We start from the raw sequence: 55,873 nt of genomic DNA on the forward strand, positions 1-55,873 counted from the left end.
TGTTCGTCAGTGCCTTGCAGGACCGCTATGCGCTGAAGAAGAGCCCGACCTCGGCCAGCGTCGGCGTCGGCGTGCTCGGCTCGGTGTCCTTGCCGATCGGCAGCAGCGACGATTCGATGGTGCGGGTCGCCAGCAGCACGGTGCAGGACGGCGACTTCTACAAGCGCTTCTTCCAGCTGATGAGCGAATACCTGCCCAAGAGCAAGCCGGCACCGGAGCCGTCTGCGCATCCGTCCGCGGCGGTGACGGCGCCGGCGCCGGCAGCGCCCGCACCTGTACCTGCAGCGTCGACGGTGCCGACTCCGCCGCCCGCCGCAGCGCCCACGCCGCCGCCGGCACCCGCGGCCGCCACTGCGGCGCAGCCGCCCGTCGCGACCGCGCCTCCGAGCGGCGAGCCCGGCGGCGCCGACTGATTCAGGCGTTGCTACACAAGCTGAATGCGGCCGATTTCGCTTCACGAACCATTCGCGAATCCGGTGAGAAGGTGGCGCCCGTCGAGAGCGCGGTGCTTGTGCATCGGCTCCGCCACCCAGGAGCAATCAGCATGAACACTCTCAAATCCGCCTTGTGTCTTTCCGTCCTCGCCATCGCCACGGCCGCCGCGCCGCTGGCCGAGGCGCAGCGTCACTACGGTCCCGAGGACGCCGGCCGCCGCTTCAGCGACGGCACCCGCGTGCACTGCAAGAAGGTCGCGGTGCGCAAGAACAGCACCGATCCGGACCGCATCGGCGGCACCCTGGCGGGCGCGGCGATCGGCGGCTTGCTGGGCAACCAGATCGGCAAGGGCGATGGCCGCAAGCTGGCCACGGTCGGCGGCGCGGTCGCCGGTGGCGCCACGGGCCGTTACATCCAGGGCCAGCGTCAGCAGGCCAATGGCAATCGCGTGGTCGAGACCGTCTGCAAGCGTTATTGAGTCGCGCGACCGCATCGTGTTGGTCGGTGCCTGACGCCGACCTGGCAGCCTGATGCAGCACGCCCCGGCGGAGGCCTCCGCCGGGGCGTTTTTTGGGGGTGCCGGTTGCGACGTTGCGCGATTCGGCGCCGCGGCGGCTCAATCGGCGAGCAGATCGCGCAGTGCCGCGTCCAACTGCGGATACCGGAACACATAACCCTCGCGTTGCGCACGTGTCGGCAGCACGCGCTGGCTGCCCAGCAACAGCTCGGCCATCTCGCCGAAGCCGAGGCGTAATGCCGCCGCCGGCATCGGCAGCAGCGCCGGACGATGCAGGGTCGCGGCGAGTTGCTGCGCGAACGTGGCATTGGTCGCCGGCGCCGGCGCGGTGGCGTCGTAGGCGCCTTCGCCGCCTTGCTGCAGCAGCCACAGCAGCAACCCGACCTGATCGTCGCGGTGGATCCAGCTCATCCACTGCCGGCCATCGCCCATGCGCCCGCCCATGCCGAAGCGGAACGGCAGCAGCATCCGCGCCAGCGCGCCGCCGTCGCGGCCCAGCACCACGCCGGTGCGGACCAGGCTGGTGCGCACGCCCAGGTCCTGCGCGCGCAGCGCTTCCGCCTCCCAGTCGCGGCAGAGCTGGGCGGCGAAGTCGTCGCCCGGCGTGCTGGTTTCGTCCAGGACCTCGTCGCCGCGGTCGCCGTAGTAGCCGATCGCCGAGCCGGAGATCAGGCAGCCCGGGCGCTGCGCAGCGTCGAGTCCGCTCATCCAGTCGATCAGGGCGCGGGTGGTACCGATGCGCGAGGTGCGGAAGCGACGCTTGCGGGTGGCGCTCCAGCGGCCTTCGGTCAGCGGTTCGCCGGCGAGATTGATCACCGCATCGGCCGGTGCGGCGCGCTGCAGATCGTCCAGCACCTGCACCGCCGGCAACAGGCGCGCCGCGCGTGCGGGGTCGCGGGTCAGCACGCTGACCCGGTGCCCGGCGTCGAGCAGGGCCGGGCACAGCGCGCGGCCGATGAATCCGGTGCCTCCGGTAACGAGCACGTGCATGCAGGGGATCGCTTGCGCCAAGGGAGCCGCAGTGTAGGTGCGCCGGGCATGGCGGAAGAGTGAACGCCGGGGGTGTCGGTGCCGCGGCGGTGGGTTTCGCGACGCCTGCACGGGTGAGGCGGCACGCTGCGCGGGCGCCGCCGCCACGTGGCCAACGGAAGCTCCTGTTCGTGATGTCCGCTCCATGATCCGACCATCGAGGTTCGCTTGCCCGCCGCGGCTTCGCCGCGGCGTCGGTCTGCTGCTGGCCGCGCTGCTGGCCAGTGCCGCGGCCACGGCCGCACCGGCGCCGGCCGACCAGGCCAGCGCGGCTTGCCTGGCCGCACTGCTGGAGCGGCTCGGTTGGCGCATCGGCACGACCAGCGCGGCGCAGCCGCAGATCGCCGCCGGCGCACCCTGCGAACGCGGTTCGCTGGCCGAGGCGCAGGCGCACGGCGATCTGCAGGCGGCCTTGCCCGCGGCCTGGAACGACGCGCAACGGCAGCAGGGCATGCGTGCCTTGCTGGACACGCCGGCCACGCAGTGCGGCTACTTCCTGCAACTTGGGGCTGCCACCACGCGCGCGGTCGCACGCCTGCAGGACAATCCCGGCTACCGTTTCTCGGCGCTGCAACTGGGCTGGATCGGCTTCGGTCTGCGCGGCGCGCACGCGCAGGGCTGGGAGCGCTTCCGCAGCTTCGGTCGCGGCTATCGCCCGGCCGGCGGCAATGCGCAGGCGATCGAGGCGTTCTACAGCGGGCACGTGCGCTCGGAATGCGGCGTCGGCCGGCAGATCGCGCAACTGGCCACACAGCGCGAACTGTATGGCGACGCGGCGTTCGATCGTGCGTTCAGCGCCGACGAGCTGTCGATCGGCACCTTCCTGACCCTGCACGACACCGACAGCATCCTGCTCGGCGCGCATGCCGGCGAGTTCTTCGCCGACGGCAAGGCGGCCAGGACCGCGCAGCGCGGCCGCGCCGCCTTCCTCGGTGCGCCTGGCTACATCGTGCACGTGTTCGAGCGCCGCTACCTGGACGACATCAACAACCAGGCCGAGAACTTCGTGGTCGCCGCGGTCAGCGCCGAGGCCGCCACGGCGCTGACCGCGCACGGTGGCTTCGCCTACTACGACGCCCAGAACCGCCGCATCTGGGAGCTGGCGCGGGCGCTGCGCGGCCCGGGCCGCGAACGCTTCGAGCGCCTGCTGTATGAGCGCGATCCGGCACTGCGCGCACGCCTGGATCCGGCGCAGCAGGCGGTGCTCGCGCAACTCGACGCCTTGCTCGACGATCCGTTCTACCGGGGCTTTCAGGTCTACGTGCATCCCAAGGGCGTCAAGCCGATCGGGTATCACGTGGTGCGGCTGCTGGATCGCAATCCGCGCACGCCGTTCGCGATCGAGCTGACCCTGCATAACCTGCACACCACGCTGTACCAGCGCTGGCGCGACCTGCAACTGCACGACTGTGCGCAAACGCCGCCGCCGGCACCTGCCGCCGCGTCGGTGCCTTAGCTGCGCGTCACGTCGGCATCGCCGCTTCGTGAGACCCTAACCCTCCTTTTTTCGAACCGGGAACGACGCATGGAACTGGGACTTGTAGGCTTGGGCCGGATGGGCGCCAACATGGCCGAGCGGCTGGTGCGCGGCGGGCATCGCGTGGTCGGTTTCGACCTGGGCGAGGCCGCGCGCAGCGCGGCGCAGCAGCGCGGGGTCGAAGCGGTCGACAGCATGGCCGCGCTGATCGCGGCGCTGCCGGCACCGCGCGCGGTGTGGCTGATGGTGCCGGCCGGCAAGGTCGTCGACGACACCCTGGCGGCGTTGCTGCCGTTGCTCGGCAAGGGCGACGTGGTGATCGACGGCGGCAATTCCTACTACAAGGATTCGATGCGCCGCGCCGGCGAACTAGCCGCGCACGGCATCGCCTATGTCGACTGCGGCACGAGCGGCGGCGTGTGGGGCCTGCGCGAGGGCTACAGCCTGATGATCGGCGGCGATACCGCCGCGGTGCAGCGCCTGCACGACGTGTTCGCGACCCTGGCGCCGGCCGCCGATGCCGGCTGGGGACATGTCGGCCCCAGCGGCGCCGGCCACTTCACCAAGATGGTCCACAACGGCATCGAGTACGGAATGATGCAGGCCTATGCCGAGGGCTTCGCGCTGATGGGGCGCAAGCAGGAATTCGCACTGGATCTGCACCAGGTGGCCGAGGTCTGGCGCCAGGGCAGCGTGGTGCGTTCATGGCTGCTGGACCTATGCGCGGATGCATTGGGCGACAACCCGACCCTGGCCGGGATCGCGCCGTTCGTCCAGGACTCCGGCGAGGGCCGCTGGACCGTGGCCGAGGCGATCGACCTGGACGTGCCGGCGCCGGTGATCACCCTCTCGCTGCTGGAGCGGCTGCGCTCGCGCGACGACGATTCGTTCGCCGACAAGTTGCTGGCGGCGATGCGCAACCAGTTCGGCGGCCATGCGATCAAGCACGAGGGCGGGGACGCGCCCGCGCCGGGCGGTACGCGTCCGGCCTGAGGCCCGGCGCTCAGTCCAGCGTGACGCTGCAGCCGGAGGCGGCGCTGCGCACGCCTGCCTCCAGCAGCCGCATCACCGCCAGCGCCTGCGCCGCATCCACCGGCGCAGGCGCGCGACCTGCGATCGCCTCGCGAAAGGCCGCATAGCAGTCGCGGTAATCGCCACGTGGCGCGGGCAGGGTCTGGACGGCGTGCGTGCCGTCGGCGCCGACCAGGCGCAATTGGCCGGGCAGGGGATCCTCGCCCCAGCCGGGCGCGCCCGGCGCGACGCCCGCGCGCAACTGCGCTTCCTGCGTATCCAGGCCGTGCTTGACGTAGCTGCCGCCGCTGCCGTGGAGCGCGAAGCGCAGGCCGTTGGCGGCGACCAGCGAGCCGGCATGCAGCACCACCCGCAGCCGCGGATAGCGCAGCACCGCATGCACGTAATCCACGGTCTGCGCGCCGGGGCGCTGCAGCGCCAGGTCGGCCTGCAGCGATTGCGGCGGCCCGAACAGTTGCAGGGCCTGATCGAGCAGATGCGGCCCCAGGTCGAACCACAGCCCAGAGCCGGGGAGTGCGTGCTCGCGCCAGCGGTCGCCGACCTGCGGACGGTGGCGGTCGAAGTGCGAATGGAACTCGGCGATCTCGCCCAGCGTGCCCGCCTCCAGCAAGGCGCGCACGCCCAGGAAGTCGCCGTCCCAGCGTCGGTTCTGGAACACGCTGACGATGCGGTCGGCGCGCTGCGCCTGCGCCAGCACCTGTTGCGTTTCGGCCACGTCCAGGGTGAATGGCTTGTCCACCAGCACGTGCTTGCCCTGCGCCAGGGCGGCCAGCGCCAACGGCGCGTGGGTCTGGTTGGGCGTGGCGATCACCACCGCATCGATCCGCGGATCGGCGAAGGCCTGCGCCGCATCGGCGACCACGCGCGCCTGCGGCCAGGCCGCGTTCACGGCCTCGGCCTGGCGCGAGACCACGGTGTGCAGGTGCAGGCCGGGCGTGTGTGCGATCAGCGGCGCATGGAAGGTGCGGCCCACGTAGCCGAAGCCGAGCAGGGCGAGATTGAAGTCGGGCATGGGCGCAGGCAGCAGCGGCGGGACGCCAGTATCGCCTGGGCTGCGTGGGCGGATTGCGCATTCACGCTGCGGCGATTCTTCGGTCACGCCGCCTGTACGACGGCCTGGCGGAGACTGCGCGCACATTCAGCGGAGGAAGACACGATGAAGACGATCAATGCACGCACCCTGCTTGGCGCCACCCTGGTGGCCGGTTTCGCGTTCGGCGCGGGCCAGGCGTTCGCAGCCGGCCAGGCCACCAGCGCCAAGGACCACGGCACCATGGGCCAGCAGGACACGATGCAGCACGACACCATGGCCCATGACAAGAATCGCCACGACTCCAAGGAGCCGGTCACCGACACCTGGATCACCACCAAGGTGAAGGCCGATCTGCTGGCCACCAAGAATGTGTCGGGCACCGAGATCAAGGTCGACACCGTCAACGGCACGGTCAAGCTGTCCGGCGCGGTCGCGACCAAGGCCGAGAAGGACAAGGCCGTGGCGGTCGCCAAGAAGATCGACGGGGTCAAGAAGGTGGATGCGGCCGACCTGAAGGTCAGCGCCGCCGCCAAGAAGTAAGCATTGCGATCCGCCGCCGCGGGTGGGGATGCGACGAGGCGCCCCACCCGCGACGGCCGGTCTGCGACGCACCCTGCGGGGTGCGTTTTTTTTTGGGGGCAAATTCGCGACGGAAATCGCATTTCGCGTCGCATTGACACCCGCTCAGACATCATCCCTTCATGTTCGTCAACGGATCACGCGCGATGTTGGAGACCCAACCCCACCCGGCTGCGGGGCACGCGGCCGCGGCTGCCGAGGCGCTGGGCGCCGCGTTGTCCGGCCATGGCGCGCAGCCGTCACTGCTGCTGCCGGCGGTGCGCCGGCTGGAAGCACAGTTGAGCATGCTGTTGACCACGTTTCACGACGACACCGGGTTCTGGCCGGCGTTCTCCGTGCTGATGCAGGACCTGGATCAGGGCCTGAGCCAATCCGAGCGCCGGCGCCTGCGCAGCCACGCCGATTTCCTGCTGGTCCGCGCCGGCATGCCGGCCTGGACCCTGATCGGCGCCACCGCCGGTTCCATTCCGCCCCCGGCGCGCCGGCCCTGAGCGCGGCGCGCGCGTGGCACTCCCGCGGGTGGCCGCAGGCCGCCCGTGTCGTCGTGCGCGCGGCCTGGGATAGAGTCCTTGCAGGTACCGCGATCGGGGTGTCGCGCTTCCGCTGAACAATTCATCTGCTGCCGGGGAAGATGGGCGACAATGCGCGCCCGCGATGGCCGCAGCCGTTCCTTCTTTTGACGCACCAGCTATGCAGACCATCGCCAAACACGATGCTTGGGACCGCTGGCGGCTGCCGTTGCTGGCGCTGGCCGTCGTCCTGATCGTCATCCTGCCCTCGCTGCTGCTGCGGCAGATGAATGCCAGCACCTTGCGTGCGGCGGACTGGGTCGGCCACAGCCAGGAAGTGACCGCCACCTTGAACGCGATGGAAGCGGACATGCGCGACATGGAGTCGGCGGCGATGGCGATGTCGCACGGCGTGCAGTCGCCGATCCTGACCGCGCGCCTGCAGCAGGCGCGCAAGTCGATGCAGCCGACGCTGGCGCACCTGGCCGAGCTGACCCGCGACAACCCGGACCAGCAGATCCGCGTCGGCCGCCTGCAGAGCACGCTGGAACGACGCGGCCTGATCGCCGAGCGGATCGCGCAGACCCGCGATCCGGAGCGGATCCGCGCGCTGATCCAGGACATGACCTCCGACAATCCAGTGCGCGGCCTGATCGCCGAGCTGCAGCGGCGCGAGGACGAACTGCTGAGCGAGCGGACCGCCGACGCCGAGCAGCGCCGCATGCTCGCCTCGATGATGAGCTGGACCTCGCTGGTGGTGCAGCTGTTGTTGCTGGGCCTGGTGATCTGGCTGTTGCAACGGCAGATCGGCCGGCGCCTGGACGCCGAGCGCCACATGCTGCGCGCCAACGGTCGCGCCGCGGCGGTGCTGCAGACCGTGCGCGAGCCGATCGTCCTGCTCGACAACGGCCAGCGCATGCTGATGCACAACACCGCCTTCGCCGAACTGTACGGCATGGACCTGGCGGATCCGCCGAAGCTGCTCGCCGACGTCGGCGACGGCGTCTGGCAGGATCCGGTGATCGTGCAGCGCTTGGCCGACGTGCTGCTGCGCGGACGCGAATTGTGGGATTTCGAGCACGAACAACTTGGCGCGGACGGCGTACCAAGGACCATGCTGCTGAATGCGCGGCGCATGCCGCTGCCGGACAGCGAGGACGAAGTGGTCTTGATGACGGTCAGCGACATCACCCTGCAGAAAACCGCGCAGCAGCGCATCCAGGAGCTGAACCGGCAACTGGAGGGCAAGGTCGAGCAGGTGTCCGAAGTCAATCGCGAACTGGAGGCGTTCAGCTACTCGGTCTCGCACGACCTGCGCGCGCCGCTGCGCCATGTCGCCGGCTTCGCCGACAAGCTGGTTCGCCATCTTGGCGATGGCGCCGACGAGAAGAGCCGCCACTACTTGGAGGTGATCGGCACCTCGGCGCGGCGCATGGCCTCGCTGATCGACGACCTGCTGGTGTACTCGCGCCTGGGCCGCAGTGCGCTGCGCCTGCAGGCAGTGGACATGCAGTCGCTGGTGGCGGAGACGCGCTCGGTGCTCGATGCCAACTACCAGTCCGATCACGGCGACAGCGGGCATCGCATCGAGTGGAGCATCGCGCCGTTGCCGATCCTGGTCGCCGACGAAAACATGATGCGCCAGCTGTGGCTGAACCTGCTCGGCAATGCGGTCAAATACAGCGCCAAGCGCGAGGTCGCGCAGATCGAGGTCGGCTACCAGGTGCAGCCGGACGGCAGCCATCACTTCAGCGTGCGCGACAATGGCGCAGGCTTCGACATGACCTACGCGGCCAAGTTGTTCGGCGTATTCCAGCGCCTGCACAAGGCCAGCGAGTATTCCGGTACCGGCATCGGCCTGGCCAGCGTGCGCCGCGTACTGGCCCGCCATGGCGGCCATATCTGGGCCGAGTCCGCCCCCGACCAGGGCGCCACCTTCCATTTCGTCTTGCCCCCGGCGCCCGAAACGCCCTCTACCGAGTTCATCGCATGACCGCCATCCGCACCATCCTGCTTGCCGAAGACAGCCCCGCCGATGCCGAAATGGCGGTGGATGCGTTGCGCGACGCGCGTCTGGCCAATCCCATCGTGCACGTCGAGGACGGCGTCGAGGCGATGGACTACCTGTTGCGCCGCGGCGCCTATGCCGACCGCGAGGAAGGCCTGCCGGCGGTGCTGCTGCTGGACATCAAGATGCCGCGCCTGGACGGCCTGGAAGTGCTCAAGCTGGTGCGCAGCGAGGAGTCGCTCAAGCGCCTGCCGGTGGTGATCCTGTCGTCCTCGCGCGAGGAAAGCGACCTGGCCCGCAGCTGGGACCTGGGCGTGAACGCATATGTGGTCAAGCCGGTGGACGTGGACCAGTTCTTCACCGCGGTGAAGACCCTGGGCACCTTCTGGGCGCTGATCAACCAGGCGCCGGACAAAGAGTAAGCGCGCATGCCCACCACCGGCCCCAGGCTTGGCCCGATCCGGATCCTCATGGTCGAGGATTCCCCGGAGGATGCCGAGCTGCTGTCCGACCAGTTGCTGGACGCCGGCCTGGAGGCGACCTTCCGCCGCGTGGAAAGCGAGCCGACCCTGCGCGAGGCGCTGGGCGAGTTCGCGCCTGACATCGTGCTGTCGGACCTGAGCATGCCTGGGTTCTCCGGGCACGAGGCGCTGCGGGTGGTGCGCGAGGACGGCAACGCCGTGCCCTTCATCTTCGTCTCCGGCACCATCGGCGAGGAGACCGCGGTGGAGGCGCTGCGCGACGGCGCCAACGACTACATCATCAAGCACAACCCGACCCGCCTGCCGTCGGCGGTGGCGCGGGCGATCCGCGAGGCCCGCACCGAGCGCGAGCGGCAGCGGGTGGAGCGCGAACTGATGCGCGCGCAGCGGCTGGAGAGCCTGGCCCTGCTCGCCGCCGGCCTCAGCCACGACCTGCGCAACATCCTGCAGCCGCTGCTGATCGTGCCGGAACTGATCGTCGGGCGCAGCGACGATCCGCAACTGCGGCACCTGGCCGACGTCATCGCCGAGTGCGGCCGGCGCGGCCACGAAATGGCCGAGTCGATGCTGTCGTTCGTGCGCGGTTCGCGCACGCCGAGCGAGCGGGTACGCATCGCCGAACTGTTCCAGGCGGTGCAGATGCTGCTCAAGAGCAGCCTGCCGGAGCGGGTGACGCTGCAGGCGGACGTGGCCGATCCGGCGCTGTCGATCGAAGCCAACTACACCGAACTGCAGCAGTGCCTGCTCAACCTCGGCCTCAACGCGATCCAGGCGATGCCCGACGGCGGCCAGCTGAGCTTCTCGGCGGCGCCGGCGATCGGCGCCGACGGCAGCGAGCAGGTGCGCATCCTGGTCCGCGACAGCGGCATGGGCATGGATGCGGAGACCCAGGCGCGGCTGTTCAGCCCCTTCTTCACCACCAAGCCGGACGGTACCGGCCTGGGCCTGATCTCGTGCAAGCGCATCGTCGAAAGCTACGGCGGCCGGATCGGCGTGGACAGCACGCCGGGGCAGGGCACCTGTTTCGAAATGCTGATCCCGCTGCGCGCGCCGGCGCCGTCCTTCGAGCCGGAGCCGTCGCTGCCGATGGGCAAGGGCCAGCGCGTGCTCCTCGTCGACGGCGAGGCCACGCGCCTGTCGCTGCTCGGCAATGCGCTGTCCAGCCAGGGCTACCGTCCGCAGTTGGCGTCCGACGGCGCCGCGGCGCTGCGCGACGTCGAGGAGCACGGCCTGCCGGAGCTGGTGATCGTCGACAGCGACATCATCCTGCTCTCGGCGGTGCACCTGCTGCTGGCGCTGCAGGACCTGGGCTACCAGGGCCCGGCGATCGTGCTCGAGGACACCGGCACCAACCTGGAGCGTGACCACTTCCCCGCCGACATCGCCGTGCACGTCCTGCGCAAGCCGCTGGAAATGCAGCGCGTGTTCCGCGCGGTGGCGCATGCCCTCGAAAGCGGCTGAGGTGCTGGGAATGGGGATGGGGGAATGGGGAATGGGAAAGGCAAAAGCCAAAGCCAAAGCCAAAGCCAAAGCCAAAGCCAAAGCAGATGCTCATTGCTGCATGGCGACCGTATCTCCAGCGCCAGCTGCGCGATGACGTGACTCCTTTATCTGGAGTCACCGAGAGAGGCAAAGCTCACCGGATCCGATAAGTGCAGCTTAGAACGCAAGGGCAACGGATTGACGCCTCAGCGGCCATCATGTCTCAGCGCAAGCTCCGCGCTCCGGCTGTTCCGATTCCCCATTCCCGGCCCCTCACTGCTGCGCCGACTGGTCTTCCGGGTCGCGGCGGGCGGGGGAGCGGCGGGGGGGCAGGGGCGGCAGGGCGTCGCGGGCTTCGGTGTCGTGGTCGGCGGCCAGGGCCGGTTCCCACGGGAAACGCGGCAGGGTGCGCACGGCGTTCTCCAGCTTGCGCGACCAGGTGTCGTGGATCTCGGCGTACAGCGGCGTGTCCGCTTCCAGGCGCATGCGCTCGGTCACGCGCAGGTCGTTGCGGCGGATCAGCGCCAGGTCGATCGGCATGCCCACCGACAGGTTGGAGCGGATGGTCGAGTCCAGCGACACCAGCGCGGTGCGCGCGGCGTCTTCCAGTTGCATCTCCGAACGGATGATGCGGTCCAGGATCGGCTTGCCGTACTTGGATTCGCCGATCTGCAGGTACGGCGTCTCCGGCGAGGTGGCGATGGCGTTGCCGAGCGGGTAGATCATGTACAGCCCGGGCCGTTCGCCGGCGATCTGCCCGCCCAGGATCAGCGTCGACTGCACGTTGATGCCGCTGTGCTGCGATTGCTCGGACAGCTTGATCTGGCTGGAGGCCAGCACGTCGCCGACGTACTCGGCGACCTCGAACAGGTGGCGGAAGCTGCGCAGGCTGCGCGGCGCCTCGGGATCGTCGGCGTCGCGCTGCAGACGCGAAATGGTCAGCTGCGTGGTCGCCAGGTTGCCGGCCGACATCAGCGCGAACACCGCCTGTCCCGGATACTCGAACACATGCAGCTTGCGGTGGACGCGGACGTCGTCCAGCGAGGCGTTGGTGCGGGTGTCAGCGGCGAAGACCAGGCCTTCGTCCACTTCGATGCCGACGCAATATGTCATGGCGCTGCCGAAAACCGGGTACGTCCCGATTCTATGGGGGCGGCTCGGGCTTGGCTAGCCGTTGACGCTCGCGGTCGCGGCATGCGCGAATAGCGCATGACCACCGTGCTTCTGAGCCTGGGCAGCAACCTGCGCCCGCGTCACCATCTGGCCGCGGCGATCGCGGCGCTGCGCCGGCAGTTCGGTGCGGTCGCGGTGTCGCCGACCTATCGCACCGCGGCGGTCGGTTTCGACGGGCCGGCCTTCCTGAACAACGCGGTGGCGCTGCAGACCGACTGGGAGCTGGCGCCGCTGGACGACTGGCTGCATGCGCTGGAGGACGCGCACGGGCGCGACCGCAGCGGCCCGCGCTTCAGCGACCGCACCCTGGACATCGACGTGGTGTTCTACGGCGACCGCATCGTCGAAGGCCCCGGCCACCTGCGCATCCCGCGGCCCGAGCTGCGCCATGCCTTCGTGCTCAAGCCGCTGGCCGACATCGCCGCCGAGTTCGTCGACCCGGTCAGCGGCCAAACCCTGGGCGCGCTATGGCAGGCGCATGCCGAGCACGGAAAGGTGTTCGAGGTGGTGGAGTTGGTTGATGAAGCCGGGAATGGGGAATCGGGATTGGGGAATCGGTAGAGCCGGGTGCCGGGCCGATCGTCGCGCTGTCATGGCGCGGCCTGGCGTAGCGCTCAGCAATGGCGGGAAAGAGGTCGCGCTTGCCGATTCCCCATTCCCCATTCCCCGTTCCCAGCCTTCAAGTCAGCCCGCGCCCACCATCCACCCGCACGGTCTGTCCGGTGACGAAGCTGGCGTCGTCGAGCAGCCAGCGCACGGTGTCGGCGATTTCCTCGACCTGGCCGGTGCGTGCCAGCGGGGTGCGTGCCAGCAGGGCCTGCTGCGCGGCGGCGTCCTTGCCGGCGTCGGGCCACAGGATCGCACCGGGGGCGATGGCGTTGACGCGGACCTGCGGTGCCAGTTCCAGCGCCAGCGAGCGGGTCAGCATCGCCAGGGCGGCCTTGGCTGCGCTGTACAGCGGATGCGCGCGCAGCGGCGTTTCCGCGTGCAGGTCGGTGAGGTTGACGATCGCGCCGCCGTGCTGGCGCAGTTGCGCGGCGGCGGCCTGCGCCAGGAACAGCGGCGCGCGCGCGTTGACCGCGAACAGGTCGTCCCATTGTGCCGGTGTGGCCTCGTGCAACGGCGTGGGATAGAAGTTGGAGGCGTTGTTGACCAGTGCGTCGAGGCGGCCGAAGCGCGCCACGCATTGCGCCACCAGGTCGGGTAGCTGCGCGGTGTCGCGCAGGTCGGCCTGCAGGGTCAGCGTGCTGCCGGCGCGCAGGGATTCCAGTTCCTGCGCCAGCGCCTGCAGCTCGGCCTGCGAGGTATGCGCATGCAGGGCGACGGCGTAGCCGGCCGCGTGCAGGCGCCGGGCGATGCCGGCGCCGATGCGCCGCGCGCTGCCGGTGATCAGGGCGACTTTGGTCTGGGTCATGTACGGGTTCCATGCTCGGCTATGCTGTGCATTGTCCACGCAATCCGGCGCCGCATGCCCACCGACCTTCCTTTGCCCGATGCCACCGCATTGGCCCACAGCGAGCGCCTGGCCGCGCACATGCGCGCCGAGATCGCCGCCGCCGGCGGAGCCATTCCGTTCTCGCGCTTCATGGAGCTGGCGCTGTACGCGCCCGGCCTGGGCTACTACAGCGCCGGCAGCAGCAAGTTCGGCGAAGAGGGCGATTTCGTCACCGCGCCGGAACTGGGGCCGCTGTTCGCCGCCACCGTGTCCAATGCGCTGGCGCCGGTGCTGCAGCAACTCGGGCCGCAGGCGCGGATGCTGGAAGTGGGCGGCGGCAGCGGCGCGTTCGCCGAGGTCATGCTCAAGCGCCTGCTGGCGCTGGATGCGCTGCCAGAGCGCTATGCGATCCTGGAGCCCAGCGCCGACCTGCGCGAACGCCAACGCGAGCGCCTGGCGCGCGCGCTGATCCCGCCGGTGTTCGACCTGGTGGAATGGCTGGACCGGCCGTTCGACGACGACTGGAACGGCGTGCTGTTCGCCAACGAGGTGATCGACGCCCTGCCGACGCCGCGCTTCGCGCTGCGCGACGGCGAGGTGTTCGAGGAGACCGTGACGCTGGATGGCGAGGGCCGCTTCCGCCGCGGCGAACAGCCGGCCGATCCGCTGCTGGCGGCGGCGGTGCGGCACATCGAACGCTATCTGCAGGCGCCCTTCGCCGACGGCTACCGTTCCGAATTGCTGCCGCAGTTGCCGTACTGGATCCAGGCGGTGGCCGGCGGCCTGCGCAGCGGCGCGATGCTGTTCGTGGACTACGGCTATCCGCGCCGCGAGTTCTATCTGCCCGAGCGCGACGACGGCACCTTGCGTGCGTTCTACCGGCATCGCACGCATGCCGATCCGTACCGCTGGCCGGGCCTGCAGGACCTGACCGCGTCTGTGGACTTCACCGCGCTGGCCGAGGCCGGCACCGGGGCGGGCTTCGACCTGGCCGGTTACTGCAATCAGGCCAGCTTCCTGCTCGGCAACGGCCTGGACGCGCTGTTGGCCGAGGCCGAGGCGCGCAGCGACGCAGCCGCGCAACTGCGCCTGCGTCAGCAGGTGAAACAGCTGACCCTGCCCAGCGAGATGGGCGAGCGTTTCCAGGTGATGGGCTTCGAGCGCGACGTGTCGCTGGCGCCGGCGTTCCTGTCCGGCGACCTGACCTGGCGGCTGTGATGGCGGCAGTGCGTGACTTCCGCTGGCCCTGGCTGTGGCTGGGGCTGTGGTGGCTGGGCATCGCGGTGCTGATCTACGTGTGCCTGATGCCGCACCCGCCGCAGTTGTCGGACCTGCCCGACACCGACAAGGTCGAGCATTTCATCGCCTACCTGGTGCTGGCCGCCGCGGCGGTCCAGGTCTATGCCGGACCACGCGCCTGGACCTGGGCCGCGCTGGGTCTGCTGGCGCTGGGCGTGGGCATCGAATTCGCGCAGGGCGCCTGGACCACCACGCGCTCGGCCGATCCGCTGGATGCCCTGGCCGACGCCCTGGGCGTGGCGGCCGGCATGGCCACCGCGGCCACGCCGTGGCGCGATCTGCTGTGGCGGCTGGAGCGCGGCAGCCGCGGTTGAGCGACGTGACCGCGCGGTCTACGGCGTCGGCCAAGTTGTGGAATCCCAGGCCGCGCGCAAGGCGCGGCACGCGTACCGCGTCCTAGAGTGCCGGCGCCGGGCAGGTGTCCGGTCGCCGCGCGGCGACTCCGCGCGCCTGTGCAGGAGAACACGCATGCAAGCACGCTACTCCCCCCGTGCCGCGCGCGGCGCCGGCCTGTTCGCCGCGCTGTGCCTGGCCATCAGTGCCGCCGCACCCGCCAACGCTGGCTGGAACGATGTCTGCAGCGGCACCGCCACCTACACCAGTTCCGGCTATTCCGGCGGCGCGCTGCTGCTGGATCCCATCGATCCGACCGCCACGATCGCCGCGCTGAACCCGACGCAGCTCAATGACGGCGGAATCCAGGCGGCGCTGGCCGGTGCCTACCTGCAGGTGCAGGGACCGCGCGGCACGGTCACCGTGTACGTCACCGACCTGTATCCGGAAGGCGCCGACTGCGGGCTGGACCTGTCGCCCAATGCCTTCGCCGCGATCGGCGACACCAGCGCCGGGCGCATCCCGATCCGCTGGCAGGTGGTGGCCGCACCGGTCACCGGCAACGTGGTGTACCGGATCAAGGAGGGCAGCTCGCAATACTGGGCGGCGATCCAGGTGCGCAACCACCGCTATCCGGTGGTGAAGTTCGAATACAGGAAGAACGGCGACTGGGTCAGCCTGCCGAAGACCGCGTACAACCATTTCGTCGGCGAGCAGATGGGCGCGCAACTGCTGGAGATCCGCCTCACCGACATCCGCGGCCAGGTGGTCACCGACACCCTCGGCGCGCTGCCCAGCCAGGGCGACAAGGGCGTGTACTTCGCCGACGGGCACGTGCAGTTCCCGCGCTGAGGCGTGCCCGTGCATGCGCCGGCGGTCGCGCGCCGGCGCTGCGTCCACTGGTCTGTGCGCACCTGCGCCGCGGCGATGATGCCGCAGCGCAGGTGAAGCCTCACGCTCAGAACTTGAAGTGCAGCGTCGCCATGTAGCGGCGGCCGTTGTGGTAGCGTCCGACCGGGTGGTCCTTGTCGCCCAGGTACTGCAGGTATTCCTCGTCCAGCAGGTTCTGTGCGTCCAGTTGCAGCGACCACTGCGCGTTGAACGCATAGCCCACGCTCGCGCCCAGGTCGGTGTAGGCGTCGACGCTGGCCGGCGCGGCGCCGGCGACGTAGCCGCCGGCCAGGTAGCTGTCGCGCCAGTTCAGGCTGATCCGCGCGTTCCACGGTCCCTTCTCGTAGTAGGGGCTGAAGGCGACGCTGTTGCGCGACTGGTAGGGCAGCGGGTTGCCGCTGTTGTTCTCGCCGCTGGCATAGGTGTAGTTGGCCGACAGGCCGAAGCCGCTGTCGCCGAACGGCTGCTGGTAGGCCAGGGTGAAGCCCTTGACCTTGCCGGTGCCGGCGTTGCGCGGGCGCTGGATGCTGTAGTCGCAGTAGCCGTCGGCGGTGCAGCCGTTGCTGCCGAGCATCTGCGCCCAGGTCTGCGGCGAAGTGTCGCGGATCGCGTTGTACTGGCGCTCGATGGTGGCCGAGGTGTCGATGTAGTTGTCGATCTTCTTGTAGAAGATGGACCACGCCACCACCGCCTGCGGCGCGAAGTAGTACTCGGCCGAGAGGTTGAAGTTCCACGATTCGTAGGGCGACAGCGCGGCATTGCCGCCGCTGCCGGTGAGCGTGGTGTCGTTGAGGAAGGTGTTGTTGACCATCTGGTTGTACGGCGCCCAGGCGATCACCTTGCCGGCACCGAAGCGGAACACCCAGTCGTTGTCGGTGTCGTAGGCCAGGTTCAACGACGGCAGCAGGAAGTGCTCGGTCTGCGTGCGGGTCCGCCACTTGCTGTCCAGATCCTGCAGGGTCGGCGTGCCGCTGTAGACGAAGCCGCTGCCTTCGGTCTTGGAGCGCACGTAGCGCAGGCCCAGGTTGCCGCGCAGGCCGGCGTTGGAGAAGTTCAGCTGCACGTAGCCGGCGTTGTTGGTCTGCTGCAGCGCCCAGGTGTTGTTGAGGTAGCTGGACGGGTCCGGATTGGCGTAGTCGACCGGGCTGTTGCGGATCCAGTCGATCACGTTGCCGCGCCCGGCCTGCACGTGCTGGCCGTGGTCGGGATAGAACCCGCGGATGTCGGTCAGGCCGATGGTGCCGATGTCGGCCAGGGTGGCCGGGGTGACGCCGCCGTACACGTTGAGCGCGAAGTCCTCGTCGTGCTTGCCCTGGCGCACGCCGACCAGCAACTGGTTGAACACGCCGTCGAACTGCAGGTCCAGATCGAGCTGGCCGTAGCGGTCCTTGCTCTGGGTGGAAAACACGCCGTTGTTGCCGATCCAGCCGCCGGCCGAGCCCCAGTTGGCCGGGTTGCGCGCGGCGGTGGGATCGTCGAAGCGGATGCCGCGGTCCAGATCCCAGCGGAAGCCGCCGTTGTAGAACGGCTCGATGAAGTACTGCGCCAGGTGGTCGTTGTCGGACTTGCTCTGGCCGACCTGGCCGCGCAAGGTCCAGCGTTCGCCGCGGTAGGCGCCGCGCAGGTCCAGGCCCTTGGTGGTCACCTGCGACTGGCGCACGTTGTTGTCGTAGATCACCGTGCCGCCGCCCGCATTGGCGTTGGCACTGGAATGGCCGCTGTTGACCACGCCGTTGCGCACGTCGCCCAGCGCGTCGACCGCGGCGACGGTGCCCGGGTTCCAGGTGAGGAAGCTGTACATCGACTGGTTGTAGTTGTCGAAGTCTTCCTTGATGTACAGGCCGCTGAGGTTGAACTCCAGCGCCTCGTTGGGCTTGAGCTGCAGATTCACCACTGCGCTGTCGCGCTTGCGGTCCTGCTGGAACCAGGCGGCGTTGATCGAGTTGGGCACGTCCGCATCGGCCGGCACGCCGGCGGCATTGGCGAAGCTGCCGGCCTTGGCGTAGCCGAACACTTCCAGGCCCTGGCGGTCCACGCGTTCCTCGTAATGCTGCGCGGACACCGCGACGCCGAAGGTCTCCTGCGGATTCTTCCAGCTGTACAGCAGCGAGGCGTTGGGCTTGCCCTCGCTGGCCTGCTGGCTGTAGCTGTAGCCGACCGAGCCGGCGATCTCGTTGGCCTTCAGGTCCAGCGGCTGGCGTGTATGCATCAGCACGGTGCCGCCGAGGCTGCCTTCGGTCAGCCGCGCCTCGGTGGACTTGACGATCTCCGCGCGGCCCAGGATCTGCGGCGACAGCAGGGTGTAGTCGAAGCCGCGGTTGGGCTGCTCGCCGTACAGCCAGATCGCCTGCGCCACCGGGTGGCCGTCCAGGAACGACAGGTTGAGGCTGGGATCGGTGCCGTCGATGCTGACCCGCTCGCCCTGGCCGAAGCGGCGGTCGATGGTGACGCCGGGAATCTGCGCGAACGCCTCGGCGACGTTGGTGCTGGGGAACTTGCCGATGTCCTCGGCGGTGATCGCCTCGGACACGGTGACGTTGTTGCGCTTGGTGTCCAGCGACTTCTCCAGGCTGGCGCGGATGCCGACCACCTGGACCGCGTCCAGATCGGTGGCGGCGGAATCGGCCTGCTGCGCCTGCGCGGCGAAGGCGAGGACGCTGGCGGCGATGGCGGCCGACAGGACGGACGGGCGGTGACGCATGATGTCTCTCCTCATCATTCATGGATGGGCGCCGTCGGCGTGACCGACGGTGCGGGACGGAGTTGCGTGCTGCCTGGCGGCGCGGACCGATGCCGATTCCCCTGGGTCCGCGGACGCCGTGTTTGTGCCGAATTCGTTGCGAAGCGTGCAGAACCTTTACGATCCGGTGACAACGATGTCAACGCGATGCCGCGGGGGTGGCCCCGGTGGCGGGGCAAAACCGGGCCGTGGTGTCTGGGATTGCGCCGCGGCCTGTCGGGTCGCGTACCGGCCTTCACGTCGATGACTTGGGCCGATTTCCGGGGATTTATCGCGATCCGGGCTGTCGCAGGGGCGGTGGTTCAGACCTCTGCCAGGCATCGCCGTGATTGGTCTTGTGGCTTGTAGACAAATTCGTGTCCGCCGGTGACAACGATGCGGTTTGCGGCGCTGCACCCAAGCTCGCCGAAGGGCGGATACCGGCACATGATCCATCGGCATCGGCCATGACCGCCGTCTGGGCATGGGCGCCAGCGCTGGCGGGAATCGGCCGCTCGCCGTGCGCAGGGCGCGGCCCGAGGCCAGGGGGCTTGGGCGGCTCGCCGCCGCGAATTTCGGGATGACGCGCCACTGCACTGTTGCCGTGGTCGGGCAGCGCTGTCGGTCCGGGGCCTGCGCCGCGTGCTGTGGCGCGACGTGCACGACCCGCCGATTGGTACTATATTGGACATAATGAATCCATGCGGACTGGAGAGCTCGCCATGACCAAGCCCAAGCCGCAGGCCGATCCACGCCTGCATGCGCTGGCCGTGGACCCGGACGCGCCGACGCCGCTGTACCTGCAACTGGCCAGCAAGCTGGTCGAGGCGATCAAGGGCGGGCAGTGGAAGCCGGGCGAGGCGTTGCCGGCCGAACGGCAGCTGTGCGAGTACCTGCAGGTGTCGCGGGTCACGCTGCGTCAGGCCGTGGATGCGCTGGTCGAACAAGGCCTGGTGTCGCGCCGGCAGGGCGCCGGCACTTTCGTCACCTCGCACATCCAGCACCAGCTCAGCGGCCTGGCCAGCTTCAGTGAAACCCTGCGCATGAAGGGCCTGGAGCCGGGCACGCGCTGGCTGGAGCGGCGCACGCGCCCGGCGCATGGCGAGGAGATCCTGCGCCTGGGCCTGTCCCCGGACACGGTGGTCGCTGCGCTGACCCGCCTGCGCAGCGCCGACGGCCGGGTGATGGCTTACGAAAAGGCGGTGCTGCCGCAGCACGTGGTGCCCGATCCGCACGCCATTGCCGATTCGCTCTACAGCTACCTGGACGAGCGCGGCACCCCGGTGGTGCGGGCGCTGCAATACTTCCGCGCCATCAACCTGCCGGCGCGGCTGGCCGGCCATCTCGGCATGAAGGAAGGCGAGGCGATCCTGCACGTGGTGCGGGTCGGCTACACCCGCGACGGCAGCGCGATCGAACTGACCGACACCTATTGCCACAACGACTACTACGACTTCGTCGCCGAACTGCGACGCTGACCGCCGATCCCCGCGCCCTCCCGGAGCACGCCGCCCATGACCACCGCACGGCCCGCCAGTCCCTACGCTTCCATCGCCATCGTCGGCCTGTTGTTCTTCATCATGGGCTTCTTTACCTGGATCAACGGGCCGTTGATCCTGTTCGCCAAGGTCGCCTTCAATGTCAGCGACACCTTCGCGTTTCTCATCCCGAGTGCGTTCTACATTTCCTACTTCTGCCTGGCATTGCCTTCTTCGCTCATCCTGAAGCTGACCGGGATGAAGAAGGGCCTGGCGCTGAGCCTGCTGATCATGGCGATCGGCGCCGCGATCTTCGGCCAGTTCACCAATGCCCGTTCCTACGTGGGCGCGGTGAGCGGCATCTTCATCATCGGCGGCGGCCTGGCCTTGCTGCAGACCGCGGTCAATCCGTACATCAGCATCCTCGGGCCGATCGACGGCGCCGCGCGCCGTATCGCGCTGATGGGCATCTGCAACAAGGTGGCGGGCGCGCTGGCCACCTATGGACTGGCGAAGGTGGTCCTGCACGGCATGGAGGATTTTTCGACGCAGATCGAACAGGTGCTGCCGGCGCAGAAGGAGCTGCTGTTGCAGGAGTTCGCTGGCCGCATCCACGGCCCTTACATGGCGATCGCCGGCATCCTGGCCGTGCTTTCCGTCGCCATCCTGTTTTCGCCCTTGCCCGAGATCAGCCCCGAGACGGCGAACGCGTCGGCCTCCGACGAGCGCAGCCGCGACAGCATCTTCGCGTTTCCGCACGTGTGGCTGGGCGCGTTGTGCATCTTCGTGTATGTCGGCGCCGAGGTGATGGCCGGCGATGCGATCGGCATCTACGGCAACAGCCTCGGTCTCTCGCTCGACTACGCGAAATATTTCACCATCGGCACCCTGGCCTGCATGCTGGCCGGCTACCTGCTCGGCCTGGTGCTGATCCCGAAGTACATCTCCCAGGAGAAGTACCTGTCCATTTCGGCCTGCCTCGGCATCGTGTTTTCGCTGTGCGCGATGGTGACCGGCGGCTATGTCTCGGTGGCGTTCGTGGCGGCGCTCGGATTCGCCAACGCCATCATGTGGCCGGCCATCTTCCCGCTGGCCATCAAGGGGCTGGGCAAGTTCACCGAAAAGGGCGCAGCGCTGTTGATCATGGGCATCGTGGGCGGCGCCGCGGTGCCGCAGCTGTTCGCCCATCTGAAGGAGTCCTTCGATTTCCAGGTGGTCTTCGCCGGCCTGATGATCGCCTGCTACCTGTACATCCTGTTCTTCGCGCTGCGCGGTCACCGCGTCGGCCAGGGCGCGCGGTGAGCTGACGCGCTTTTCTCCAACTCGGCAAACCTATCCAATGCGCAGACCCACCATCAAAGACGTCGCCGAACGGGCGCGGGTGTCGCTGAAGACCGTTTCGCGGGTCATCAACAACGAACCGTCGGTGATGCAGGCCACGCGCTCGCGCGTGCTGCACGCCATCGCCGAACTCGACTACGAGCCGGATCCGTCGGCGCGCAACCTGCGCAGCGGCACCCCGTTCGTGATCGGGCTGGTGTACGACAACCCCAACCCGTACCACATCATCGGCGTGCAGAACGGCGTGCTCGCCGCCTGCCGCGAGACCGGCTTCGGCCTGCAGATCCACCCCTGCGATTCCACCGCGCCGATGCTCGCCGAGGAACTGGCCGAGTGGACCCAGCGCTCGCGCCTGGCCGGGCTGGTGCTGACCGCGCCGATGTCCGAGCGTGCCGACCTGGTCGCGGCGCTGGCCGCGCGCGGGATCAAGACCGTGCGCATCATCGCCGCCACCGAGGATCCGCAGGACGGCCCGTGCGTCTACGTCGACGACCGCGATGCCGCCTACGAGATCACCGAACACCTGATCCAGCTCGGCCACCAGCGCATCGGCTTCCTGTGGGGCGGCACCTCGCATCGCTCCAGCGGCGAGCGCTATGCCGGCTACGAGGCGGCGCTGAAGGACTACGGCATCACCCTGGACAAGCACCTGGTGATCCCCGGCGACTACACCTTCGACGACGGCTTCCGCGGCGCCCGCCGCCTGCTGGCGCTGCGCGAACCACCGACCGCGATCTTCGGCTCCAACGACGAGATCGCCGCCGGCGTGCTGGCCGCGGCCAAGTCGGCGGGCATGAACGTGCCCTACGACCTGTCCATCGCCGGCTTCGAGGACAGCCCGTTCTCGCGCCAGTCGTGGCCGCCGCTGACCACCGCCAAGCAGGCCACCGAAGACATCGCCCGCCACGCCGCGCGGCTGCTGATCAGCCAGCTGCGTAGCGATGCCTACGAAGACCATCCCGCGCCGGTGCACAACCAGGGCTTCGTGCCGCAACTGGTGGTGCGCGGCTCGACCGCGCCCATGCAGCCGCATTCCCGCCGTTCCTCCTCCCCAGACCCCACGTGACCCTGCCCATGGCGCTGCCCTCCGAAACCGAAACCCTGATGTTCCGCGAAGCCGCGGAAGCCGCCGCGGTCGTCGCCGCGCAGTTCGAACGCAACCAGGCCACCGTGAGCGCGCTCGCCGCGTCGTTGCGCGCCGCGCCGCCGCCGTTCGTGGTGACCTGCGCGCGCGGCAGTTCCGACCACGCCGCCACCTACGCCAAGTACCTGTTCGAGACCCAGCTCGGCGTGGTCACCGCCTCGGCCTCGCCGTCGGTGGGCTCGGTGTACGAAGCGCCGCTGCAGTTGCGCGGGGCGCTGTACCTGGTGATCTCGCAGTCGGGCAAGAGCCCGGACCTGCTGCGCAACGCGCAGGCGGCCAAGGACGCCGGCGCGCGCGTGGTGGCGCTGGTCAACGTCGAGGATTCGCCGCTGGCGCAGCTGGCCGACACGGTGATCCCGCTCGGCGCCGGCCCGGAGAAGAGCGTGGCCGCGACCAAGAGCTACCTGGCCTCGCTGGCGGCGATCCTGCAGCTCGGCGCGCACTGGAAGAACGACCCGGCGCTGCTGGGCGCACTGCAGGAATTGCCGCAGGCGCTGCGTGCGGCCTGGCAGGCCGACTGGCGCTCGCTGACCGACGGCCTGGTCGAGGCGCACAACCTGTTCGTGCTCGACCGCGGCCTGGGCCTGGCGGCGGCGCAGGAAGCGGCGCTGAAGTTCAAGGAGACCTGCGGCCTGCACGCCGAGGCCTACAGCTCGGCGGAAGTGAAGCACGGGCCGATGGCGCTGGTCGGCCCGGGTTTCCCGGTGCTGGCATTCGACCAGCCGGACGAAGCCGGCGAGGGCACCCGGCGGCTGGCCGAGGAGTTCCGCGGCCGCGGCGCGCAGGTGTGGCTGGCCAGCGCCGGCGGCGACCTGCCGCTGGTCGCCGCGCCGCACCCGGCGTGCGCGCCGCTGCTGGCGATCCAGAGCTTCTACCGTGCGATCAACGCCCTGGCGCTGCGCCGCGGCTACAACCCGGACCTGCCGCCGCATCTGAACAAAGTGACGGAGACCGTCTGATGACCACGGTGGCGCTGCGCAACGCGCGCGTGCTCGGCGAGGACGGGTTCCTCGACGGCGTCAGCGTGCTGCTGGAGGGCGGGCGCATCCTCGCCCTGCTCGACGACGCCGACCCGCGCGTGGCGGCAGCGCCGGTGCAGCACGACCTGGGCGGCGGCAGCCTGCTGCCGGGCTTCATCGACCTGCAGGTCAACGGCGGCGGCGGCGTGCTGTTCAACAACCGCACCGACGTCGAGGCGCTGCGCCGCATCGGCCAGGGCCATCGCCGCTACGGCACCACCGGCTACCTGCCGACGCTGATCAGCGACGACGTGGAGGTGATGCGCGCGGCGATCGCCGCCACCCGCCAGGCCATCGCCGAGGGGGTGCCGGGCGTGCTCGGCATCCACCTGGAAGGGCCGTACCTGGCGCCGGCGCGCAAGGGCACCCACAACGCCGACAAGTTCCGCGTGCCCGACGCCGACGAACTGGCCATGGCCGCCTCGCTGGACAACGGCGTCACCCTGATCACCCTGGCACCGGAACGCGTGCCGGCGGCCAGCATCCGCACCCTGGCCGCGGCCGGTGCGCGCGTGTTCGCCGGCCACACCGCCGCCAGCTACGAAGAGATCCGTGCCGGGCTGGACGCCGGCATCTGCGGCTTCACCCACCTCTACAACGCCATGACCCCGCTGCAGGGACGCGATCCCGGCGTGGTCGGCGCGGCGCTGGAAGACCGCAACGCCTGGTGCGGGGTGATCGTCGACGGAGTGCACGTGCATCCGGCCAGCCTGCGCGTGGCGCTGGCGGCCAAGCCGCGCGGCACCGTGTTCCTGGTCACCGATGCGATGCCGATGGTCGGCGCCGACAGCCCCGCGTTCGACCTGTACGGCGAAACCATCACCGCCATCGACGGCGTGGTGCGCAACGCCGCCGGCGCCCTGGCCGGCTCGGCGCTGGACATGGCCAGCGCGGTGCGCAACAGCGTGCAGTGGCTGGGCGTGCCGCTGGAAGAAGCCGCGCGCATGGCCTCGCTGTACCCGGCGCAGTGCGTGGGCCTGGACCACCGCTACGGCCACATCGCGCCCGGCTACCAGGCCGACCTGGTGCTGCTGGACGACGCGTTGCAGGTCCGCCACACCTGGATCGCCGGCGCGATGGAGTAAGCGGCCGCGCGAGCACCGCCTGGCGGTGCTCGCAGCGGACGTTGTGCCGCCGGCCGCGGTCTGGTTTGCTGTGGCCTGGCGTGCGCCGAGCCTATGCGCGGTCACAGGCGGGCGCCAGACCCGTCCCGCCTTACAAGGAACGTCCGGTGATCTACGAGATTCAACCCTATGCCGCCGTGAGCGGATTCCGCTTCGGCTGCAGCCAGGCGCAGATCGCCAAGGCGCACGGCGCGCCGTTCACCACGGTGATCGACAACATCCAGAAGATCGTGACCGAGACGCGCGAAGGCTGCGAACTGGTCTACGAGCGCAAGGCGCTGCGCTACGTGACCCTCAATCGGCATGTGACGCCGATGGTCGAGGGGGTCGACATCTACGCCCCGGACGCACTGGCGCGGCTGATGGCGCACGATCCCGATCATGCGATCGGGCCGCGCTATGCGCTGTTTCGCCGCCTCGGCATCTGCGTCGGTGGCCTCGGCGCCAAGCGCATCCCCGAGGGCAGGCTGGTCAGCGCCTTCGCCGAGGACAAGCGCGACTTCTTCGCGTTCGTCGCCGAGGACTGAGGCTCGCTCGCGCGACGCATGGAGAGTGTGTGGGCCTGCGTCTCCACCTCGGTCATTTGCCAGCGCGGTTGGCCTGAGAAGAAATGCCGGCTGCGCCATGGCGCGCTGCTGCGCCATTTCTGCTGGGCATGCCTGTTGAGCAAAAGATTAAAAGTCTTCTGTCTCTCTCCCCGCATGCGGTGTTGCCACCCGCATGCATTAGGATCGTGGGCGATCGCCACAGGGGGAGATCGTCATGCGCATCGTACGAGCGGTGCCGCGTTCTTGCGACAGCGGTGAAGGCTGGTTCGACGGAATGTCGCGTGCCGTCGTGGCTTGGCGCATGCAGTGGAATGGCGGCGGCGATACGCCGCGTCGTGCGACTGCGCGGCCGCAGATGTCCATGTCGAAGCTGCTCGGCGCTGGCAGCATGCGCGCCGGGGCCGTCTTGTTGCTATGGGCCACGGCCTGGCCGGGCTGGGCGGCGACATCACCGGCAGCGTGCCGGCGGCCGGCGTTGCCGGTGGCCTGCGCTGGCCCGACTGCGGTCGGGCGCTTCATCGCCCGCAACGCCGGCCCCTGGCAGCCCTATGCGTTCGCCGCGCCGCTCGATGTGCCCGCCGGGGAGACCCTGGCCATCGCGATTTGCGGACAGGCCAACCAGGCCGTGCAGGATGCGCAGTGGCAAGCGCGGCCATCGTTGCTGCCGACACTGGTGCACCGCGTCGGGGCGAACGCCACGCTGGCGATCCTGGTGCAGGACAGCGCCAACGTCGCGCTGGCCGGGCGGCTGACCCTGGGCGAGGACACGCTCGCCGCCGACGGCACCTTGAGTGCGCCAGTGGGGCCGGTGCAGGCAGCCTTGATCGGCACGCTGGTCGACGGTCCCATCGCCGACGGCGCGCGCATCGATCTGCGCCTGCGCGGCTCGGCGAACGTCAGCCTGCAGACCGCGCAGAGCCAGCTGCACCTGGGTGGCGGCAGCCTGAGCGAGCGGTTGATCGCGCCGCGCGATGCAGTGGTGGCGGCCGCCGATGGCGCCTGTATCGAGGTCGCCGTGGAGCGCAGCGATCGGGTCCTTGGTGGCCATGGCACGCTGACGGTCGGTGGCGGCCGCCTGCAGGGCGTGTTGATCGCGCACCCGCTGCGTGGCAGCCGTGTCGTCGTGCAGGCGGACGACGTGGCCAATGTGGCGGCGGACGAGGTCCGCCTGTTCACCGGCCAGTTGCTGGACGAGGCGCTGCAAGCCGGGCCATGGCTGGGCGGCCAGATCGCAATCGCGCTCGCCAATGCCGGCAATGTCGATGTGCACGCGCTGGACATCCAGGATGCGGTGCTGGTCGACGAACTGGTCGACGCCGGGCTGGTGCAGGACGCGGCGATCGACCTGCGCCTGGCCGATACCGGCAACGCCAGTGCCGAGGGCGCACTGCGCATCCGCGATGGCGGGCTGATCGACGAGCCGCTGGACGCCGCCGAGTTGCGCGCCTCCGACGTGACGGTGAGGCTGCTGCGCAGCGGCAACGCCGTGGCGGCCGATGCGCGGATCGCGGACGGGGAGTTGATCGACGAAGCCATCGACATCGGTGCGGTGCAGGATGCGGCCTTGGCGGTGCGCTTCGAGGACTCAGGCAATCTGCATGCGCTGGCTGCACGGATCGAGGAGGGCGAGCTGATCGACGAGGCGATCGATGCCGCCTCCTTCGACGGCGGCACGCTCGACGTCGCGTTCGCGGACAGCGGCAACGTCACCGGCGATGCCTTGACCATTGCCCATGGCGAACTGATCGATGAAGCATTCGACCTGCAGGGCACGCTCGCGCGTGCGCACCTGCGCCTGGACATGACCCATGCCGGCAATGCCCGGGTCGAGGCGCTGGACATCGTCGAGGGCGAACTCGTCGACGAACTGCTGGACCTGGACGATGCGCACGATGCCAGCGCCGAACTGCACGTGCGGCGCAGCGCGAACACCGGCGGCGCGCTGACGGCGTCCGCCCAGCGCGTATCGATCGTGCATGGCGAGTTGATGGATGAGGTGATCGACGCGGCAGGCACGCTGGACGGATTCGCCGGCGTCGTCGAGCTTGGCGACACCGCCAATGCGCGCGCTGCGCAGATCACGTTGCAGGGCGCGCAGTTGCTCGATGGCGTACTGGATGCGGCGGCGCTGCGCGTCAGCGAACTCGGCGTGCAACTGGCCGACGTCGCCAACGCGCGTTACCGGGACGCCCTGCAGATGCAGGACAACAGCACGCTGCTGGGGACACTGGCCGACGTGGACAGCCGCGATGCCGCCTCGCAGATCGCCACGGTGGTGGTCGGCAGCGGGGAGGCGATCCAGGTGCCGTAGCGGTTGTCTGGCGAGCGGTGAGGTGTTGCTGCGGCCACCGCTGTGCAGTTGAAGCGGTGCTCGGCTCGTCTGAAGGTAGCCGTCCCGGTTGCGGCGATGGTCGCTAGGCATCAGGTGGGCGCGCCATTGCACCGTAGGAGCCGCTTCAGCCGCGACGGACGTTCCCGTTAATGCGGTCGCGGCTGAAGCGCTCCTACGAATTCGCTTCAGTTGCGATGGACTATCCCAGGAGAGCCGGTCATGGCTGATACCCAAGAAGCGGACGAGTGCCCCTTCCACCGCGCATCCATGCAAGCGCGGCGTGGCCGCGCTCAAGAGGCGTCGGCCTGCGACTCCCGTCGCGCCGCGGCGATCGCCGCGATCCGCGCCTTGGCCAGCGCCTCGCCGATCTGCGGGCCGCTCAGGCCCTGCGCCGCCAGGTCGCGCGCGTTCACCGCCAGCGCCGCCGCATGCAGATGCTGCAGCGTGCGGCCCTGCGGGTAATCGGCGTCCTCGCTGCCGAGACGGCCGCGCTTGTCGGCCTCGCACACCGTGGCCAACTGCGCGACGCGCTCGGGCTTGCGGAATCCGTCGCAGCGCTGCAGTAGTTCGTGCACGGTGCGGTCGCGCAATTCGGTCAGGCGATGCACGTTCAGATGCTCGCGGCAGGCGATCTCGGCCAGTTGCCGGTGCTCCTGCGGCACCTTCAGACGTTCGCTCAGCGCGCGCAGCGGCGCCATGCCGCGTTGCTCGTGCATCAGGTGGCGCGGCCACTCCTCCGGCGGTGTCAGCGCCTTGCCCAGGTCGTGGGTCAGCGCGGCGAAGCCGATCAGTGCGTCGCCCGGTGCCAGCCGCGCGGCCATGTCGCTGACCAGTTCCTGGTGGCGCCCGGTATCGATCTCGGGGTGGTACTCGGCGCGTTGCGGCACCCCGTACAGCGCGTCCAGCTCCGGCAGTACCCAGCGCAGCGCGTCGGCCTCGCGCAGCGTGCGCAGGAACGCCGAGGGCTGCGCCGAGGCCAGGCTGCGCCGCAGTTCCTGCCAGACACGTTCGGGCACCAGCGTTTCCAGTTCGCCGCCGGCGGCCATCGTGCGCATCAGGTCCATGGTCTCGGGCGCGACGACGAACCCCAGCGGCGCCAGCCGCGCCATGAACCGCGCCGCGCGCAGCACCCGCAGCGGATCCTCGGCGAAGGCCGGGCCGACATGGCGCAGCACCCGTTGCTCGAGATCGCGCGCGCCGCCATACGGATCGACCAGACGCCCATCGGCCTCGTCGCGGGCGATGGCGTTGATGGTGAAGTCGCGCCGCTGCAGATCCTCTTCCAGCGTCACCGACGGGTCGGCCTGCACCTCGAAGCCGTGGTAGCCGCGCCCGGCCTTGCGCTCGGTGCGCGCCAGCGCGTACTCCTCGCCGCTGCGCGGATGCAGGAACACCGGGAAATCGCGGCCCACCTGCTTGTAGCCCAGCTCCAGCATCTGCTGCGCGCTGGCGCCGACCACCACCCAGTCGCGGTCGCCGGGCGGTTGACCGAGCAAGGCGTCGCGGACGGCGCCGCCGACGAGGTAGATGTTCATTGGGGGCTGGGAATGGGGAATCGGGAACCGGGAATGGTAAAAGCAGATTCCCTTCGCCTGATGTCGCGCTGGCGTGTTGACCCAATGTTCGGCGCGGTTGCGCGCGGTGCGCCGTTGCGATTCCCCATTCCCTATTCCCGATTCCCGGCCGCCGTATCGGCGGCCGTACACACAAACTTCTTCCGCGGCGCGTCCAGCTTGCCGAGCATGCGTTCGGTGACCGGCAGGGCGTCGCCGTTGAGGCGCCAGTCGTAGATCACGCTGAAGGCCAGGATGCGCGCCACGTACTCGCGGGTTTCCTTGTAGCTGACCGTCTCGATCCAGAAGTCGGCATCGTGGCCCGGGCGCTGGCTCTGCCAGCGTGCGGCCGGGCCGGGGCCGGCGTTGTAGGCGGCGATGGTCAGGTAGGGCAGGCCGTAGGTGTTGAGCAACTGGCGCAGGTAGGCGGTGCCGATGGCGATGTTGGTGTCCGGGTCGTACAGGCTGGCGGCGCCGCCGTAGCCGGCCAGGCCGAGGCTGCGGGCGACGCTGGCGCCGGTGGCCGGCACCACCTGCATCAGGCCCATCGCATTGGCCGGGGAGCGCGCGTTCGGGTTGAACACGCTTTCGGCGCGGATCTCGGCGGCGACCCAGGCCGGGTCGATCGCGTTCCTGCCGGCTTCGCGGCGGATGGTGTCGGCGTGGTGCAACGGGAAGCGCAGCGTGTACAGGCGCTGTTCCTCCGGGCGCTTGCCGAGCCCGAACACCGCGCGGTCGAACCAACCGTTGTTGCTGGCCACTTCCACCGCCAGGCGCCGCTGGGTGTCGTCGAAACGGCTCAGCGCATCGTTCCACTCGGCCACGGCCCAGCCGGCGCGGTCGATCTTGAACAGCTCGAGCGCGCGGACCAGCGACGGATCGCGTGCCACCGCCGCCTGCGCCTGCGCGCTGTCGTTCGGTTCCCACGGGCACAACGCGTACGGCTGCTTGAGCCGGTCGGCGGCCAGGAAACCGTGGAAGGTGGCGGAGCTGGCCGCCGCGCGGTACAGCCGCTGCGCCTCGCTGGCATTGCCGGTCTTCTCCGCCAGCCGCGCCTCGAAGTACTGCCAGCGCGAATCGTTGCGCTGCGCCGGCGGCATCTTGCGGATCGCGGCCAATGCCGCCGGCCAGTCGCCGCGCGCCATCGCCTCGCGCGCGCGCCACTCGTGCAGGCGTTCGTCGTAGGCGGACTCGGGCACCGCGTTGAGCCGGCGCGCCGAATCCGGCCCGTACGAGGCCACCGTCCACAGCGCGATCTGGTACAGCACCGCGCCGCGCTGCGCCTCGCTGAACTGCAGTGCCTGGGCGAACTGCGGCAGTTGCCGCTCGGCGGCGTCCGGATCGGTCTTGGCCAGCTTCGCCAGCCCGTCCACCGCCACCTTGCGGCTGCGCTCGGTCTTGGGCCAGGTCAGCGCACGGGTGTGCACTGCGTCCAGGAACGCCGCGTAGTCGTTGGCCAGGGCCAGGTCGGCCGCGGGCAGGCCGCGTGCGGCGGCGCGCATCACCGCCGGCTGCTGTGCGTCGGCGGCCGCTTCCACGCGCGCCCAGCGCAGCGCATCGGTCATGCCGCCGCGCGCCTGCAGGACTGCGAACACCGGATCGCAGGCGTCGGGCAGCGACTTGCCGGCGTTGCGCCACAGCGCCTGCGCTTCGTCCACCCACTGCGCGTCGGCGCGGCCGGTGGCCTGGCGCGCATTGAGCTGGGCGCAGCGCAGGCCGAGGTTCTCGGTGGGTTTCCAGTTCGCCAGCAGCGCCGGCCAGTCCTCGCGCCGCGCCAGCGCCGGCAGCCACAGCGCACGGAAGCTCTCGGCCACCGGCTGCCCGGCGTAGCGCTTGAGGAAGTCCTGCGCCTGCGCATCGGACACCTTGTCGATGTTGCGGCGCAGATTGGCGTACTCCAGCCAGCCGTACAGCGGATGCTGCTTGAACGCGGCCGCGCGGACCGGATCGAACCGGCCCTGCTCGGCATCGTCGATCGCCGAGCGGATCGCCGGGCGCTGGGCATCCAGTGACTGGGCGAGGGCGGGAACGGGGCCGCACAACGCGGCGGCGAACAGCAGGAGAGACGTGCGCAGGATCATGCGCGGGACTATACCGAACGCGGATGAATCGCCGTTTCAACTGGCGATGGCGGCGCTGTCGTCGCTTTGGCCAGCGTGGTGGTGACGATGGGTGGCCGCGTCGTCCAGGTTGGGTGGCGAGTGTGCTGGATGCAGCGATGCCAATGTGCCGACGGGTGGAGGCACAATACGTCGTGTCACCGCGCTGCCCGGCAGCGTTCGCAGATTGGCATCGCACGCTGGGCCGGCATCCGGGGGCCGGCATGGGCGGATGAGGTGCGGGTGCAGCTTCGTACGTCTGAAGTCCGCGAGTCGCTTCGCGCCGTACCCTCACCCCAACCCCTCTCCCGGTGGGAGAGGGGCTTAGCTTCTCCCTTCTCCCATTGGGGGAAGGTGCCCCGTAGGGGCGGAAGAGGGTACGGGCGAAGCCTCTGATCGCCAGATCGCGCGGACGCTTCGCGCTCCGTACCCTCACCCCACCCCTCTCCCGAGGGGAGAGGGGCTTGAGCGTTGCGCTGCTTGACGATGTCTTGCGCATCCGGTGTCTACCAAATCGACCAGTCGTCGCGATGGCCCGCGCTTTGCCCGCCGGACGCTTGCAGGCCGTTTACGATTTGTTTACAAAGAATTCCACGCCGTCGCGGTGCAGGGGGTCGCAGCGGCCGACCCACATCCTTTCTGGAGAGAGAGACGGATGAATTTCCTGCACCGCCATCCTTTGGTCTTCGCGGTATCCCTGGCCCTGCTCGGCGGCGTCCCCGCCATCGCCGGCGCCCAGCAACAGACGTCCCCGGCCGCCCCCGGCACGGCCACCACGCTCGACAGCGTGCAGGTCACCGGCACCCGCATCCGCCGCGCCGAAGTGGAGGGGCAGGTGCCGGTGCAGACCCTGAGCCGCGCCGACATCGAACGCACCGGCCTGACCTCCATCGGCGATGTGCTGCAGGAACTCACCGCCTCCGGCTCGGCCTTGAACGCCAAGTTCAATTCCTCCGGCAATTTCGGCTTCCCGCCGGACGGCAGCGGCGTCGGCGCGGGTTCGGCGCAGGTCGACCTGCGCCATCTCGGCGCCAAGCGCGTGCTGGTGCTGGTCGACGGCATGCGCTGGGTCAACGAGTCCTCGGCCTCGGGCGTGGGCGCGGCCACCGACCTCAACACCATTCCGCTGGCCATCGTCGAGCGCGTCGAGGTGCTGGAAGACGGCGCCTCCTCGCTGTACGGCTCCGATGCCATCGCCGGCGTGGTCAACATCATCACCCGGCGCAATTTCGAAGGCGGCCAGGTCACCCTGAACTACGGCGAGTACGACAAGGGCGACGGCGCCAGCAAGGGCGTGGACCTGGCCTGGGGCCACAGCACCGAGCGCACCAGCCTGTTCCTCGGCGCCAGCTACACCAAGCAGGATCCGATCTACGCGCGCGACCGCGCGCAGTCGCTGTATCCGATTCCCGGCACCGGCCTGAGCTTCGGCAGTTCGGCCACCCCGGACGGGCGTTTCATCTTCGTCGACCCCAACACCGGCGCCGAGCAGAACCTGACCCCGAACAGCGGTGCGCGCACGCCGCGTTACGACGGCACCGGCGGCTGCACCCGCAGCGACGACTACCACTGCTTCACCACCGCCGACCGCTACAACTTCGCCGCGTCCAACCTGCTGCTGACCCCGTCCGAGCGCAAGGGCGTGTTCGGCCAGTTCCGCTTCTTCTTCAACGACGACGTGCAGTGGTACCTGAAGCTGCTCGGCAACCGGCGCGAATCGACCAACCAGGCCGCGCCGGAACCGATCTTCCTCGGCCCCGACGCCGGCACCGGCAATCCGCTGGCCGACAACATCGTCATCTCCGCCGCCAACCCGTACAACCCGTTCGGCTTCGCGCTGGATTCGGGAAGCAACCTGATCATGATCGGGCGCCGCCCGGTGGAAGGCGGCGCGCGCGTGTTCGAGCAGCGCGTGGACACCCAGTACGTCGGCACCGGCTTCATCGGCAGCTTCGAGGGCGCCGACCGCACCTGGTTCTGGGACGTCAACGGCGCCTACAGCAAGAACAAGGCCGAGCAGACCAACTACGGCAGCTACAACATCTACAACATCAACCTGGCGCTGGGCGATCCGGCGGCGTGCGCGGCGGTGGCCGGCTGCGTGCCGCTGAACATCTTCGGCGGCGCCGGCAGCATCACCCCGGACATGCTGCGCTGGATCCAGCCGGTGGTGCACGACCGCAGTCAGAACGAATTGACCCAGTTCACCGCCAACCTCAGCAGCGACCTGTTCCGGCTGCCGGCCGGCGCGGTGTCCTTCGCCACCGGCGTGGAGTACCGCAAGTATGAGGGCTTCTACCGCCCCGATCCGCTGACCGTGATCGGCCACTACAACGGCGTGCCGTCGCTGCCGACGCAGGGCAGCTACGACGTCAAGGAGGCCTACCTCGAACTGAGCGTGCCGATCTTCGCCGATTCGCCGCTGGGCGACAAACTGGACCTGAGCCTGGCTGGCCGTTATTCCGACTACTCCACCTTCGGCGGCAAGTTCACCCCGAAGTACGGCCTGCGCTGGCAGGTGGCGCCGGACTTCGTGCTGCGCGCCAGCTATGCCGAAGGCTTCCGCGCGCCCAGCATCGGCGAACTGTACGGCTCGGCCGCGCGCGCCGACCTGACCCTGTCCGACCCGTGCTCGATCGGCCTGGGCGGCACCGCGCCGCGCGGCAGCGCCAGCAACTGCGCCACGCTCGGCGTGCCGGCCGGCTACCAGCAGGCCAACTCGCAGATCTCGGTGACCACCGGCGGCAACCGCGCGCTGGAGCCGGAGAAGGCGCGCAGCTTCAGCGCCGGCTTCGTGTGGAGCCCGTGGTTCGCCAGCAACGTGCCGTGGTCGGACCGCTTCGACGTGGAGGTGACCTTCTACCGCCACGACATCGACGGCGCGATCCAGGCGATCAACGCGCAGACCCAGCTCGACCTGTGCGTGGACACGCTGTCGCCGACGTATTGCGACGGCATCACCCGCGCCTCCACCGGCGGCATCAACGGCTTCAACAACCGGCTGACCAACCTCGGCTCGATCAAGACCGACGGCTGGGACGTGGACCTGTTCTGGAACTCGCCGGAGACCGCCGCCGGCCGCTTCAAGATCGGCTGGCAGAACACCTTCGTCACCCGCTACGTCGCCACCGGCGCGGCCGGCCAGGTGCAGCCGCAGCGCCCGGGCGTGGAGGTGGTGGACAGCTCGATTCCCGAGTGGACCAGCAACCTGAGCCTGGACTGGTCGCGCGGCCGCTGGAACGCGTCGTGGACGCTGCGGCACATCTCCGAGCTGACCGAGCAGTGCGGCGATGCGGTGGCGTTCCCGGTGTGCAGCAACCCGATGGCCGGCACCAACACGCTGGACGCGATCACCTACCACGACCTGCAGGTGGGCTACCGCTTCGACTGGCTCAAGGGCCTGACCCTCAGCGGCGGCGTCAACAACGTCTTCGACAAGGACCCGCCGATCTGCCTGTCGTGCTCGCTCAACGGCTACGACGCCTCCACCTACGGCATTCCCGGTGGGCGCTACCTGTACGTGCGGGCGGATCTGAAGTTCTAGCGGTGTGACGGACGTTGCGGCGCGTATCCCGCGCCGCGCGTTTCGCATGCCGATGTCGTCCGTCGCCTAGGCGCCTCACACCTCTTGCAGCGTCCGAAACGCGTACATGTCCTGAAGGGTGCAGAAGTGGAAGCGCGGCACGGTGATCGGTCCGGCCGCGGCGAGCCGCGCCAGCCAGTCGTGTACCGCCTTTCGATAGGCGGCATGTTCGACCTCATCGAGCGTGTCGCACAGATAGGCCAACGAGATGTGGAACCGGTAGTCGACGTAGTCCGGGCGCTGCAGGCGAATGAGTGCCATCAGGCCGCGGCGGGCGGCGTCCAGCCGCAGCGCGGTCGCTGCGTCCGCGGGCCGCAACGGGATCAGCAGATTGTCGTTGCGGCCGGTCTTCGCTGCCGCAGGATCGATCAGGAACCGGCACGCGCCCAGTGGCGCGACGTCGCGCTGCTGCAGCCGTGCCAGGAACGTCGCATGGATGTCGCTCAGCGGTACGTCGCGCGCCATGTCGCTGGGCCATGGCCCACCAGCGCGGTCGATCTCGTTGACGCCACCCAGCAATGTCACGTGATAGCTGCTCGGTGGCAGCAAGGCGAACTTGTCGGCGAAGCGGTGCTCGGAGAATTCGCGATAGATGTCCAGCACGCGGTCGAAGCTCTGGTAGCCATCGCCCTGCTGTTGCAGATGGCCCAGGAACGTATTGCCGGGGAACGGCAGCGGGCACCGTGAGCGGAGGAACTTGCGTCCCACATCCGGCGGCTGTGGCGAGATGGTCTGCGCCGGCAGTGCCGAAGCCACGACCGTCGCGCCGGCCGCGGCCAGCAACTGGCGACGGCTGATGCTGGTATCGAAAAACGATGACATGCGGTTTGCCTCAGAGTTTGACATTGAGGCCGACCATCACGGTCGGCGCCATCTTCCAGGCCGATTGCACGTATTCCTGCTGGCGGCCGATGCGGTACTCGTAGCCCTGTCCGGTCAGGTTCAGCACGTCCAGGCTCAGCGCGACGGAGGGCGATACCTGCCAGCCCAGCTTCAGGTCGACGCGGTCCAACGCCTGCTGGTAGCGGTTGCGATAGAACTCCAACTGGTTGGTGTAGTTGGGGTAACGGTCGTCCCACAACACACCGGTATGGTTCCAGGCCAGCGAGGCGCTCAGCGGACCCCGCGCATAGTTGAGCGCCAGATTCCACAGCTGCTTGGGCTGCTGCGGCAGCACCGACAGCGTCGTACGGCTGCCGTCGCCCAGCACCACCGGGTAGTCCACGTCCAGCAGCGTGACATTGGTGCTCACCGACAGGCCGTTCAGCGCGGGCAGCCAGGGCCCGAGTTCCTTGATCGCGCTCAGTTCGAGGCCGCGTAGCCGCACGGGCCGGTCCACGTTGCGGGGCTGCGTGACCAGCACCTGCTGGCCGTCGAGGGACTGCAGCTGGCCGTAGCGGAAGATTTCATCGTGGATGGTCTTGTGGAACAGCGCGATCGACAGCAGGCTGCCGCCATCGTCGAAGGTCCAGTCGTGGCCGAGATCCAGATTCAGTGCGCGACGCGGTTGCAGGTCCGGGTTGCCCTGGTTGAGCGTGGGCGGCGTGCTGCTGAGTGTCAGCACGCCGCCGTTCAGCGCCATCTGGTCCAGGCGCGGGCGCCCGATCGAGCGCGAGACGCCGAAGCGCAGGGTGCCGTTGGTGCTGGTCTGCCACTGGCCGGCGAGCGACGGCAACCAGTTGCGATAGCGGCGCACGGCACTGACCGGGCTCCATGTCGATCCGCTCAGTTGCAGTCCGTCGCTGCCGAAACGGGTCTGTTCCAAGCGCACGCCGCCGGCCAAGCGCCAGCGCTCGCCCCGCCATTGCGCCTGGACGAAGCCGGCGCGCACCTGTTCGTCCACGGCGTAGCTGCCGCTGTTCTGCGCGGCGGTGTCCACCACGCCACGTGCCTGGTCGGCGACGGCATCCCAGCGTGCGTCGGCAAGTGCCGGATCGATGGTCAGCATCGGCGTATTGCAGCCCAGCCCGCAGGTCGAATCGCCCAGCACGTCCGCCAGGGTGTAGGGCAGCCCGCTCCAGGTGGTGCGCTGGAAGGACGTGCGCATGTGCGTACGCACCTGTCGCAGGCCCCATGCCACGCCCAATCCACGACTGTCCTCGTCCATGTTGCGGCGCAATTCCAATTGCAGATCGCTGACCCGCTCGGCGTAGCGGGTGCGTTCCTGCTGGTGATAGAGGTTGGCGTAGCGCGTCGGGTCGTCGGCCAGCGCCGGGTTGAGTGCAGTGAACGCAGGCAGGCTGTCGCTCCAGTCGAACGCGTAGCCCAAGCGGTTCTGTTGGAAACGGTCCCAGGTCTGCGGGTTATCCACCGTGGCGCGCGAGGTGCTGGCGCGCAGTGCGCCGCGCCACTGCGCCGGCAGTTCGGCCAGCAGTTCGCCGTTGAGCCCGGTCAGTCCGCGTTTCCAGCGCAATTGGCCCAGTTCGACAAGCTGATTTAGATTGTCCAGGGTTCCGCTGTCGGCGCCGGTGCGAACCAGGCGCGCGCTGTTCTGCACCTGCGCGACCTCGGCGTCGCGGTCGGAGGTCTCGCGTTGACGGAAGCGATAGCCGGCGAGATGGCCGCTGAGCGGGCCATCCGGTTGCCAATCCAGGCGCATGGTCAGTCCGCGGCGCTCACGGGTGTTGTCGTAGTTGTACCAACGCCGCTCGCTGGGCACCGCGTTGCCGACGCCGCCATAGGCCAAGGCGGAGCGCGTACCGTCGGCGTTGTACCAGTTCAGGCCGCTTCCGTTTTCCTCCTGCGGTACCGAGATCACGCGGCGCCAGACGCTGGCCGCGCCCAGGAACGCGAATTCGTCGTTGCCACCGAAGCGCTTGCTCCACTTCAGTTCGCTTTCGCCGGCCGGCGTGCGCCCGCCGTAGCGCTGTCCCATGAGGTTGACGCCCCCCTTCGCCGCGGCGGTGAGCAATCCATCGGGCCGCTCGAAGCCGCTTTCGGTGACCAGATCGGTGACGCCGCCGATCGCGCCGCCGTCGTTTTCCGGCAACAGCGATTTCACCACGTCGATGCGATCGACGAAATTGGCCGGCAGCACGTCCATCAGCGCCTGGCGGCTGCCGATATCGTTGCTGGCGAACGCGAAGCCGTCGATCAACATGCTGTTGTAGTTGCCGTTGAGGCCGCGCACGGTCACATAGCGCGGTTCGCCCTGGTACTCCACCGTGCTCACGCCGGCGACCCGGCGCAGCGCGTCGCCGACGTTGAAGTCCGGCAACTGCCCGATGCTGTCGGCGGCGATCGAATCCACGATGGTGGAAGCCCCCTGCTTGGTGGCGATGGCGCGCGTGTTCTGCGATTGGAACGAGGTGCGGACCTGCACTGCATCCATGGTCTTCGCATCCTCGTCGGCCTGCAGCGCATCGGCATACGCCGGCGATGCCAACGACAGGACGCCGGCCAGCGCCAGGCGAAGTGCCAGCGACAGAACGGACGGAGAGGAGGCGTCGGGCGAGCGGAAGACGCAAAGGGGATGAGGCGGCAGCAGACGCATGGCACGATCCAGTCTTGGGCGGCCCCAGAGTGGTGGCCGAAGATGCATTAAATTAAGTTGGTTAATTAAAAGAAATATGACAACGCCCCCGCTGTCGCTTCGCGTGTCCGGCTTCTTCGCCAACGCCGCTGTCCGTCCGCAGTACCGCCGCCGCAGCGACGGCAACGTCGCTGGGACCAGCGAGCGCATGCTGTTGGACTTGGTCCGCCGCGCGGGACAGGTCGAGCGTGCCGATCTGCCCCGCGCCATTGGACTCAGCGTGCCGGGGACAAAGGGCATCCTCGATCCGTTGGTCGCGCATGGCCTGCTGCAACTGGGGCCATCGCCGCGTCGCGGGCGCGGCCAGCCGAGTCGCCTGGTGCGTTTGGTGCCGGATTACGCGTACAGCGTCGGCGTCTCGTTGACGGTCGATGGCATCGCGGTGCTGTTGATCGACTTCGCCGGGCAGATCCGTGGGATGCGTCAGTTCACTGCATTCCCGCTCACGTTGGCTGACGTGCGTCGGCAGTTGCCGGCGATGGTGGAGGAACTGCTACAGGCTGCTGCTGTGGACCGACAACAGCTGTTCGGCGTTGGTCTGAGCATGACCGGACCGCGCATCGGCGAGGGCGCGCGCGTCAACCCGCCGCTGTCGCTGGCATCGGACTGGGTAGAGGTCGAACTGGACCGATTCGTCGCCGATTGTCTGCAGTTGCCGGTCTGGATGGACAACGACGCCCATTGCGCGGCTCTGGCGGAGGCGGTGTATGGGACCGGCCGTCGAACGCCGGACCTGGTCTATCTGTACATCGGCGACGGATTCGCCGCGGGCGTGATCGCCGACGGCGGCGTGTGCCGCGGCGCGCACGGCAATGCTGGCGAACTGGGCCGTATTTCGGCCATCACCGGCATGGCACGGCCGACGCTGGAGAACTTGCGCGAGGCGCTGGTCGCCGATGGTCACGCGCTGCCGGACCTGCATGCGATGCTGCAGCAGTACGACCCGGCGTGGCCGCAGATCGACGCTTGGCTGGATGCCGTGCAATCGACGGTGACGCTGGCGGTGGCGGCGACCATTGCGCTGATCGATCCGCCGGTGATCGTGTTCGGTGCGCGCCTGCCTGCCGATCTTGCGCGAAGGCTGATCGCCCGCATTGCGTTCGAGTCGGCCCCGCGGCGTGGCATCGCCTCGCCGTATCCCACACTGCTGGTCGGCGAAGTCCAAGCGCATGCCACGGTACTGGGCGCGGCGATGCTGCCGTTCAAGGAGACGCTGTTCTAGTGCGTGTCATCCATCCCCGCGCAACCGTGACCCTTCGGGTTGGGCCTGCCGCTGCTGACGGTTTCGCGCCGCCGAGCGGACTGTGGCGCGATGGCGCCTCAGCGCAACACGTGCTGCGGCACGTCGATCTCGGTGGCCACCGCCAGGTGGTCGGAGAAGGCGGCGGGCACTGCGCGCTGTTCGTTGCAGCGCAGGCCGTCGCTGACCAGGATGTGGTCGATGGCGCGCTGCGGGCGCCAGCTCGGGAAGGTCGGCACCACGCAGCCCGGCGGTTGCAGCCGGGTGCGTTTGTAGAGCAACTGCATTTCCGGGCGGTCGGCGACGCAGTTGAAGTCGCCCATCAGCACCACGTTGGGATGATCGGACAGCAACTCGGCGATGAAGGCCAACTGCGCCGCACGCGAGTTGGCGCCCAGCGACAGGTGCGCCACCGCCACCGCCAGGCCTTCGGCGCCGTTGCCGAACTTGGCCAGCAGCACGCCGCGCCCGCCGAGCCGGCCGGGCAGGGCGTGGTCCTGGACTTCCACCGGCTCCAGCCGGCTGAGCAGGCCGTTGGCGCTGGAGGCCACGCCGCCCACGCGTCGGTTCGGCTGGTGGCTCCAGTAGTTGAAGCCGGCGCGCTCGGCCAGGTAGTGGGTCTGGTTGGTGAAGCCCGAGCGCAGGCTGCCGGGGTCGGCCTCCTGCAGGCCGACGATGTCGTGGTCGCTGGCCAACTGCGCGATCGCGTCCAGGCTGCTGCGCTTGCGCCCGGCCGGCAGCGCGTGCGACCAGCTGCGGGTCACGTAGTCGCTGTAGCGGCGCGTGCTGGAACCGGCCTGGATGTTGGCGGTCAGCACGCGCAGGGTGCGGGTGGCGGGAGCGGTCACGGCGGTGCGGCCCGGGGCGGACGGCTTACTTGGCCATCGCCGCGCGCTCGCGCGCGATCAGGTGATCGGCCACGCGCAGCATGTCGTCGTAGCTCTTGCCCTTGACCAGGTACTTGCCGTTGATGATCAGCGACGGCGTGCCGGTGATGCCGCTACGGGTGGCGAACTGCTTGGCGCGGTTGGTCTTGGTGGCCACCGCGAAGCTGCCCATGGTGTCGGCGAACTGCTTCGGGTCCACGCCGTACTTGGCGTAGAAGTTGGCGATGTCCTGCACCGAGTCGCGGCCACGCTCGCCCTTCAGGGTCTCGTCGACGTGGATCGCCTTGTACAGCGCATCGTGGGTCTTCTCCTGCACGCCCAGCGCCTCGGCGGCGTAGAACGCGCGGGCGTAGTCGTCCCAGGTACCGCCGAACATCGCCGGCACATAGACGAAGCGCACGTCCGACGGCAGGCCGGCCTTCCACGGGCCGATCAGCGGCTGGAAGCGCGCGCAGGCCGGGCAGACGTAGCCGAAGATCTCGGCCACCTCGATCTTGCCGTTGGTCGGCTGGAACGGCTGGCCGCCGGCGATGTCGACGTAGTCGGTGCCGGCGACCGGCTCCGGACCGTTCGGGGTCCTGGCGGCGACCGGCTTGGCCGCGGCGTTGTCGCCTTCCGTGGCGGCAGGCTGTGCAGCGGCATCGGCGGTGGTGGCCGCAGGCGCGGCCGGCGTCTCGGCGGGCGCAGCGGCGGCATCGTTGCCGGCGGCGGGCGCGGCAGCCGGGGCGGCGGCGGTGCCGGAGGCAGGGGCGACGGCGTCGGCAGTGCCGTCCTGGGCCTTGCATGCCACCAGGATCGGCAGCAGGGCCATCAGGGTCAGAGCGAAGCGGGTCTTCATCGGCGACATCTCCAGCAGGATGGGGGACAAATGCCGGACGCGCCGCAGGCGCGGTCCGGCCACCCCGTCATGATGCCATGGCGCGGATGAAGCGCCGTACGCCGATTACTTGCCTGCGCGCTCGCGGGCGATCAACGCGTCGGCGATACGCAGCATGTCCTCGAAGTTCTTGCCCTTGACCAGGTACTTGCCGTTGACGATCAGCGCCGGGGTGCCGGAGATGTCGGCGCGCACGGCGAAATCGCGCGCGGCCTTCACCTGCGCGGCGACCTGCGGGCTCTGGTAGGCGGCGATGAAGGCCTGCGGCTTGACCCCGAAGCCGGCGTAGAACGTGGCCAGTTCCTCCGGCGCCACGTTCTGCACCGGCACGCTGCGCTTGTCGTGGATGGCCTCGAACATGGCGCGGTGGCTGCGGCTCTGCACGCCCAACTGCTGCGCGGCATAGAAGGCGCTGGCGAAGTTGTCCCAGTAGCCGCCGAATGCCGCCGGCACCAGGGTCAGGCGCACGTCCTTGGCCTGCTTGCCGGCCCACTCCTCCAGCAGCGGCTCGAAGTGCGCGCAATGCGGGCAGGTATAGCCGAACACTTCCACCACCTCGATCTTGCCGGCCAGCGGCGCGAACGGCTTGGGATTGGCGATCAGGGTGTAGTCCTCCCCTTCCACCGCGGTGGCGGACTTGGGTTGCGCGCAGGCGCTCAACGGCAGCAGGGCGAGCAGGCACAACAGCAGGCGGGGCAGACGGTTCATACGATCTCCAATGGCAAAAAACGAACGCCGGTCGTCGGGACCGGCGCGAAGGGGAAACGGGCCGGCGCCGCCGTGGCGGCGCGCGGTCAGGATTGTTGCGCGGGCGCCGGCTGCTGTGGCGTTGCCGCGGCCGGTGCGGCCTGCGCGGCGGCCGCGTCGTCGGCGCGGTCGTGCAGGCCCTGCAGGTAGCTGCCCAGCGCCTTGATCTCCTGGTCGGTCAGCGGCTTGGCCACCTGCGCCATGATCTTGAACATCGTCGGATCGCGCTCCTGGGTGGTGCCGGCCTGGTATTCCTGCAGGCGCCGCGCCACGTAATCGGCGTGCTGGCCGCCCAGATGCGGATAGGCCGGACCCGGATTGCCGGCGCCGGCCGGGCCGTGGCAGGCCATGCACGCGGGAATGCCGCGGGTCGCGTCGCCGCCGCGATACAGCTGCTGGCCGACCTCGTAGAACTTCATGCCGGCGTAGGGACCGTCGGCGATCACCGCGTCGTCGGCGATGCCGGCGCCGGCCTTCTGCGTGGCGAAGTAGGCGCCGATGTCGCGCATGTCCTGCGCGCTCAGCGGCTGCACGAACGGCACCATCGCCGCGACCGCGCCGCTGGTGCGCTCGCCGTGGGCGATCAACGCCATCTGCCGCGCGCTGTAGCGTTCCACCTGGCCGGCGATGCGCGGATACATGGCGATCGCGGGGTTGCCGTCCGCGCCATGGCAGGCGGCGCAGGCCGCGGCCTTGGCCTGGCCGGCCTTGGGGTCGCCCCAGGCGGCCTTGCCGATGTCGCCCTCCAGCGGCGTGGTGCGCACCGGCGCGTGGTCGGGAATGGGAACCACCGAGGTCTGCGCGAACGCGACCGCGGCGGCGACGGAAACCGCTAGACCGGCAAAGGCAAGAACGCGAGCGTGGCGCATTGCTGAAGCTCCGTATGACCCGACCCCGCGGCTGCCGGACGGCGACCGCACTCGCGCGATTATCGGCATGCCGCGGCCCGGCGGTCAACGAAGCCCGCCCGGGGCCCTGGACGTGCGATCCTAGGGGGATGTCGCTGATCCTCGAACGTGCCCACTATCTTTTGTCCGCCCACAATGCCCGCCAGTTGCCGGACGACGGCGGCTGGGAAGTGGCCTTCGCCGGCCGCTCCAACGCCGGCAAGTCCAGCGCGCTGAACGCGCTGACCCGACAGAACGCCCTGGCCCGCGTGTCCAAGACGCCTGGCCGCACCCAGCAGCTGGTGTTCTTCCAGGTCCAGCCCGAGCGCTACCTGGTGGACCTGCCCGGCTACGGCTACGCCAAGGTGCCGCAGGAACTGCAGGCGCACTGGCAGAAGTTCATCGACACCTATTTCCGCACGCGCGAGGCCCTGCGCGGGCTGGTGGTGGTGATGGACATCCGTCATCCGCTGAAGGACTACGACCGGCAGATGCTGGGCTACGCCGCCCAGCGCGGGCTGCCCGCGCACGCGCTGCTGACCAAGGCCGACAAGCTCGGCCGCGGCCAGCAGGGGCAGGTGCTGCAGCAGGTACGCAAGGAGCTGACCAGCGCGTTCGGCGACACCGTCAGCGTGCAGGCCTTCTCCGGCGAGACCCGCCAGGGCGTGGACGAGTTGCGTGGCATCGTCGGTGGCTGGCTGGGGTTGGACACGGAGCCGACTGCCGCGGAGTGAGCGCGGCGGCGCTGGCGCCCAACCTCCGCGAGACGCTTCGCGCCGGACCCTCACCCCAACCCCTCTCCCGGAGGGAGAGGGGCTAATTGCCGTTTCCTTCTCCCATCGGGACCATGGCCCCCTTTTCGGGGGAAGGTGGCCCGCAGGGGCGGATGAGGGTAGGGCGAGCCTCGTGCACTCGAACTCTGCGAGACGCTGCGAGACGTTGCGCGCCGGACCCTCACCCCAACCCCTCTCCCGGGGGGGAGAGGGGCTAGCCGCTGTTCCTTCTCCGATTGGGAGAAGGTGCCCCGCAGTGCCGGATGAGGGCACGGGCCAATCAAGGCGCCGCCGGCAACGGCGAGAACTCCGTCGGCACCCAGGCGAAGGCCTCGCCCTCGCGGCGCACGTGGCCCAGTCCCGGGAACGGCAGGTGCGCGCCGGCTACCCACCAGCCGTGGTCCGCGGCCTGCGCCAGCATGCGCTTGCGCGCGGCGATCGCCGCGGCGCGGTCGCTGTCGGCCTCGAACGACGCCTGCGGCTGCGCGAACTGCACCGCGTGGTAGTGCACCAGATCGCCCCACACCAGCAGTTGCTGCCCCGCACCACCGTCGAAGCGGTACGACACGTGCCCGGGCGTGTGTCCGTGGGTATCCAGCGCCACCGCGCCGCCGGGCAGCGCGTCGCCGGGACGGAAACGGCGCAGCCGCTGCGCGGCCTGGTAGGGCGCCACCGCCGCACGCGCCAGCGGGAAGGCGAAGCGCAGTGCCTGCGGCGCGCCGGCCTCGCTGGCCGGGGCCAGCCAGTACGCCGCATCGGCGGCGCTCAGCCACACCGTCGCCTTGGGATAGGCGGGCTGGCCCTGTGCGTCCAGCAGGCCGCACAGGTGATCGGGATGGGCGTGGGTCAGCAGCACGTCGTCGACCTGCTCGGGCGCATAGCCGGCCGCGCGCAGGTTGGCCAGCACCTGGCCGAGGCCAGGGCCGAAACAGGTCGCGGTGCCGGTATCGACCAGGGTGAGGTGCGTGCCGTCCTGGATCAGATAAGCGTTGACCGCGGTCTGCAGGCCCTTGTCGTTCTCCGGCACATAGCGGTGGTCGAGCAGGCGTGCGATCGCCTCCGGCGGAATATTCGCCAGTTGCGCGCGCGACAGCGCCACGGTGCCGTCGAACAGGGCGGTGACCCGCAAGCGGCCGATCGCCTGGCGATAGACGCCGGGCACCTGCGTCTGGGCGCTGGCCGGCGCGGCGGCATGAGCGGGTGATGGCAGCGTCAGCGCCGCGCTGGCGCTCATGGCCAGCGCGCACAACGCGCGCAACGGGAACACGGACATGGGATTTCCTGGCAGAGCGGCGTGCGCCGCGGTAACGGCATGCTGCGCCGGCGCCGCTGCGCGATTCGCTCATTCCGCTGCGCGCGGCGCTCAATGCCGACGTGGATCAGTTGCCGATGCTGGCAGGATCCAGGCCATAGCGCTGCTGGAAGCGCTGGCTGAAGCTGCGCACCGAGCGGTAACCGGCGTGCGCGGCGACCGTCTTCAATGGCCAGCGCGTGGTGTACAGCAGTTGCATCGCGTGCGCCAGGCGCGCATCGGTGAGCAGTTCGCGCAACGATGTGCGTTCGCCGGCCAGGTGCCGGCGCAGGGTCGCGCCGCTGAAGCCCAGGCGCTCCTCGATGTCGCGCGAACGCCAGTCGCGTTGTGGCTGCGCGGCGATCAGATCGCGCACCTGCGCGGCCACGCTCGGCGCCGGCGGCAGCAGCAGGCCACCGTGGCCGCGCCGACACAGCGCCAGCACCAGGGCCGCCAGCGCCAGCCGCGCCTCGGTGTAACGGCCGTCCTGCAGCGCCTGCCGCCATTGCAGCAGGGTGCTGCCGAACTCCTCGGCGCGCAGACGCGCCAGCTCCGCGCCGGCGGCGGGCAGAGGCTCGTTCCACAGCACGCGCGCGGCGCTCAGCGCTTCCTCGCACAGCGGCACCAGCACGCTCAGGTACAGGCCGCTGTGCGGATCCGGGATGTTGACCACATCGATGCGGCAGCGCCGCGTCACCAGGAACAGGTCGCCCGGTACGAAGTCCAGGGCCTGTGTCGCGGTGCGCACCTGCTTGCGTCCCTGCAGCAGGATCGCCAGGTGCGGCTGCGGGATCTCCACCGAGCGCGCGCCATGTTCGCGGCGCGCGGTGATGCAGGCGTAGCCCTCGGCCTGCGTGCAGTCGGCCAGGCTGGCCAGGCGCGCCAGCAGCAAAGCGTCGGGGGAAGTCGTGTCGGCCATGGCCGGTGATGCTAGCGCAGCGGCGGGCGCGCCCGCTCAGACATGCACGCCGAACACATGGCCGATCGCGCCGCTGGCGAGCATCGCCGCTGCGCCCCAGAACACCACCCGCACCGCGCCGCGCAGGCCCGAGGCGCCGCCGGCACGCGCGGCCAGCGCGCCGGTCAGCGACAGGCCGATCAGGGTGGCCGCGCCGGTCACCCACAGTTGCCGGCCGTCCGGCGCCAGCCAGGCGGCCACGATCGGCAGCGCCGCGCCGGTACAGAACGCCGCCGCCGATGCGGCCGCCGCCTGCAGCGGACGCGCACGCAGGCTCTCGGTGATGCCGAGTTCGTCGCGCGCGTGCGCGCCCAGCGCATCGTGCGCGGTCAACTGCTCGGCGACCTGGCGGGCCAGGCCGGGGTCGAGTCCGCGCTGGCGATAGATCGCGGTGAGTTCGTCCAGTTCGCTCTGTGGGTCCTCGTGCAGCTCGCGGCGTTCCAGCGCCAGGTCGGCCCGCTCGGTGTCGGCCTGCGATTGCACCGACACGTATTCGCCGGCGGCCATCGACATCGCGCCGGCGACCAGGCCGGCGATGCCGGTGGTCAGCACCGTGGCCGCCGACGCGCCGCTGCTGGCGACGCCGACCACCAGGCCGGCCACGGACAGGATGCCGTCGTTTGCACCGAGCACGGCCGCGCGCAGCCAGCCGGCGCGGTCGGTGCGATGGCGTTCGGAGTGGGTCGGGCGCATGGCGCTGCCTGCGGCGGAGCGGGAAGGAGACCGCAGCCTAGCCGAGCCGGCGCCGCGAACGCTTGCTGCGTCTCACTCTCGACGCCGTCAGCGGCGCGGCCATGGAATGCTGCAGTGCCGCCGGTAGCGACGCGTGCCGCGCCCCCGGCACGCTATAGTGCGGGCCTTGCGATGGCAGGGGATGGTCCCCACATCGCCTCACCCGCCGTGCGAGTCCTGCCCTTGTCGAGCCCCAGCCACGTTGCCGAGACGCCGATCACCGACCGTGCCGAACTGGTCGAGGTGCTTGCCTCCGGAGAAAAACCCGAAGCGCAGTGGCGCATCGGCACCGAGCACGAGAAGTTCGGCTTCCGGCTGGACGACCTGCGGCCGCCGACCTTCGACGGCGAGCGCGGCATCGAGGCCTTGCTGCTGGGCCTGACCCGCTTCGGCTGGGAGCCGGTGCGCGAAGCCGGGCACACCATCGCCCTGCTGCGCGATGGCGCCTCGGTGACGCTGGAGCCGGCCGGTCAGCTGGAACTGTCCGGCGCGCCGCTGCCGACCATCCACGACACCTGCGTGGAAGTGGGCAGCCACCTCAACGAGGTCAAGCAGGTCGCCGACGAACTGGGCCTGGGTTTCCTCGGCATGGGCTTCCAGCCGAAGTGGCGCCGCGACGAGATGCCGTGGATGCCCAAGGGCCGCTACCAGATCATGAAGCGCTACATGCCCAAGGTCGGTTCGCTCGGCCTGGACATGATGACCCGCACCTGCACGGTGCAGGTCAACCTGGATTACGCCAGCGAAGCGGACATGATCAGGAAGTTCCGCGTGTCGCTGGCGCTGCAGCCGATCGCCACCGCGCTGTTCGCCGACTCGCCGTTCGCCGAGGGCAAGCCCAACGGCTACCTCAGCTACCGCTCGCATATCTGGACCGACACCGACGCCGACCGCACCGGCATGCTCGACTTCGTGTTCGAGGACGGCTTCGGCTACGAGCGCTACGTCGATTATCTGCTCGACGTGCCGATGTACTTCTCCTACCGCGATGGCACCTACATCGACGCCAGCGGGCAGAGCTTCCGCGATTTTCTGCAGGGCAAGTTGCCGGCGTTGCCCGGTGCGTTGCCGACGCTGCGCGACTGGTCCGACCACATGACCACCGCGTTCCCGGAAGTGCGCCTGAAGAAGTACCTGGAAATGCGCGGCGCCGACGCCGGTCCGTGGGGCCGGCTGTGCGCGCTGTCGGCGTTCTGGGTCGGCCTGCTGTACGACGATGCGGCGCTGGGCGCGGCCTGGGACCTGGTCAAGGATTTCAGCCTGGTCGAACGCCACGCGCTGCGCGACGGCGTGCCGAAGCAGGCGCTGAAGCTGCCGTTCCGCAACGGCACCGTGCAGGACCTGGCTGCCGAGGCGGTGAAGATCGCCCTGTCCGGCCTGCGCCGGCGCGCGCGCCCGAACCGCGACGGCCAGGACGAATCGCGCTTCCTCGAACCGCTGGTGGAAATCCTGCATGGCGGCGAGACCGCGGCTGAGCGCAAGCTGGCGCTGTACCACGGCGCCTGGCAGGGCGACATCGACCACGTGTTCCGCGAGTTCGCGTACTGAGTGCAGCGGCGCGCCCGCAGGCCAGCAGAACGATGACCGCGATCGGTGACATGGCGGGCCTGTTCCAGGACGAGCCGAGCAGATGGGGCGGCCGTGGCGATCCGTATCTGTGGGAAGAGATGGCGTCGACCCTGGCCGGCGTGCCGTTGCCGGCGACGGCCACGCAGTGCGAGGCACTGCTCGCCGACACCTTCGCGCGCCTGGTCGGCACGGCGCTGGACGACGCATCCGTCGAGTCGGTCTTCGTGCCGCGCCTCAGCCATGGCGGCATGTCCTCGGGATACGTCAGCCTGGTGTTCTGGCGGGCGACCGCACTGCCGCTGTTGCTGGCGCGTCATGCCGAGGCTGTGGCGCAGCGACGTGCGGGTGCCATAGCGCCGCAAACGCCGCCATGGTGGCGACGGCTATGGCCTTCGCGCTAGACACCTAGCCGCCCATCCGCGCCCTGGGCACGCCCCAGGCCGGGCAGCCGCGCGCCGATGGAGTGCGGCTGTACGCCGCCACTGACTTGGCCGAACGCCATGCGACCTTCGAGGTCGCGCGCTGCCTGCCGCGCCATGTGCTGATCGGCGACGACAGCGGCGGCCAAGGCGTGCTGGTTGCGTTGGCCGGACCGGCGAATCCCCCTTTCTCTGCGATCTGGGCGCCGTGGCCGAGGCAGAGCGCGTGCCGCTTGCGGCGTCGTTGCCGGAATGGATGGCGGCGGGAAGCCCGCTTTTGCCGTAGTCGGCCGGCGGCTTACCCAATGTAAGCTGGTGTCACGCGCACTATGCGTGGCGGGGGAATGCCGTCGCTGTCGCGATCCGAGCGAGAGGCGCTTGTGGTGCCGGAGAGAGCGTCATTGGGGGGATGCATGAAACTGAAGATCGTTGGTGTGGTGTTGCTCGTTGCCTTTGCCGTTTCCGCTTGCGGTCTGCAGGAGCAGGCCGATGCCAAGTTCGGCGACCAGCATTTCAAGACGGTGGTGTCGTTGGTTGAACTGTACAAGCTGCGTACCGGGTCTTATCCCGCGTCGCTGGCCGACCTCACCTTCACCGGTGATTGGGATCAGATTGCCATTGCGTCGGTCCACTACCGGAAGCTGGACGAGGGCTACGAACTCGATCTTGTACGGGGATGGGTGGGGCGCCCGGATCTGCACTATCCGCCGGCATTCTGGAAAGGGCTTGGCCTGCGCAAATCCAATCTCAAGCACGCGCCGTGATGGCACCAGGCACGTCTTCGCGAGCGGTCGTAGAGCGCACGAGCGTTCGACGGCGTCTTTTCGAACGCATTGCGCTTGTGATGGCGTCGCTCGGCTGCATGGCATCCGCGCATGCGACCAGCCAATGCCCCGCCGACTTTGGTCCCAAGGATCCGCTCATCGATCTGCTCGGATGGGCGGTGGTCGCCAGCGGCGTGGTGCTGGGCGGCTGGCTGTGCGTGCACGTGGTGCGGCGTTCGCGCGGGCTGCGCCGATGGCGGCGGGTGGCGGTCGTGCTGGCCGGCGTCTTGGCGATGCTGCTGCTATGGGGTGGCGGCCTGGTGCTGGCGATTGCGTGGTTCTTCATGCGGTGCTAACACTGCCGGCCTCGGTGCGTGCGCGCCGGGTCCGCGGTCCGCGGAGCCACGGGCCACGCCAGCAGGGCACACCGATGACCGATCCGTACAATTCCTCGCCGCCGCGCGCGGCGGTCTCGCCACTGAACGATGCGATGGTGACCACCGCGCTGGAACTTCCCGGCCACCGGATCGTGCGCAATCTGGGCATCGTGCGCGGCATCACCGTGCGCTCGCGCTCCATCGTCGGCAATTTCCTCGGCGGGCTGCAGACGCTGTTCGGCGGCAACATCACCATCTATACCGAGCTGTGCGAGCAGGCGCGCCTGGAGACCTACCGGGACATGCTGCAGCACGCGCGGCAGATGGGCGGCAACGCCATCGTCGCGGTGCGCTACGACGCCACCGAGCTCATGGCCGGCCTGACCGAGGTGCTGTGCTATGGCACGGCCGTGGTCGTCGAGCCGAACCAGCGCTGAGTCGATCGACGTGCGGCGGAACGGGGCGCGCCCGGCTCAGCCGCCGACCGCCTGGCACGGCAGCCGCACGCTGACCCGCAGGCCGCCCTCGGGGCGGTTGTCCAGGGCGATCTGGCCGCCATGCGCCAGCACGATGCTGTGCGCCACCGACAGGCCCAGGCCGATGCCGCCGGTGTCGCGGTTGCGCGAGTTCTCGCCGCGGAAGAACGGCAGGAACAGCTTCTCGCGCTGTGCGGGATCGATGCCGGGGCCGTCGTCGTCGATCCACAGCACGCATTCGCCGGCCTCGTGACGCAGTTGCAGGCGCGCACGCTTGCCGTACTTCAGCGCGTTCTCCACCAGGTTCATCACCATGCGCCGCAGCGACAGCGGATCGCCGTCGAGGGTGATGGCGTCGCCGAGCAGCAGCACCACGTCGGCGCCGGTGTCGCTGGCGTCGTCCACCACGCTTTCCACCAGCAGGCGGAAATCCAGCGGCGAGCGGGTGCCGCGGCGGCTGTCGTTGTGGATGAAGTCCAGCGCCGCGGAGATCATCGCCTTCATCTCGTCGATGTCGGCCATGGTCTTCTCGCGTAGCGGCGGCTGCAGGGTCTCCAGGCGGAACGCCAGTCGCGCCAACGGCGTGCGCAGGTCGTGGGCGATCGCCGCGACCATGTGCGTGCGCTCGTTGATCAGCCGGTTCAGGCGCGCCTGCATCGCGTTGAACGAATCGGCCGCCTGCACGATCTCGCTGGGGCCGCTGCGCCGCAGCGGCTGCGCATCGGGATTGCGGCCGAGCTGGTCGGCGGCCTCGGCGAAGCGCCGGATCGGCGCCGACAGTGCGCGCGAGAACCACCAGGCCAGCGGCAGCATCGCCAGCATGCCGACCAGGAACAGCATCACCACCTGGGTCTTGAATTCGTTGGAGAACCGCCGCGGCGGCGACATCACGCTGCGCCAGTGCCCGTCGGGCTGGCGCAGGGCCGCGGTGAAACCGTCCAGCAGCGGTACCGCCGGGGCGAAGCCGCGTTCGCGCCACCCCACGGCGCGCATGGTCGCGCCGAAGGCGCCATTGCGCGGTGCCTCGCCCGGCGCGGGCGGCGGCTCCAGCGGCGGCGGTTGCTGCGCGGTGGCTGGGGGCGCGACCTCCGCGGGTGCGGGGACGTCGTCGTCGGCCGCCATGGCATGTGGTGGCGGCGGCGGGCGTTCGCCCAGGCGCAGGCGCAGGCGTTCCAGGCGGCCGTCGCTGTTGCGGTAGAAGCGCACCTGGTCCGGCGCCACTTCCAGCCAGTGCGCCATCAGCCGTTCCACGTTGCGGTCGCGCACCTGGTCGCGCGCCGGCAGCGGTGCATGGGCGGTGTCCTGCACCTTGAGGGTCTGGGTGCCGGCCGGCATGCGCGTGCTGAGCAGGGCGATCACCTCCGGCGGGTGCACCGGCATCTCGTAGACCGGCGTGCGCAGCACCAGGGCGATGCCGATCAGCTGCGCGGTGAGCAGCGCCACCACCAGCAGCAGGAAGGCGCGGGCGAAGATCGGCACGCCGCGGCGGGCGCGCGTGGGCCCGCTCACAGGCGGGCGACGCTCGGCAGCAGCATGTAGCCCTCGTTGCGCACGGTGCGGATCAGTTCGGTCTGCACGCGTTCGTTGATCTTGCGACGCAGGCGACTGATCTGGCTGTCGATGGCGCGGTCGTAGACCTCGGTATCGCGGCCGCGCGCGTAGTCGAGCAACTGGTCGCGGCTGAGCACGCGCTGCGGATGCTCGACGAAGGTGCGCAGCAGCGCGAATTCGCCGTCGGAGAGATTGATGAAGATGCCGGTGGGATCGCGCAGGTCGCGGCGGATCACGTCCAGCCGCCAGCCGGCGAACTCGTAGACGTTGCCGCGCGCTTCCGGCGGCAGCGTCGCCGCCTGGCTGCGCCGCAGCAGGGCGCGGACCCGCGCCAGCAGCTCGCGCGGATTGCACGGCTTGGCCAGGTAGTCGTCGGCGCCGACTTCCAGGCCGATGATGCGGTCGGTGTCGCTGCCCAGCGCGCTGAGCATGATCACCGCCGGCGCGCCGCGCTCGCTGGCGAGCTGGCGGGCGGCGCTGAGGCCGTCCTCGCCGGGCATCATCACGTCCAGGATCACCAGGTCCGGCTGGCGCTCGGCCATCCGCAGGCGCATCTCCGCCACGGTCTCGGCGGTGTCCACCTGATAGCCGTGGTCGCTCAGGAACTCGCTGATGAGTCGGCGCAGATCCGGATCGTCGTCGACGACCAGAATGAAGGATTTCATGTCCACGATCTTGAAGGGCGGCCACACGGGGATTCGCCCAGTCTAGACGTGGCCGCGGCTGCCTGGAACTGGGGGCGGGCAGGGACGTGGCCACCGGCACCGGGGCCCGCGCATGAACGCATGGCCATCATAGGCAGCACCGGCGGCGCCAACATGGCGGTTTCGTGTCCTGGGCCGACACGCATTGCCATGCGCCGGCACCCACGCGGCGGGGCGTCCGGCCGCGCCCGGGTCGGCCAGGATGGGTGGAGCAGCGGCGCGGGCGTTTTCTTTTTCCGATGGCAGGAATACTATCCCCCAGTATAGTTCCCGAGTTCCTGCCACATGCCGCACGCCCCGCACGAAAAGAAGCGCGTCCTCGCCCGCATCCGCCGCCTGCGCGGCCAGACCGAGGCGTTGGAACGTGCGCTGGAGGAGGGGACGGACTGCGCTGCTGTGCTGCAGCAAATCGCCGCCATCCGCGGCGCGGTCAACGGCCTGATGTCGGAAGTGATGCAGGCCCATGTCCGCGAGGAATTCGGCCATGCCGCCACCTCCGATGCGCAGCGCGCCGCGCGCGTGCGCGAGATGGCCATGCTGGTCCGCTCCTACCTCAAATGATCCCCACCCCACGCCCATTCCGTCAGCCAGGAGAAATCGCATGAAGTCCCGAGCCGCCGTCGCTTTCGAAGCAGGCAAACCGCTGCAGATCGTGGAGATCGATGTCGAACCGCCGCGCCAGGGCGAAGTGCTGGTGCGCATCACCCATACCGGCGTGTGCCATACCGACGCGTTCACGCTGTCCGGCGACGATCCGGAAGGCATTTTCCCGGCGGTGCTCGGCCATGAGGGCGGCGGCATCGTCGAGGCGGTGGGCGAGGGCGTGACCAGCGTCAAGGTCGGCGACCACGTGATCCCGCTGTACACGGCCGAGTGCCGCAAGTGCAAGTTCTGCCTGTCCGGCAAGACCAACCTGTGCCAGGCGGTGCGCGCCACCCAGGGCAAGGGCCTGATGCCCGACGGCACCACCCGCTTCTCCTACAACGGCCAGCCGATCTACCACTACATGGGCTGCAGCACCTTCAGCGAGTACACGGTGGTGCCGGAGATCTCGCTGGCCGTGGTCAACCCCGAGGCGCCGCTGGAGAAGGTGTGCCTGCTCGGCTGCGGCGTCACCACCGGCATCGGTGCGGTGCACAACACGGCCAAGGTGAAGGAAGGCGACAGCGTCGCGGTGTTCGGCCTCGGCGGCATCGGCCTGGCGGTGATCCAGGGTGCGGTGCAGGCCAAGGCCGGGCGCATCCTGGCCATCGACACCAATCCGGGCAAGTTCGAGCTGGCGCGCAGCATGGGCGCCACCGATTGCATCAACCCGAAGGACTACAGCAAGCCGATCCAGGAAGTCATCGTCGAGCTGACCGACGGCGGCGTGGACTTCAGTTTCGAGTGCATCGGCAACGTGCACGTAATGCGCTCGGCGCTGGAGTGCTGCCACAAGGGCTGGGGCGAGAGCGTCATCATCGGCGTGGCCGGCGCCGGCCAGGAAATCAGCACGCGCCCGTTCCAGCTGGTCACCGGCCGCGTCTGGCGCGGCAGCGCCTTCGGTGGGGTCAAGGGCCGCACCCAGCTGCCGGGCATGGTGGAGCAGGCGATGCACGGCGAGATCGACCTCGATCCGTTCATCACCCACACCCTGCCGCTGGACGAGATCAACGAAGCCTTCCACCTGATGCACGAGGGCAAGTCGATCCGCACCGTCATCCACTTCTGACCGCAGGTCAGTCCGGCGCGCGGCCGTTTCCGCGCATTGCAGCGACACAACGAACCCGGGAAGGGGGCAAGATGAGTACTGTGACGATTCATCCGTCGGTGGATGCCGGCGTGCGTGCCGGCGCGGAGCAGTTCCAGGGCGGTACCCTGGAATGCCATTGCGCCAGCGACAAGGTGGTGGTGGAAGTGGGCGCGCAGACCGCGCACAACCACGCCTGTGGCTGTACCAAGTGCTGGAAGCCGAAGGGCGCGACCTTCTCGGTGGTGGCGGTGGTGGCGCGCGACAAGGTCAAGGTGACGGCGCACGAAGAGAAGCTGAAGGTGGTGGACGAGAGCGCGACCATCCGCCGTCACGCTTGCACCGGCTGCGGCGTGCACATGTACGGCCGCATCGAGAACACCGAGCATCCGTTCTACGGCCTGGATTTCGTGCATACGGAACTGTCGCCGCAGCAGGGCTGGTCGGCGCCGGGGTTCGCCGCCTTCGTGTCGTCGATCATCGAGAGCGGCACGCGTCCGGAGGCGATGGACGGGGTGCGCAACCGCCTGCGCGAACTGAAGCTGGAACCGTACGACTGCCTGTCGCCGCCGCTGATGGACGCGATCTCCACCCACGTGGCGCGCAAGAACGGCGTGCTGCACTGAAGCCCGCTGCCGCGCGCGTCGCCGGTCGACGCGTCGCGGCACCCCGCCTGCGGCCGGTCGCGGCCGCAGGCCCTCTTCCCGGAACTGCCCATGGAACGTATCGAACACCACGCCTGCTGCGGCGGCTGGCAGGACGTCTATCGCCACGACTCGGCTGTGCTCGGCTGCCCCATGCAGGTGGCCGTGTACCTGCCGCCGCAGGCCGAGCACACCACGCTGCCGGTGCTGTACTGGCTTAGCGGCCTGACCTGCACCGAGCAGAACTTCATCACCAAGGCCGGTGCGCAGCGCTATGCGGCCGAGCATGGCGTGATCCTGGTCGCGCCCGACACCAGCCCGCGCGGCGAGCAGGTCGCCGACGCCGAGGGCTACGACCTGGGCAAGGGCGCCGGCTTCTACGTCAACGCCACCCAGGCGCCGTGGGACGCGCACTACCGCATGTACGACTACGTGGTGCAGGAACTGCCGGCGCTGATCGAGGCGCAGTTCCCGCACAACGGCCGGCGCGCGATCAGCGGGCATTCGATGGGCGGCCACGGCGCCCTGGTGATCGCGCTGAAGAATCCCGGCCGCTACCGCAGCGTGTCGGCGTTCTCGCCGATCGTGGCGCCCACGCAGGTGCCGTGGGGCGAGAAGGCATTCACCGCCTACCTGGGCGAGGACCGCACGCAGTGGCAGGCCTACGACGCCAGCGTGCTGATCGGCAGTGCCAGCGAGCGCCTGCCGCTGCTGATCGACCAGGGGGGCGGCGACGAGTTCCTCGAGAAGCAGTTGCGCCCGCAGTTGCTGCAGGCCGCCGCCGAGGCCGCCGGCTACCCGCTGACCCTGCGCGTGCAGCCCGGCTACGACCACAGCTACTACTTCATCGGCAGCTTCATCGGCGAGCACATCGCCTTCCACGCGCGCGCCCTGCAGGGCTGAGCGCGCTCCACCGGCGGCCGCGCGACGCGGCCCGCCGGGCAGGGGGCCGCGCGTTGCGCGGCCGGTCGCATAACCAGCCTTCTCCGCTGTCGTCCCTGGCAGTGCTTTTCGGTGCAGGCGCGACTGCACTCGAGTGACGCAGGCAGCTGCTTGCCTGTC

At 69.5% G+C, this 55,873-nt stretch carries 49 protein-coding genes and 2 pseudogenes (1 of these 51 cut by a window edge); 32 read left to right on the plus strand and 19 right to left on the minus strand.

The window, feature by feature from the left end:
* Both ACHWVH_RS16055 and ACHWVH_RS16060 read left to right on the plus strand, forming a co-directional pair.
* Positions 1-413: the 3' portion of a DUF2242 domain-containing protein gene (locus ACHWVH_RS16055; protein WP_043094730.1), read on the plus strand. Its footprint begins 322 nt before the window's first position; 413 of the gene's 735 nt are visible here — the last part of the coding sequence; its start codon lies beyond the left edge, outside the window; the stop codon is at positions 411-413.
* A 131-nt stretch (positions 414-544) separates the two neighbouring features.
* Positions 545-913, plus strand: coding sequence for a glycine zipper 2TM domain-containing protein (locus ACHWVH_RS16060; protein WP_026143726.1), 369 nt, complete (start codon positions 545-547; stop codon positions 911-913).
* A 138-nt stretch (positions 914-1,051) separates the two neighbouring features.
* Here the strand turns inward: ACHWVH_RS16060 and ACHWVH_RS16065 are convergent, their stop codons facing one another.
* Positions 1,052-1,942 (minus strand): TIGR01777 family oxidoreductase, encoded by an 891-nt coding sequence (locus ACHWVH_RS16065; RefSeq protein WP_017916472.1) that lies wholly within the window; start codon positions 1,940-1,942, stop codon positions 1,052-1,054.
* Positions 1,943-2,126: 184 nt separating this feature from the next.
* Here ACHWVH_RS16065 and ACHWVH_RS16070 point away from each other — a divergent pair, with 184 nt between their 5' ends.
* Positions 2,127-3,437 carry a hypothetical protein gene (locus ACHWVH_RS16070; protein ID WP_267084125.1) on the plus strand — a complete coding sequence of 437 codons (1,311 nt, stop codon included), beginning with the start codon at positions 2,127-2,129 and terminating at the stop codon, positions 3,435-3,437.
* 69 nt (positions 3,438-3,506) lie between these two features.
* Positions 3,507-4,451, plus strand: coding sequence for a phosphogluconate dehydrogenase (NAD(+)-dependent, decarboxylating) (gnd, locus tag ACHWVH_RS16075; protein WP_150409640.1), 945 nt, complete (start codon positions 3,507-3,509; stop codon positions 4,449-4,451).
* 10 nt (positions 4,452-4,461) lie between these two features.
* Here the strand turns inward: gnd and ACHWVH_RS16080 are convergent, their stop codons facing one another.
* Positions 4,462-5,502: an oxidoreductase gene (locus ACHWVH_RS16080; protein WP_394687545.1), complete on the minus strand. Its 1,041-nt coding sequence runs from the start codon at positions 5,500-5,502 to the stop codon at positions 4,462-4,464.
* 144 nt (positions 5,503-5,646) lie between these two features.
* Between ACHWVH_RS16080 and ACHWVH_RS16085 the strand changes: the two genes are divergently transcribed.
* The 5 genes from ACHWVH_RS16085 (at position 5,647) to ACHWVH_RS16105 (ending at position 10,562) form a co-directional block, all read left to right on the plus strand.
* Positions 5,647-6,063, plus strand: coding sequence for a BON domain-containing protein (locus tag ACHWVH_RS16085; protein ID WP_267122013.1), 417 nt, complete (start codon positions 5,647-5,649; stop codon positions 6,061-6,063).
* A gap of 185 nt (positions 6,064-6,248) precedes the next feature.
* The gene (locus tag ACHWVH_RS16090; RefSeq protein WP_267084123.1) at positions 6,249-6,593 is read left to right on the plus strand and encodes a hypothetical protein; all 345 of its coding nucleotides are present in this window, start codon (positions 6,249-6,251) and stop codon (positions 6,591-6,593) included.
* 199 nt (positions 6,594-6,792) lie between these two features.
* Complete coding sequence (locus ACHWVH_RS16095; RefSeq protein ID WP_394687546.1) at positions 6,793-8,604, plus strand: ATP-binding protein; 1,812 nt, start codon at positions 6,793-6,795, stop codon at positions 8,602-8,604.
* Positions 8,601-9,041, plus strand: a complete 441-nt coding sequence (locus ACHWVH_RS16100; RefSeq protein WP_394687547.1) for a response regulator — start codon at positions 8,601-8,603, stop codon at positions 9,039-9,041. Before ACHWVH_RS16095 ends, ACHWVH_RS16100 begins: the two co-directional genes overlap by 4 nt.
* A gap of 6 nt (positions 9,042-9,047) precedes the next feature.
* Entirely contained in the window at positions 9,048-10,562 is a 1,515-nt protein-coding gene (locus tag ACHWVH_RS16105; RefSeq protein WP_394687548.1) for a response regulator, read from the plus strand.
* Between the two features lie 294 nt (positions 10,563-10,856).
* Here the strand turns inward: ACHWVH_RS16105 and ACHWVH_RS16110 are convergent, their stop codons facing one another.
* The gene (locus ACHWVH_RS16110) at positions 10,857-11,696 is read right to left on the minus strand and encodes a 20S proteasome subunit A/B (protein ID WP_295928384.1); all 840 of its coding nucleotides are present in this window, start codon (positions 11,694-11,696) and stop codon (positions 10,857-10,859) included.
* Positions 11,697-11,792: 96 nt separating this feature from the next.
* On the opposite strand from ACHWVH_RS16110, the gene folK reads away from it, so the two are divergent.
* Complete coding sequence (folK, locus tag ACHWVH_RS16115; protein ID WP_295928382.1) at positions 11,793-12,317, plus strand: 2-amino-4-hydroxy-6-hydroxymethyldihydropteridine diphosphokinase; 525 nt, start codon at positions 11,793-11,795, stop codon at positions 12,315-12,317.
* Between the two features lie 118 nt (positions 12,318-12,435).
* On the opposite strand, the gene ACHWVH_RS16120 is transcribed toward folK, so the two are convergent.
* Positions 12,436-13,170, minus strand: coding sequence for a pteridine reductase (locus ACHWVH_RS16120; RefSeq protein ID WP_295914494.1), 735 nt, complete (start codon positions 13,168-13,170; stop codon positions 12,436-12,438).
* 54 nt (positions 13,171-13,224) lie between these two features.
* Here ACHWVH_RS16120 and ACHWVH_RS16125 point away from each other — a divergent pair, with 54 nt between their 5' ends.
* From ACHWVH_RS16125 to ACHWVH_RS16135, 3 genes are all read left to right on the plus strand, one after another.
* Positions 13,225-14,409, plus strand: coding sequence for a class I SAM-dependent methyltransferase (locus ACHWVH_RS16125; protein ID WP_295928381.1), 1,185 nt, complete (start codon positions 13,225-13,227; stop codon positions 14,407-14,409).
* Positions 14,409-14,804, plus strand: a complete 396-nt coding sequence (locus ACHWVH_RS16130) for a VanZ family protein (RefSeq protein WP_295928379.1) — start codon at positions 14,409-14,411, stop codon at positions 14,802-14,804. The genes ACHWVH_RS16125 and ACHWVH_RS16130 overlap by 1 nt, the downstream gene beginning before the upstream one ends.
* A 154-nt stretch (positions 14,805-14,958) precedes the next feature.
* Positions 14,959-15,675, plus strand: a complete 717-nt coding sequence (locus ACHWVH_RS16135) for an expansin EXLX1 family cellulose-binding protein (protein WP_394687549.1) — start codon at positions 14,959-14,961, stop codon at positions 15,673-15,675.
* Between the two features lie 106 nt (positions 15,676-15,781).
* On the opposite strand, the gene ACHWVH_RS16140 is transcribed toward ACHWVH_RS16135, so the two are convergent.
* Complete coding sequence (locus ACHWVH_RS16140) at positions 15,782-18,415, minus strand: TonB-dependent receptor (protein ID WP_394687550.1); 2,634 nt, start codon at positions 18,413-18,415, stop codon at positions 15,782-15,784.
* 740 nt (positions 18,416-19,155) lie between these two features.
* On the opposite strand from ACHWVH_RS16140, the gene ACHWVH_RS16145 reads away from it, so the two are divergent.
* From ACHWVH_RS16145 to ACHWVH_RS16175, 7 genes are all read left to right on the plus strand, one after another.
* Complete coding sequence (locus ACHWVH_RS16145; protein ID WP_010343151.1) at positions 19,156-19,911, plus strand: GntR family transcriptional regulator; 756 nt, start codon at positions 19,156-19,158, stop codon at positions 19,909-19,911.
* Between the two features lie 36 nt (positions 19,912-19,947).
* Positions 19,948-21,213 carry a sugar MFS transporter gene (locus ACHWVH_RS16150; protein WP_017908362.1) on the plus strand — a complete coding sequence of 422 codons (1,266 nt, stop codon included), beginning with the start codon at positions 19,948-19,950 and terminating at the stop codon, positions 21,211-21,213.
* A 37-nt stretch (positions 21,214-21,250) separates the two neighbouring features.
* Entirely contained in the window at positions 21,251-22,318 is a 1,068-nt protein-coding gene (locus ACHWVH_RS16155) for a LacI family DNA-binding transcriptional regulator (RefSeq protein WP_010343153.1), read from the plus strand.
* Positions 22,319-22,326: 8 nt separating this feature from the next.
* Positions 22,327-23,355 carry an SIS domain-containing protein gene (locus tag ACHWVH_RS16160; protein ID WP_152237549.1) on the plus strand — a complete coding sequence of 343 codons (1,029 nt, stop codon included), beginning with the start codon at positions 22,327-22,329 and terminating at the stop codon, positions 23,353-23,355.
* Positions 23,355-24,500, plus strand: a complete 1,146-nt coding sequence (nagA, locus tag ACHWVH_RS16165) for an N-acetylglucosamine-6-phosphate deacetylase (protein ID WP_394687551.1) — start codon at positions 23,355-23,357, stop codon at positions 24,498-24,500. The genes ACHWVH_RS16160 and nagA overlap by 1 nt, the downstream gene beginning before the upstream one ends.
* 146 nt (positions 24,501-24,646) lie before the next feature.
* Complete coding sequence (locus ACHWVH_RS16170) at positions 24,647-25,066, plus strand: hypothetical protein (protein WP_394687552.1); 420 nt, start codon at positions 24,647-24,649, stop codon at positions 25,064-25,066.
* Positions 25,067-25,448: 382 nt separating this feature from the next.
* Positions 25,449-27,398 carry a hypothetical protein gene (locus ACHWVH_RS16175; protein ID WP_394687553.1) on the plus strand — a complete coding sequence of 650 codons (1,950 nt, stop codon included), beginning with the start codon at positions 25,449-25,451 and terminating at the stop codon, positions 27,396-27,398.
* A 311-nt stretch (positions 27,399-27,709) separates the two neighbouring features.
* Here ACHWVH_RS16175 and ACHWVH_RS16180 read toward each other — a convergent pair whose 3' ends face one another.
* Together ACHWVH_RS16180 and ACHWVH_RS16185 are read right to left on the minus strand one after the other, a co-directional pair.
* Complete coding sequence (locus ACHWVH_RS16180) at positions 27,710-28,954, minus strand: multifunctional CCA addition/repair protein (protein ID WP_295914480.1); 1,245 nt, start codon at positions 28,952-28,954, stop codon at positions 27,710-27,712.
* Between the two features lie 131 nt (positions 28,955-29,085).
* On the minus strand, positions 29,086-31,053 hold the full coding sequence (locus tag ACHWVH_RS16185) for a transglycosylase SLT domain-containing protein (protein WP_394687554.1): 1,968 nt from the start codon (positions 31,051-31,053) through the stop codon (positions 29,086-29,088).
* Positions 31,054-31,726: 673 nt separating this feature from the next.
* Between ACHWVH_RS16185 and ACHWVH_RS16190 the strand changes: the two genes are divergently transcribed.
* Positions 31,727-34,615, plus strand: a complete 2,889-nt coding sequence (locus ACHWVH_RS16190; protein WP_394687555.1) for a TonB-dependent receptor — start codon at positions 31,727-31,729, stop codon at positions 34,613-34,615.
* 75 nt (positions 34,616-34,690) lie between these two features.
* On the opposite strand, the gene ACHWVH_RS16195 is transcribed toward ACHWVH_RS16190, so the two are convergent.
* Entirely contained in the window at positions 34,691-35,476 is a 786-nt protein-coding gene (locus ACHWVH_RS16195; protein ID WP_394687556.1) for a DUF1868 domain-containing protein, read from the minus strand.
* A gap of 10 nt (positions 35,477-35,486) precedes the next feature.
* Positions 35,487-38,147, minus strand: coding sequence for a TonB-dependent receptor (locus ACHWVH_RS16200; protein ID WP_394687557.1), 2,661 nt, complete (start codon positions 38,145-38,147; stop codon positions 35,487-35,489).
* A gap of 103 nt (positions 38,148-38,250) precedes the next feature.
* On the opposite strand from ACHWVH_RS16200, the gene ACHWVH_RS16205 reads away from it, so the two are divergent.
* A complete protein-coding gene (locus tag ACHWVH_RS16205) occupies positions 38,251-39,408 on the plus strand; it encodes an ROK family transcriptional regulator (RefSeq protein ID WP_267112449.1) in 1,158 nt (385 codons plus the stop codon).
* Between the two features lie 98 nt (positions 39,409-39,506).
* Here the strand turns inward: ACHWVH_RS16205 and ACHWVH_RS16210 are convergent, their stop codons facing one another.
* From ACHWVH_RS16210 to ACHWVH_RS16225, 4 genes are all read right to left on the minus strand, one after another.
* Positions 39,507-40,274, minus strand: a complete 768-nt coding sequence (locus ACHWVH_RS16210) for an endonuclease/exonuclease/phosphatase family protein (protein WP_017908277.1) — start codon at positions 40,272-40,274, stop codon at positions 39,507-39,509.
* A gap of 25 nt (positions 40,275-40,299) precedes the next feature.
* Positions 40,300-41,151 carry a thiol:disulfide interchange protein DsbA/DsbL gene (locus ACHWVH_RS16215; RefSeq protein ID WP_267099691.1) on the minus strand — a complete coding sequence of 284 codons (852 nt, stop codon included), beginning with the start codon at positions 41,149-41,151 and terminating at the stop codon, positions 40,300-40,302.
* A gap of 105 nt (positions 41,152-41,256) precedes the next feature.
* Positions 41,257-41,898: a thiol:disulfide interchange protein DsbA/DsbL gene (locus ACHWVH_RS16220; RefSeq protein WP_017910536.1), complete on the minus strand. Its 642-nt coding sequence runs from the start codon at positions 41,896-41,898 to the stop codon at positions 41,257-41,259.
* An 86-nt stretch (positions 41,899-41,984) separates the two neighbouring features.
* Positions 41,985-42,806, minus strand: coding sequence for a c-type cytochrome (locus ACHWVH_RS16225; RefSeq protein ID WP_026143360.1), 822 nt, complete (start codon positions 42,804-42,806; stop codon positions 41,985-41,987).
* A 128-nt stretch (positions 42,807-42,934) separates the two neighbouring features.
* On the opposite strand from ACHWVH_RS16225, the gene yihA reads away from it, so the two are divergent.
* Positions 42,935-43,558, plus strand: a complete 624-nt coding sequence (gene yihA / locus ACHWVH_RS16230) for a ribosome biogenesis GTP-binding protein YihA/YsxC (RefSeq protein WP_267086305.1) — start codon at positions 42,935-42,937, stop codon at positions 43,556-43,558.
* 319 nt (positions 43,559-43,877) lie between these two features.
* On the opposite strand, the gene ACHWVH_RS16235 is transcribed toward yihA, so the two are convergent.
* The 3 genes from ACHWVH_RS16235 to ACHWVH_RS16245 all read right to left on the minus strand — a co-directional run bounded on the left by ACHWVH_RS16235 (position 43,878) and on the right by ACHWVH_RS16245 (position 46,539).
* The gene (locus tag ACHWVH_RS16235; RefSeq protein WP_394687558.1) at positions 43,878-44,870 is read right to left on the minus strand and encodes an MBL fold metallo-hydrolase; all 993 of its coding nucleotides are present in this window, start codon (positions 44,868-44,870) and stop codon (positions 43,878-43,880) included.
* Positions 44,871-44,976: 106 nt separating this feature from the next.
* Complete coding sequence (locus ACHWVH_RS16240) at positions 44,977-45,807, minus strand: helix-turn-helix transcriptional regulator (RefSeq protein WP_295845491.1); 831 nt, start codon at positions 45,805-45,807, stop codon at positions 44,977-44,979.
* A 36-nt stretch (positions 45,808-45,843) separates the two neighbouring features.
* Positions 45,844-46,539, minus strand: a complete 696-nt coding sequence (locus tag ACHWVH_RS16245; protein ID WP_152180944.1) for a VIT family protein — start codon at positions 46,537-46,539, stop codon at positions 45,844-45,846.
* 222 nt (positions 46,540-46,761) lie between these two features.
* Between ACHWVH_RS16245 and ACHWVH_RS16250 the strand changes: the two genes are divergently transcribed.
* The 5 genes from ACHWVH_RS16250 (at position 46,762) to ACHWVH_RS16270 (ending at position 50,144) form a co-directional block, all read left to right on the plus strand.
* Positions 46,762-48,126 carry a glutamate--cysteine ligase gene (locus tag ACHWVH_RS16250; RefSeq protein ID WP_267084099.1) on the plus strand — a complete coding sequence of 455 codons (1,365 nt, stop codon included), beginning with the start codon at positions 46,762-46,764 and terminating at the stop codon, positions 48,124-48,126.
* Positions 48,127-48,158: 32 nt separating this feature from the next.
* Positions 48,159-48,548 carry a hypothetical protein gene (locus ACHWVH_RS16255; RefSeq protein WP_267084098.1) on the plus strand — a complete coding sequence of 130 codons (390 nt, stop codon included), beginning with the start codon at positions 48,159-48,161 and terminating at the stop codon, positions 48,546-48,548.
* Positions 48,549-48,979: 431 nt separating this feature from the next.
* Complete coding sequence (locus ACHWVH_RS16260; protein ID WP_017908640.1) at positions 48,980-49,330, plus strand: hypothetical protein; 351 nt, start codon at positions 48,980-48,982, stop codon at positions 49,328-49,330.
* Between the two features lie 80 nt (positions 49,331-49,410).
* Positions 49,411-49,686, plus strand: coding sequence for a hypothetical protein (locus ACHWVH_RS16265; protein WP_284468355.1), 276 nt, complete (start codon positions 49,411-49,413; stop codon positions 49,684-49,686).
* A 74-nt stretch (positions 49,687-49,760) separates the two neighbouring features.
* Entirely contained in the window at positions 49,761-50,144 is a 384-nt protein-coding gene (locus tag ACHWVH_RS16270; RefSeq protein ID WP_017912004.1) for a YbjQ family protein, read from the plus strand.
* Between the two features lie 36 nt (positions 50,145-50,180).
* Here ACHWVH_RS16270 and ACHWVH_RS16275 read toward each other — a convergent pair.
* The 3 genes and pseudogenes from ACHWVH_RS16275 to ACHWVH_RS16285 all read right to left on the minus strand — a co-directional run.
* Positions 50,181-51,140 (minus strand): annotated as a pseudogene (locus ACHWVH_RS16275) (ATP-binding protein); the annotation flags it as partial.
* A 224-nt stretch (positions 51,141-51,364) separates the two neighbouring features.
* Positions 51,365-51,692: pseudogene (locus ACHWVH_RS16280) on the minus strand (two-component sensor histidine kinase); the annotation flags it as partial.
* Entirely contained in the window at positions 51,689-52,399 is a 711-nt protein-coding gene (locus tag ACHWVH_RS16285) for a response regulator (protein ID WP_153750682.1), read from the minus strand. The pseudogene ACHWVH_RS16280 and the gene ACHWVH_RS16285, both read right to left, overlap by 4 nt.
* A gap of 324 nt (positions 52,400-52,723) precedes the next feature.
* Between ACHWVH_RS16285 and ACHWVH_RS16290 the strand changes: the two genes are divergently transcribed.
* The 4 genes from ACHWVH_RS16290 (at position 52,724) to fghA (ending at position 55,714) form a co-directional block, all read left to right on the plus strand.
* A complete protein-coding gene (locus ACHWVH_RS16290) occupies positions 52,724-52,999 on the plus strand; it encodes a metal/formaldehyde-sensitive transcriptional repressor (RefSeq protein ID WP_295935848.1) in 276 nt (91 codons plus the stop codon).
* 40 nt (positions 53,000-53,039) lie between these two features.
* Positions 53,040-54,149 (plus strand): S-(hydroxymethyl)glutathione dehydrogenase/class III alcohol dehydrogenase, encoded by a 1,110-nt coding sequence (locus ACHWVH_RS16295; protein WP_017912530.1) that lies wholly within the window; start codon positions 53,040-53,042, stop codon positions 54,147-54,149.
* A gap of 71 nt (positions 54,150-54,220) precedes the next feature.
* Positions 54,221-54,793: an S-(hydroxymethyl)glutathione synthase gene (gfa, locus tag ACHWVH_RS16300; RefSeq protein WP_043090701.1), complete on the plus strand. Its 573-nt coding sequence runs from the start codon at positions 54,221-54,223 to the stop codon at positions 54,791-54,793.
* A 90-nt stretch (positions 54,794-54,883) separates the two neighbouring features.
* Positions 54,884-55,714 (plus strand): S-formylglutathione hydrolase, encoded by an 831-nt coding sequence (fghA, locus tag ACHWVH_RS16305; protein WP_267103732.1) that lies wholly within the window; start codon positions 54,884-54,886, stop codon positions 55,712-55,714.
* Positions 55,715-55,873 lie beyond the last annotated feature (159 nt).

It is taken from the genome of uncultured Xanthomonas sp., from assembly GCF_964278005.1.
Taxonomy (GTDB): Bacteria; Pseudomonadota; Gammaproteobacteria; order Xanthomonadales; family Xanthomonadaceae; genus Xanthomonas_A; species Xanthomonas_A sontii.

Bases quoted from the DNA above. Each gene is read 5' to 3' on its own strand.
- ACHWVH_RS16215 (WP_267099691.1), bottom strand. From the start codon at position 41,151: ATGAAGACCCGCTTCGCTCTGACCCTGATGGCCCTGCTGCCGATCCTG.
- ACHWVH_RS16080 (WP_394687545.1), bottom strand. From the start codon at position 5,502: ATGCCCGACTTCAATCTCGCCCTGCTCGGCTTCGGCTACGTGGGCCGC.
- ACHWVH_RS16095 (WP_394687546.1), top strand. From the start codon at position 6,793: ATGCAGACCATCGCCAAACACGATGCTTGGGACCGCTGGCGGCTGCCG.
- ACHWVH_RS16235 (WP_394687558.1), bottom strand. From the start codon at position 44,870: ATGTCCGTGTTCCCGTTGCGCGCGTTGTGCGCGCTGGCCATGAGCGCC.
- ACHWVH_RS16295 (WP_017912530.1), top strand. From the start codon at position 53,040: ATGAAGTCCCGAGCCGCCGTCGCTTTCGAAGCAGGCAAACCGCTGCAG.
- ACHWVH_RS16190 (WP_394687555.1), top strand. From the start codon at position 31,727: ATGAATTTCCTGCACCGCCATCCTTTGGTCTTCGCGGTATCCCTGGCC.
- ACHWVH_RS16135 (WP_394687549.1), top strand. From the start codon at position 14,959: ATGCAAGCACGCTACTCCCCCCGTGCCGCGCGCGGCGCCGGCCTGTTC.
- ACHWVH_RS16200 (WP_394687557.1), bottom strand. From the start codon at position 38,147: ATGCGTCTGCTGCCGCCTCATCCCCTTTGCGTCTTCCGCTCGCCCGAC.
- folK (WP_295928382.1), top strand. From the start codon at position 11,793: ATGACCACCGTGCTTCTGAGCCTGGGCAGCAACCTGCGCCCGCGTCAC.
- ACHWVH_RS16155 (WP_010343153.1), top strand. From the start codon at position 21,251: ATGCGCAGACCCACCATCAAAGACGTCGCCGAACGGGCGCGGGTGTCG.
- ACHWVH_RS16060 (WP_026143726.1), top strand. From the start codon at position 545: ATGAACACTCTCAAATCCGCCTTGTGTCTTTCCGTCCTCGCCATCGCC.
- ACHWVH_RS16225 (WP_026143360.1), bottom strand. From the start codon at position 42,806: ATGCGCCACGCTCGCGTTCTTGCCTTTGCCGGTCTAGCGGTTTCCGTC.
- fghA (WP_267103732.1), top strand. From the start codon at position 54,884: ATGGAACGTATCGAACACCACGCCTGCTGCGGCGGCTGGCAGGACGTC.
- nagA (WP_394687551.1), top strand. From the start codon at position 23,355: ATGACCACGGTGGCGCTGCGCAACGCGCGCGTGCTCGGCGAGGACGGG.
- ACHWVH_RS16150 (WP_017908362.1), top strand. From the start codon at position 19,948: ATGACCACCGCACGGCCCGCCAGTCCCTACGCTTCCATCGCCATCGTC.
- ACHWVH_RS16100 (WP_394687547.1), top strand. From the start codon at position 8,601: ATGACCGCCATCCGCACCATCCTGCTTGCCGAAGACAGCCCCGCCGAT.
- ACHWVH_RS16130 (WP_295928379.1), top strand. From the start codon at position 14,409: ATGGCGGCAGTGCGTGACTTCCGCTGGCCCTGGCTGTGGCTGGGGCTG.
- ACHWVH_RS16285 (WP_153750682.1), bottom strand. From the start codon at position 52,399: ATGAAATCCTTCATTCTGGTCGTCGACGACGATCCGGATCTGCGCCGA.
- ACHWVH_RS16120 (WP_295914494.1), bottom strand. From the start codon at position 13,170: ATGACCCAGACCAAAGTCGCCCTGATCACCGGCAGCGCGCGGCGCATC.
- ACHWVH_RS16105 (WP_394687548.1), top strand. From the start codon at position 9,048: ATGCCCACCACCGGCCCCAGGCTTGGCCCGATCCGGATCCTCATGGTC.
- ACHWVH_RS16245 (WP_152180944.1), bottom strand. From the start codon at position 46,539: ATGCGCCCGACCCACTCCGAACGCCATCGCACCGACCGCGCCGGCTGG.
- ACHWVH_RS16085 (WP_267122013.1), top strand. From the start codon at position 5,647: ATGAAGACGATCAATGCACGCACCCTGCTTGGCGCCACCCTGGTGGCC.
- ACHWVH_RS16175 (WP_394687553.1), top strand. From the start codon at position 25,449: ATGTCGAAGCTGCTCGGCGCTGGCAGCATGCGCGCCGGGGCCGTCTTG.
- ACHWVH_RS16160 (WP_152237549.1), top strand. From the start codon at position 22,327: ATGGCGCTGCCCTCCGAAACCGAAACCCTGATGTTCCGCGAAGCCGCG.
- ACHWVH_RS16220 (WP_017910536.1), bottom strand. From the start codon at position 41,898: ATGAACCGTCTGCCCCGCCTGCTGTTGTGCCTGCTCGCCCTGCTGCCG.
- ACHWVH_RS16185 (WP_394687554.1), bottom strand. From the start codon at position 31,053: ATGATCCTGCGCACGTCTCTCCTGCTGTTCGCCGCCGCGTTGTGCGGC.
- gnd (WP_150409640.1), top strand. From the start codon at position 3,507: ATGGAACTGGGACTTGTAGGCTTGGGCCGGATGGGCGCCAACATGGCC.
- ACHWVH_RS16110 (WP_295928384.1), bottom strand. From the start codon at position 11,696: ATGACATATTGCGTCGGCATCGAAGTGGACGAAGGCCTGGTCTTCGCC.
- ACHWVH_RS16265 (WP_284468355.1), top strand. From the start codon at position 49,411: ATGGCGTCGCTCGGCTGCATGGCATCCGCGCATGCGACCAGCCAATGC.
- ACHWVH_RS16195 (WP_394687556.1), bottom strand. From the start codon at position 35,476: ATGTCATCGTTTTTCGATACCAGCATCAGCCGTCGCCAGTTGCTGGCC.
- gfa (WP_043090701.1), top strand. From the start codon at position 54,221: ATGAGTACTGTGACGATTCATCCGTCGGTGGATGCCGGCGTGCGTGCC.
- ACHWVH_RS16240 (WP_295845491.1), bottom strand. From the start codon at position 45,807: ATGGCCGACACGACTTCCCCCGACGCTTTGCTGCTGGCGCGCCTGGCC.
- ACHWVH_RS16070 (WP_267084125.1), top strand. From the start codon at position 2,127: ATGATCCGACCATCGAGGTTCGCTTGCCCGCCGCGGCTTCGCCGCGGC.
- ACHWVH_RS16125 (WP_295928381.1), top strand. From the start codon at position 13,225: ATGCCCACCGACCTTCCTTTGCCCGATGCCACCGCATTGGCCCACAGC.
- ACHWVH_RS16090 (WP_267084123.1), top strand. From the start codon at position 6,249: ATGTTGGAGACCCAACCCCACCCGGCTGCGGGGCACGCGGCCGCGGCT.
- ACHWVH_RS16180 (WP_295914480.1), bottom strand. From the start codon at position 28,954: ATGAACATCTACCTCGTCGGCGGCGCCGTCCGCGACGCCTTGCTCGGT.
- ACHWVH_RS16255 (WP_267084098.1), top strand. From the start codon at position 48,159: ATGACCGCGATCGGTGACATGGCGGGCCTGTTCCAGGACGAGCCGAGC.
- ACHWVH_RS16145 (WP_010343151.1), top strand. From the start codon at position 19,156: ATGACCAAGCCCAAGCCGCAGGCCGATCCACGCCTGCATGCGCTGGCC.
- ACHWVH_RS16290 (WP_295935848.1), top strand. From the start codon at position 52,724: ATGCCGCACGCCCCGCACGAAAAGAAGCGCGTCCTCGCCCGCATCCGC.
- ACHWVH_RS16140 (WP_394687550.1), bottom strand. From the start codon at position 18,415: ATGCGTCACCGCCCGTCCGTCCTGTCGGCCGCCATCGCCGCCAGCGTC.
- ACHWVH_RS16065 (WP_017916472.1), bottom strand. From the start codon at position 1,942: ATGCACGTGCTCGTTACCGGAGGCACCGGATTCATCGGCCGCGCGCTG.
- yihA (WP_267086305.1), top strand. From the start codon at position 42,935: ATGTCGCTGATCCTCGAACGTGCCCACTATCTTTTGTCCGCCCACAAT.
- ACHWVH_RS16270 (WP_017912004.1), top strand. From the start codon at position 49,761: ATGACCGATCCGTACAATTCCTCGCCGCCGCGCGCGGCGGTCTCGCCA.
- ACHWVH_RS16260 (WP_017908640.1), top strand. From the start codon at position 48,980: ATGAAACTGAAGATCGTTGGTGTGGTGTTGCTCGTTGCCTTTGCCGTT.